This window comes from Pleomorphomonas sp. NRK KF1 (assembly GCF_023721755.1).
Taxonomy (GTDB): domain Bacteria; phylum Pseudomonadota; class Alphaproteobacteria; order Rhizobiales; family Pleomorphomonadaceae; genus Pleomorphomonas.
The window spans coordinates 739384-797054 of the sequence record NZ_JAMDLH010000001.1 but is presented as its reverse complement, the minus strand read 5'-3'; the positions used below and the strand labels follow the sequence as shown (position 1 = coordinate 797054).

Genomic DNA, 57671 nt, shown 5'->3' with positions numbered 1-57671 from the left:
TGACGTGACGCGCGAGAGCCTGGTTGCCGAGATGGTTGGGCGTGAGATCTCCGACATCTGGGGCTGGCGGGGCCGTCCTGCCGGTGAGGTCCGTCTCAAGGTTGAAGTGATGTCCGGGGCCAAGTTGCCGCGTCCCATCGACTTCGAGGCGAGAGCCGGCGAGATCGTCGGCTTTTTCGGGCTGGTCGGTTCCGGTCGTTCCGAGCTGATGCGCCTCGTCTATGGCGCCGATCCCCGCCGTTCCGGCAAGGTGAGCATCGATGGCGTGGAAAGCTCGGGCGCCAATCCGCGCCGGTCCATCCGTGAGGGCCTTGTGCTCTGTTCCGAGGACCGGAAGTTCGACGGCATCGTGCAGGGGCTTTCGGTGGCGGAGAATATCGTCATTTCCGCTCGCCGCCATTTCTCGCCCTTTGGTCTCCTGAGCCTCAGACGGGAGGCGGACACGGCGGCCGACTTCATCAAGCAGCTTCGCATCCGTACGCCGTCGGCCAAACAGGACATCGTCAACCTCTCGGGCGGCAACCAGCAGAAAGTGCTGCTTGCCCGGTGGCTGGCCGAGAGCGGCGTCAAGGTGCTCATCGTCGACGAGCCGACGCGCGGCATCGACGTCGGCGCCAAGGCCGAGATCTACGAGTTGCTCTACCACTTGGCGGAAAAAGGGCTGGCCATCGTCGTCGTCTCCAGCGAGCTGCCGGAGGTGATGGGCATTTCAGATCGCGTCATCGTCATGTGCGAAGGGCGGATCGCCGCCCGCTACGAACGCGCCGAATTCAACGAACACGCCATTCTCGCCTCGGCCCTGCCGGACCGGACGGCTGGCGAGCCGAACAAGAAAGCATCGTGATGGCCTTCCTGAAACGTCTCCTGCTGGGTGAGCAGGGCCTCCTCGTCATCTTCGTTATCGCCTTCGCGGTCGTCTCGGTTTTCGTGCCGAGTTTCCTCACCGAACGCAACATGCTGGGCCTGTTCCAGTCGGTGGTCACGATCGGCATCGTTTCCTGCACGATGATGTTCTGTCTCGCCTCGCGCGATTTCGACCTTTCCGTCGGTTCGATCGTCGCCTTCACAGGCATGGTGGCGGTCATGGCGTCGAACGCCTCCGGCTCGATCGTCATCGGCCTGATCGCGGCGCTTGCCTGCGGCACCTTCGTCGGCTTCGTCAATGGCGCCATCATCGCCAAGCTGAAGATCAACGCGCTGATCACCACGCTGGCCACCATGCAGATCGTGCGCGGCCTCGCGCTGATCTCCTCCGACGGCCGCGCCGTGGGTATCAACGATCCCGGCTTCTATCAGTTGGCCCTGTCGCGCTTTATCGGCATTCCGACGCCGATCTGGATCATGGTCGCCCTGTTCTGCGTGTTCGGTTTCGTCCTGAACCGGTCCGTTTTCGGCCGCAACACGCTGGCCATCGGCGGCAATCCCGAAGCGTCGCGTCTTGCCGGCGTCAACGTCGACGGCATGCGCATCTGGATCTTCACCATCCAGGGACTCGTCTGCGCCGTCGCGGGCATCCTTCTGGCGTCGCGCATCACCTCCGGCCAACCCAACGCGGCGACCGGCCTCGAGCTTTCGGCCATTTCGGCCTGCGTGCTCGGTGGCGTGTCGCTGGCCGGCGGGCGGGCGGCGATGACCGGCGTCATCGTCGGCGTGCTGATCCTCGGCATCGCCGAGAACGCCATGAACCTGCTCAACATCCAGGCCTTCTACCAGTATCTGGTGCGCGGCCTGATCCTGCTCCTCGCCGTGCTGCTCGACAACGTCCGTAGCACCGGCCTCGGCCGGAAGTAAGGCAAGCGGGCCAGACGCCGACACGAGACGACCAGCAGGCGACCGGGCGAGAGATCGTCCGGTCGTTCTGCATTGCCCAGATCGGATCTGCCGAAGGGTCAGCTTGCGGTAGCGCCCTGGCGACGCCCGAAGGCTGCCAGGCAGATGGCGCCGAGCACGCCCGAGACGAGCGAGCCCAGGAGGATGCCGATCTTGACGTGATCCTGGACGGATGGGTCATCGAAGGCCAGCAGCCCGATGAAGAGCGACATCGTGAAGCCGATGCCGCACAGGAAAGACGTTCCTGCCATCTGCCCCCAACTGGCGCTTGCCGGAAGGTAAGCAATACCCAGCTTGACCAGCACGGCCACGGTGCCCATGACGCCGATCAGCTTGCCCAGCATCAACCCGGCGGCGATGCCCATCGTCAGCGGTTCGGCGAACACGCCCATCGACAGGCCGGCAAGCGAGACGCCGGCGTTGGCAAAGCCGAACAAAGGCACGATCAGGAAGGCAACCGGCTTGTGGAGGCCGTTCTCCAGCCGATGAAGCGGCGATTCCGCGTCGTCCGCTTCCGGGGTGCCCGGCGTCGGCTTGAGCGGAATGGTGAGCGCCAGCATCACGCCGGCCAGGGTGGCATGGACGCCGGAGGCAAACACCAGCACCCACAAACCCACGCCGAGAATCAGGTAGGGCCAGAGCGCCATCACCTTCGACCGGTTCAGACCGTAAAGCACGGCGAGGACGACGGCCGTGCCACCGAGAGCCCAAAGGTTGAGGTCGGCGGTGTAGAACAGCGCGATGACGATGACGGCGCCCAGATCGTCGATGATGGCAAGCGCGGCCAGGAAGATCTTGAGGGAGCTCGGGACCCTGGAGCCGAAAAGCGAAATGACGCCGAGCGCAAAGGCGATGTCGGTGGCGGTCGGAATGGCCCAGCCTCTCAAAGCCGACGGGTCGCTCCAGTTGAACGCCACATAGATGAGGGCGGGAAACAGCATGCCGCCTGCGGCGGCCGCTCCGGGCAGGATGCGCCGGCTCCAGCTGGACAGCTGACCGTCCAGCATCTCGCGCTTGATCTCCAGCCCGACCAGCAGGAAGAACACGGCCATCAGCGCGTCATTGATCCAGTGTTGAAGGCTGAGAGGCCCCAGGTAGATGTGCAGCGCATCGAAATAGGTTTCGGCAAAGGAGGAGTTGGCGGTCAGAATGGCCAGTGCGGCAACGGCCATCAGAACCAGGCCGCCCGAGGCCTCTCCCTCCAGGAACCGGCGAAGCGTCGACTGGATGTGCTTCGGTGCAATCGGCAAAGACATAGATTTCCGCTCCAATAGCTGGAAGTTGATCAAGGTCTCCGTCGACTTCGGGTTACCCGTAGCGCACGCAGCACACGCTATTCGTGCCCAACGCTAGCGCAATGTGCACCATATTTCCATGTAGATAGCGGTCGACAATCGCTTCAACAACAGGCAAAGCCAGCCGAAAACGCCGTACCATGAACATTCAGCTGCTGAGGGCGAAGTCCGCCACCTCGAACTCGGCCAAGCCTTCGGCTTGGCCTTCACCGAAGCTGGCGACGGTGACGCCATGACCGACGTCGGGGAAATGGTAGACGGCGTTCGAAGAAAACGGACCGCCGCCGGAGTGTCCAATGGCCCGTCCCGGTCCGCCTATGCGGCCGATCATCAGACCGAGACCATAGCCGCATGCCGTCCATGGACGGCCTTCCAAGGCGCCGCCCAGCGGCAGGGATCGCCGCATCTCGCGCACCATCGGCTCGCTCAGCAAGGCACCGGTAACGAGGCCACGCAGAAGCAGCGCCGCGTCCTCCGCCGTTCCCATCAGGCAGCCGTGATAGACCCAGCCAGGGTGGTAGCCCTCGGCTCCCTGCCAGTGGATGCGCCAAAATTGCTCTCGGCTGGTCGCAAGCTCCACGCTTTTCAGCCCGAGAGGACGGCTGACGATTTCCTCGACAAGGGCGGCGAGAGACAACCCCGAGGCCGCCTCGATCAACTCCCTGGCCAGCATGTAGCCGACGTTGGAGTAGGACCACCCCTGACCGGGTGCGAAGAGGAACCCGTTTGCGAGAGCCGCGTCGAGAAGCCTGTCGCGCGGCCACGGCGTCTCATCGGCGGCGACTGCCCGATGGTAGTCGGCGAGCGACGAATAGTCCGGCAGGCCGGCGGTGTGGCTCAGCAACTGCCGTAGCGTGTACCGCTCGCCGGATATCCTGCCGTCCAGATCGACCTTGCCACTTTCGTAGAGTTTCAGTGCACAGATGGCGATGACGGTCTTCGTGAAGCTCCAATAGGGAAACAGCAAAGAGGCGTTTCCCCGGGAGGCCCGGCTGCCATTGGCGGAGATCCGGAACGAGTGGATGGTCGCTGCCTGCATGGCAACTTCCTACCATTGCGATCGCCCTTCGTCTCGCCGCTCGGTGTCAGCCGGTTCGCCGCATCAGAGCCCTGAGCGCAATCCGGCCTTCGAGCACGGCGTCGGGTTCCAGCATGCGAAGTCCGCCCAGCGCAGGCGATGCGAAGCCGTTGATGGTATGCGTCATTGGCTCGAGACAGAACCAGTCGCCGGCATAGGTGGGGTCGCGGTCGGCATCTGGGCGGTAGACGACATAGCGGGAGAAGATGGGATCGGCATCGATCGTCAGCATCAGTCGACGCTCGGGCCAGTCGATGCGGGCGCAGCCGTTCCAGTCTTCGAAGCCGTTGTTGATCCAGCGCTCGGGCAGTGGCGCCGCCTTTCGAAAGTCGAGGTCGGCGGGAAGAGGGACTTCCTCGGTGGGGAGATGATCGGCGTCTTCGAGCCAGACGGACGAGGCGGGAGCCGTCAGTCGCATGCGCGGGGTCAGCGGAAAATAGGGGTGCCAGCCGAGACCGAAGGGCAGGGTGGTCTCGCCGGTGTTCCGCACCGATAGGGTCAGCGCCAGCTCTGCTCCATCGAGTGCTATCGTTTGACGGGCGAGATAGTCCCAAGGGGCTGCGTTGCCGGAGGTGTGACGAAGGGCGAGCGTAGCGCTGCGCTCCCCCGCTGTCTCGATTTCCCAATCGGACAACCAGCCGTCGCCATGCAGCCGATGGCGGTCGCCGGCGTTGGGAAGCAGCCGATAGTCATGTCCGGCAAAGGAAAAGGCGTTGCCACCGATCCGGTTTCCGTAGGGCACCAACGGGAAGGCGGCGGTTTCGTCGGGGGCGCCGTTGCCGCCGTGTCGCGCCGGGCGAAGGAGGGGCAGACGGCCGGTGCCAGTGTTCAGATTCCAGCCGAGAACGGCTGCGCCTTGCGTCGAGAGCGTCAACTCGGCGACATCGGTTTCAAGGCGCAGCACGTTCATGGGTGCCTCCTCAGCTATTGGGAAGATCGCTGAGGAGGTCGGCCGCGAGCGCGTGGTTGGGGTCCAGCTTCAGGGCAGCCTGAAGGTGCTCGCGACCTTTTTCGTTATCGCCGAGGCCGATGGCCGCTTCGGCGAGCATGACGTGGGCTGAGACGCGCCGACGAAGCTGAAGGTCGTCATCGAACAGCAGCATGGTCGGCAGAGAGGTGGCGAAATAGTCGATCTTCGCCGGGGTCTTCATCGTCTCCTCGGCGTAGGCGCGGAGTTGGCCGAGCAGTTCTTCAGCCTCTGCCTTGCGGCCGAGCGCCAGCAGCGACAGGGCGGAGAAGAAGGTCTTCTCCGAATAGGCGCGCACCTCCATGCCAAGGAAGTCACCCGTGAATTCGGCGGCCAGGGTCAGCCAGCGGCTTGCCTCTTCGCTTCGACCGGCGTCGGCGAGCGCCTTGCCCAGCCAGTAATGAATGTCACTCTGGTTGGCGAGGAGGTGCCGCGCCTCGCCAAGCGAGTGCGGTGGATGGAGTGCCGCCTGGAACTCGGCGACTGCCTTTTCGGCGTCACCGGCCGCAAGTGCCCTGCGACCAAGGCCGAGACGACAGCGCACCCACTGATCGAGGGCGAGGCCCTCGCCACCTTCCCAGGGCTGGAACAGGCGACCGGCAATCAGTGGGGCCGACTTCTCAGGTTGACCTAACTGATTGTAGAGAGAGGAAAGCTCGACGCTGAGATCGTCGCGGCAAGCCACCAGGTCGAGCCGGCTTTCCAGCTCGGCAAGGCGCTCGGCCGGTGAACGGCCGATGCGCTTCCAGAGTTGATCGCGCTCGTAGACGAGGCGGGCGTCGGATGGCGCGGCGGCCAGCGCCTTGTCGTAAGCGGCGACGGCCTTCTCCTCCGAGCCCTCGATGTTGAAGTAGCCGATGCCGAGGTTGCGCCAGGGGATCGACCAGGAGGGGTCGATGGCAACGGCTTTCTCCCACATGGCGATCGCGTCGGCGTGGCGGCGGCGATCGTAGAGGAGGTAGCCGAGATAGCAGGGCGCGCGACCATCGCTGGGGTTCATGGCGATTGCCGTTTCCAGCGCGGCGATGTCTTCGAGCCGGGATGGGAAGCAGTAGTCCGGCGACGCCTTGGCGGCGGCGGCCAGATAGGGCTCCGTCCCCTTTCCAAGCCGGCTGGCGAGAAGGGCGGCATGATAGTGAAGAAGCGGCGATGCGCTGGCGCCGCAGGTATCGATGCGGGCTTCGAGCAGCGACAGCGCATCGGCAACGAAGCCGCCGCGTGCCGCCTCGATGGCGACGTCGAGATGGAGCTGGTCGTCGCCGTCGAACGGCTGGCCCTTCAGTGCGCGGGCGCGGGCGTCGAGCGGGTCGCGGGCCAATGTTTCGGCGACAAGGGTGTCGGCTTCGCCGGCTCGGCCAAGCTTGAAAAGCAACGCCGCGCGAAGGTTGCGAGCAACGGAGTTCTCGACATCATGGCGGAGCGCTTCCTCGACGTGGTTCAGCGCGTCGACAAAGGCGCCACGCGTCCCGTCGATTTCGGCCAGCGCCAGATGCGCCGGGCCGCGCCAGGCGGCGTTCCAAGTCGCCTTGTAGAGAGCATCATAAGCCGCATCGATCTGGCCCAGATGGCGCAGGGCAATGCCGAGATGATAATGGGCTTCGCCGGTCGACGGGTTCGGATTGCGCCGGGTCAGTCGCTCGATCGCCTTGCGGAAGCAAGCCTTAGCGGTTGCGAACTCGCCCCGCCTCAGGTGCCAGATGCCGAGCGCCGTGTTGCATCGGCTGTCCCCCGGGTCGCGACGAAGCGCTTCGCGCCAGTAGATGTCGGCGGGACGTGTAGCGTGGCGGTACTGGTCGAGATGAACGCCGGTCATCCAGAGTTCGTCGGTGCTTTCGATCTCGGCGGGTGGTGGCGGCTCCGTGGCGGGCGGCGGAATGGTTACTTCGCCCCGGTCAACCGGACGGCGTTCGACCAGCGTCATGCCATCCTTTTTTACGGTGATGCGGACGTCGGCGCTGTCGACGCCCTCGGCGAGGTCGACAGGGAGGATGAGCGGCAAGGTCGGATCGAGATCGGCGGTACGGTCGGCAAGCGTCTGGCCGCCGACCGAGACGGTAATGCGCGCGCCGGCTACCGCCTCGGTTGCCTGAACGCCGATCGTCAACTTGGAACCCGCGAGCTTCAGGCCGATGGCGGCCTTGAGAGTGGCTGCTGCCGCGGCCCCTATTTGACGGATCGGATACCAGTACTGCGAGAAGGACTTGGTCTCGCCGGGTGCGAGGAAGGAAAAGTCGGGCTGGTTGTCGGTGTAGACGCCGGCCATGATCTCGATGTAGGGCCAGCAGATGCCGTTCTCGTCGGGCTCTGTCAGGTTCCGGTCCCAGGCGTAGCCGAACTCGTGGTTGCCCCACGTCCACTGCTTCTTGCCGGGGGATATGTGGTGGTTGGCGACATGGACGATTCCCGCATCGGCGGCATGATCGTATCCGCCGAAGAAATCGTCGCGTGAACCGAGGCACATGTAGCTCGTCGGCACGGGAATATTGGAGTACCAGCGGAGGTCATTGGGGGCATAGCCCCGCTTGGGCACGAACTGCCCCGGCGTTTCCTCGGCGGGGACGCCATCCCTGGCGCGGGCAGCATAGTCGACGCCGTAGTAGTGCCCCTCGCAGCCGGGAAAGGCCGATGTCGCGCGCTTGGCATGGTCGGCGATGAAGTGGACGTCTTCCGGGAAGAAGCTCTGATAGTCCTCGTGCACTTCGGTGGCGACATTCGCCCACCACAGGAAGGTCTGGGTCAGCTCGGTGCGATTGTGCAGGCGAACTGCAAGTTCGAGGCTGGCCTTGCCGGGGCTCAGGCGTACGCCGTGCATGCCCTTCATGCGGTTCATCGGCTCGTGCTCGGACAACCAGATGACGCGCGATCCGTCGACTTCCTCGACGATTTCCCAAGCCGTCGGCATGTAGGTGCTGGGGCGGTGATGCTGCGGCCAGTTGAACTCGATGCCGCCGGACAGCCAGGGCCCGGCCAGGCCGACGAGAGCCGGCTTGATGACCCGATTGCGATAGACGAGATCGTAGCCATTCGTCTTGTCGACGACGGCATAGATGCGGCCGCCAAGCTCGGGGAGAACGGTGACGCGGAGATACTCGTTCTCGATATGCAGCGCGGTCCAGCTCTTCTCGCGCAGTTCGGGGGCGATGCGGTCGAAGAAGGGCAGGGGATAGACGCGGCCGCTCGATCCCTGGAACACCCGCTTCTCGAGGAACATCGGGTTGCGGTCGGCGGGGGCGGGCTCGTAGGTGGGGATGACGAGCGGCGCCGACCATGCCCTGACCGGTCCGGCGAGCGCCTCGGGCGCTGCGGGGAGTTCGACTTGTTTCATGGCGCGTTCCTTCCCATCCCGGAGCCGGGGACTTGTCATTGTCGGAACGCTAGGCGTCGCCCCCATCCGCGTGAATAGCGGTAACGATGGACATCATGGAGGATACTCTGATAACGTCACCCCATGTCGGAAGATGGCGAACAGCGGATCAAAGAGGGTTTTCCAGGTCAGCGCTCGATCGTTCTGCCGCGTCCGGTGGTGTCCGGCTGGCTGGACGGTCAACCGCTGATCGAGCTGCTGCCGAGTGACGTCGGCCATTATCCGCGCGCCCAATGGCACTTCGTGGAGCGGCCGGAAGGCATTTCCCAGTCGGTGCTGATCTATTGCACCGACGGTTGCGGGTGGGGGCGCGTCGGCGACGTCAGCCTGCGCATCCGGCCGGGGCAAGCTCTGTTGGCACCGGCCGGAGTGGGGCATGCCTATGGCGCCGACCCGGCCGATCCATGGACGATCTACTGGGTGCATCTCGACGGGGCCAAGGTGGCGCTACTGCCCGACCTGCTGGAACTCGATCCGGAGGAGCCACTTCTGCATCCGGGGCGCGATCCGGCCATTCCGACGCTGTTCGAGAAGATGCTGTCGATCCTCGGGCGAGGCTATACGCCGGACAACCTGCTGTCGGCCTCGATGGCGCTCGGGCAACTCGTCACCCATCTCGTGGTTCTTCGCCACCGATCGCCCAACCGCGACGACAATCTCGACCAGCGCATTCGTCGCGTGATCGATGTGATGCAGGGCAACCTCGGCCGGTCGTTGAAGGTCGACGAACTGGCGCGCGAGGCCAACCTGTCATCGTCGCATCTGGCTGCGGTGTTCAAGAAGCGGACCGGCTTTACCGTGCTCGACTTCTTCATCCGCCTGAAGATCCAGCGCGCCTGTTTCCTGCTCGACACCACCGACCAGTCGGTCAAGGCCATCGCCGCCGATCTCGGCTTCGACGACCCCTTGTATTTCTCCCGCTGCTTCCGGCGCGTGCACGACAGCTCGCCGACGCAGTATCGGGCATTGCGGAAGGGGTGACGGCGTTCGTTTCCGGCCGCCGTGGTCAGGATGCAAAGCGCGGTTTCAGAAAGGCGGCCAGTTCTCCGATGAAAAGAGAGAGCAGTCGGGACTGTGACCGGCTGACCGGATGGATGGCAAAGAACGACGCCGGATCCGGTTCGAAGGCGTCGAGGACGATGACGAGGCGTCCCTCGTCGATGTGCTCCTGAACCTCCCAGAGTGACTTCTGCGTCAGACCCAGGCCGGCCACCGCCCACGTCACCGGCAGCTCGGAACTGCTGGTCGCAAGTCGCGCCGATACTCGCACGATCGTCGACGCCTCGCCGCGCCCGAAGCGCCAGTCGGCGTGGAAATGACCGCCGGCGTTGAAGATGAGGCAGTCGTGTGCTGCGAGGTCGTCGGGTTGTTCGGGAATGCCGCGAACCTTCAGATAGTCGGGGCTGGCGACGGTGACCCTGCGGGTCGAGGCCAGAAAACGGCCGGTGAACTCCGACTCGACGGCGGGGCCGCCGCGAATGGCGACGTCGAAGCCTTCCCCGACGATATCGACATATCGATCCTCCAGCACCAGTTTGAGATGGATATCTGGATAGCGGGTAATGAAGTCTCCGACGAAGGGGGCGATCCAACGGCGGCCGATTGGCATTGGCGCGGTGACCCGCAGCGTTCCCCTGGGAGTGGCCGACAGGTCGCGAACGCGTATTTCGAGATCGTCGATGGCTGCGAGAATGGGCTCCATTTCCGTGAGATAGAGGCGCCCGGCCTCTGTGAGGGACTGGCGTCGCGTCGTCCTGGCGATCAGCCGAACGCCGAGCCGGGTTTCAAGGCTGGTCAGGCGGTCCGATATCACCGAGACCGAGAGGCCCAGATGCCTTGCCGCAGCAGACAGGCTGCCGTGTCGCACGATGGCCGCCAGCGCCGCCATTTCCAGGTCCGTTCGCATATCTATCTTCCGGAATTTCCGAGTGATCCTTCCGATACCACATGTTTATTCGCAGCAAAATCAAACCTAGGTTGGCGCTTCAATGATCGATTCCGGGATGTCCCGCGCGATCGCCAGTCTGATTGGTTCCGATGAACACAGCCGCCAGGACGTCCCTCTTCAGCGCCGCGACGATTGCCGAGTTCGCAATGGCCATCGGCGCCTTTGCCATTGGTACCGGCGAGTTCGCCGCCATGGGTTTTCTGCCTGACGTCGCCGACGGCTGGCAGGTCACCGTACCCGCCGCCGGCCGGATCATCAGCGCCTATGCCCTCGGCGTGGTGGTTGGAGCACCGTTGATCGCCGTCGTTGGCGCGAAACTGTCGCGGCGCGTCCTGCTGCTGATCCTGATGGGCATCTTCGCCCTGGGGAACCTTGCCAGCGCACTGGCGCCGAGTTTTGTCAGCCTGGTGGTTCTGAGGTTCGTAAGCGGCTTGCCGCATGGCGCCTATTTTGGGGTTGCTGCCCTGGTGGCGGCGGGCATGGCAGGTCCCGACGGGCGCGCCCGCGCCGTCGGCCGCGTCATGCTGGGGCTGACGATCGCGACGCTTGTCGGCACGCCGGTGGCGACCTGGGCGGGCCAGGTGCTCGGCTGGCGCGTTGCCTTCGCCATCGTGGGGGCGTTGGGCTTGATGACGGTGGCGCTGGTTTCCGTGTGTGTTCCCCGCGATCGCCCCGAACGCGGCGCGAGCCCGTTGCGGGAGCTGGGCGCCCTGCGCGAGGTGCAGGTCTGGCTGACGCTCGCCATCGGTGCGACGGGCTTTGGCGGCATGTTCGCCGTGTTCAGCTACATCACCCCGACGCTCGTCAACGTGTCGCACATTCCCGAAAGCGCCGTGCCCTTCGTGCTCAGCGTGTTCGGTGCCGGCATGATTGCCGGCAATATCGTGGGGCCGAAACTGGCCGATCGGGCGCTACTGCCGACGATCGGTGGCCTGATGGCCTGGAACGTGCTGGTTCTGGTGTTGTTCACCGTGGCGGTGCGCCAGCCGGTGATGGCGGTCATCGTCGTCTTTCTCATCGGTACCGGGTTTGCGGTGGTCCCGACCCTCCAGACCCGCCTGATGGACGTGGGCAAGGATGCCCAGACGCTGGCCGCCGCGCTCAATCATTCGGCCTTCAATACCGCCAATGCGCTCGGCGCCTGGCTTGGCGGCGTTTCGATCGCCGCCGGTTACGGCTGGGCCTCGACGGGCTGGGTGGGCGCGGCGCTCGGCCTGGTCGGGGCGGCGGTGTTCGTCGTCTCGCTGCTTCTCGAAAGGAAGACGCGAGCCCCCGATACCCAGGCAGAGCGCCCGGTGGTCTGATAGGGAGTTCTCTCTCGATCCGGGGCGACGCCATGCATTTGCGGCGGTTGTTCCGCTCTGCGGAGGGGCGTACGTCCGCCGACTTTTCTGTTCCTCGGATGCACGGCGAGCTTGCGCCTTGCTCGTCGCTGCCGTCCAATCGGCGACGGCGATCGGACCGAGCCTGGAACTGACCGGCTGGCTCCGATGCGACAGCGGGCACGGCAGCGGGGCTCGGGCTCGCGTTGGGAGGAGTTTTGATGACCAACCAGCAAGGGGCGCCCGGCGCTCCCGAAGCGGCTTGTTTCCATCTCGATTGCCTTTGGCAACCGTCGGAAGGGGATCCAGCCGGCCGTTTCGTGTTCGAGCTCCGCAATACCGGCGCCGTGCCGGTCGAGGGCTTCCGCCTCGTCTTCACCACGCTTCGATTTGTCGAACGCGATCCATCCGCCGACAATGTGCACCTTCTCGACCGGCGGGGGTATTACCACGAGGTCGCGCCGCCGGAGGGTTTCCGCCTCGTGCCGGGCAGTGCGTGGCGATTCTCGCTCGGCGGCATCACCGGAGAGCCGCAGCATCGCGGGGAGGGGATCGTTTCGGCCTACCTGACCGAGGCCGACGGCGTGCGCCGGGCGGTGTTCGTCGGGGATCTCCGGCGCGAGACGTCCGGCGAGAGGTCTGTATCCGGTGCCATGGCCGCTCAGCCGTTCGCGCTGATACCTTGGCCGGCCGAAGTGGAAATGGTTCCATCCGACCTCTTGCCGGGCTACCTGGTGCCGGCCGAGGGTGCGACGGCCGACGAACTGTCGGCGGTGTCCGCGGTGACCGCGCTGTTTCGCCGCCTGTTTCCGATCGAGCCTGCACCTTTCTCGCTGACGGCGCTGCCGGATGACCGTCTGCTACGCTTTGCCAGTGATGCATCGCTCGACCGGGAAGGCTATCGACTGGATTTCCGCGCCACCGATATCCTGATCACGGCGGCCGACGCTGCCGGCCGGCAATATGCCCTGACGGCGCTGGGGCAGCTGTTGCGCGCCGCCAGGGCCGGCGGTGGCTTCCGCTTTCCGGCGGATGGTCACATTGCCGATCGGCCACGCTTTGCCTGGCGCGGCTGCCATCTCGATACAGCCCGCCGTTTCTTCCCCGTCGGCGATATCGCCCGCTTCCTCGACTGCCTCGCCTATCTCCGGATCAACGTCTTCCACTGGCATCTCACCGATGACGAGGCTTGGCGGCTTGAGATCCGTGGCTACCCGGAGCTGACCTCAGTCGGGTCTGTGCGCGGGCCGGACGCGGCGTTGCCGCCGCAACTCGGCGACGGTGCGCAGCCAAGTAGCGGCTTCTATAGCCACGCCGACGTGCGAGCGCTGGTTTGCCGTGCCAGCCAGCTCAACATCGAGATCGTGCCGGAGATCGACATTCCCGGCCATAGCACCGCCGCGCTTGCCGCGCTGCCGGCGCTCGCCGACCGGAATGAGCCGGCCGGCGCCTATGCGTCCGTTCAAGGGTTTGCCAACAACGCTCTCAATCCGGCGATCGATCTGACATGGACGATGCTTGAAGCCGTGTTCGACGATCTCGCGGCCCTGTTCCCGTCGCCTTACCTGCATGTGGGCGGTGACGAGGTAGCGCATGGAGCCTGGCAATCCTCGCCTCTGGCAGCCCGCCTGATGGCCGATCTCGGAATCGACAGTGCCGAGGCGCTGCAATCGCACTTCATGCGCCGGGTACAGGCCATGCTTGCCGAGCGGGGTCGGAAGCTCGCGGGCTGGAACGAGGTTGGCAATGGTGAGGGGGTCGAGACAGAGGGCACGCTTCTCACCGTCTGGCAGAAGGCGGCGATCGGCGCCGGTCTCGCCCAGCGCGGCTACGACATCGTCATGGCGCCAGCCGAGGCCTACTATCTCGACATTGCCCATTCCAGTGGTTGGGACGAGATCGGCATGAGCTGGGCGGGCGCCACCTCGCTGGAGTCGACCTATGCCTATGAGGTGGGGAACGATATTCCCGCCGAACTGCTGCCGCGCCTCAAGGGTATCCAGGCCTGCCTCTGGACCGAGCTGGTCGACAGTCGCGTCCACTTCAACCACTTGGTATTCCCGCGTCTTACTGCCGTGGCCGAGGCGGGGTGGACGCCGGCGGCAAACAAGAACTGGGAGCGGTTCAGCGCGCTGACCCGTTTCTGCCCGAGTCTGTGACGGTCTATTCGGTCGGCGCGTGCAGCAGCGGGTTGAGCAGCCCCTTGTAGACGCTGCCGTCCGAGCCGGGGATGGGAGTGGCGCCGACGGTGCGAGCGTAGAAGTCAACGGGGCCGGCCCAGCCGATGGCCGCGTAGCCGTAGCCGCGTTCGCGCATGGCCAGCAGCGTCCTGATGAGCAGGGCCTTGCCGATGCCGAGGCCACGTGCCGCTTCGTCGACGCCGGTCGGCCCGAAGAAGCCGAGGGCGACCCCGTCATAGCAGGCAAATCCCAGCAGCTTGCCGGCCCGCACCGCGATCAGGCAGGCATTGGGATCGCGCGAGAAGGCGATCTGCGTTTCGCTGACCCAGCCGGCGCTGAAGCGGGAAGCGATCCAGGCGCGGATGGTGTCGAGTTCGGGCGCCAGCGCCCGGCGGATGACGATGCCCTTGTCCGCCAGCCGCCTGTCGAGGTCGGCGTCGGCAACGACGTCGTAGAGCTTCACCAGAAGGTCCATGGTTGCAGTCTCGTCTTGAAATCGGGCGGCCGACAGCGACCTTCCGATGGCTGTATCAGCGCGGGGAGCTAGGCGTCCAGAACCATCCGCGTTTGGCCTTGCAGGAAGGTTCGCGGCGGTTCACCGAACTCCTCCCTGAAGCTCGCCGTGAAGGCGCTGGGCGAAGAATAGCCGAGCGTCAACGCAACCTCGGTGACGCTTTCGCCGCGCTCCAGGCGCTCGATGGCGGTGAGAAGGCGAAGCCGAGCCCGCCAGCGGCGATAGGTCAGTCCGGTCTCGGCGGCAAACAGTCGCTCCAGGGTGCGTGTGCTGGCGCCGACGAAGCTCGCCAGTTCGGCGAGAGGGCGGCGGTCTTCAGGATGCTCGCCGAGGTGACGGGTGAGACGTACCAGACGGGAGTCGCGCCCGCCGGGAAGGCTCAGCGGCGCCTCGGCGAGGCGATCCAGCTCGTCGATCATCACATCGCAGAAGCGTAGCCGGCGCGCTTCGTCGGTCTCCTCGACAAGCAAGGTCTCCAGTCGAAGCGTGAGCTCGCGCATCAGCGGCGTCACCGCGAGCACGGCACACCGGTGGGGGCGTTGGGCCCCGGTCCGGACGGAACGGGATGGATCGACGAAGACGTGCCGCACCTCCGCCGGTGTCTCGCTTGCCACCTGATGGCGCGTTCCGCTCGGTATCCAGACCGCGTGTGTGGGAGGAACGATCCAGACGCAGTGATCGCTGATGATTCGCAGCACGCCTTTCTTGGCCCAGGCATACTGGCCACGCGGATGGGCATGCGGCCGCACGATTCGACCGGCGATCAGCGTCTGGCTGCGGATCAGCAGCGGGCGAGCGGGATCGAGGATGTAGGAAATGGGCGACGGTTCGAAGAATGGCGTTTCAGCGACATTTCTTGGCATGATGTTATCTTAACGCCAGCGTTGCCTTTCCGATAGGGTGCCGTTCCATCAGACTCATCGAAGGATATCGTCATGTTCTCGCCCGGCCAGCTGACTCTCAGGCATTTCATTCTTGCCGCCGTGATCCTGGCCGCCGCTACCCTCGTGTTCGTGTCTCCGACCGAGTTGGGGCGGTCGGGCAGCCTTACGCTTGCCATCGTCCTCGTTACGCTCGGGCTTTGGGCGACGGCGTTGGTGCCGAACTACTTTGCCAGTCTTCTGCTCTTTGCTGCCGTTCTGATCGCAGGCCTGCAACCGGCGCCCCTGGTGTTCTCGGGCTTCGCCTCGGCGGCGGTATGGCTGATCATTTCCGGCTTCGTCATCGGCGCGGCCATCAATGCGACCGGGCTCGACAGTCGTCTTGCCGGCATCATCGCCCCGCTTTTGACGAGCAGCTATCCGCGCCTGATCGGCGGGTTGATGCTCGCTTCGATGCTTCTCGGTTTCCTGATGCCGTCGTCGGTAGGGCGTGCCGTGGTGATGATCCCGATCGGCATGGCGTTGGCCGACCGCTGCGGCTTTGCAAAAGGCTCCAACGGGCGCATCGGTATCGCCGCGATCCTGGCCATCGGCTGCAACATGCCGAGTTTCGCGATCCTGCCGTCCAACATTCCGAACATGGTGCTGGCCGGTTCAGCCGAAACCATCCTCGGCATCCGCCTCGGTTATACCGACTATCTGTTTCTGCATTACCCGGTGCTGGGCATCCTCAAAGCGGTGGTCACCGTGGCGTTGGTTCTGGCGCTTTTCCCTGCAAAGGTGGAAACGCCGCTCGGCACGACGGCGGCGACGGCCGCACCGGGCAAGGCTGGACAGGGCAAGGTCATTGCCATCCTGATCCTGACGCTCGTCTTGTGGATGACCGACAGCCTGCATGGCATCAATGCCGCTTGGGTCGGTCTGGGCGCCGCCGTTTTGCTGCTGTCGCCCGGTATCGGCGTGGTCAACCCGCCGGCCTTCAAGCAGTCGATCGACTTCGGCCTGCTCCTGTTCGTGGCCGGTGCTCTGGCGCTCGGAGCTGTCGTAGGGGCTTCCGGCCTCGGTGCCAAGCTGGGCGCCTTCCTGACCTCCGTGTTGCCGCTCGCGCCGGGCAACGATGCCGCCAACTTCTTCTCGCTGACCTTCATGTCCTTCTTCACCGGCATGTTCACGACGGTGCCAAGCGCGCCGGCCGTGCTGACGCCGATGGCGGGAGATCTCGCCACGCTCACAGGTTACGGGGTCATGACCGTGCTGATGACGCAGGTGGTCGGGTTTTCGACCGTGATGTTTCCCTACCAGGTTGGGCCTCTCGTGGTGGCGATGCAGCTTTCCGGGGAGAGGCTCGACCATCTCGTGAAGGTCACGGTGCCCCTGGCGCTGATCACCCTTGTCGTTCTGGTGCCGATCGACTTCCTGTGGTGGAAGTTGCTGGGCTGGCTATAGCCCCCATCTCTTGCGAATGGCTCGCGACTTCCCAAATCTCCTTGATGGTGCCGGGGTGGCCGCCATTTTTCAGGGAGACGCCGACATGCACTCCACTCTCGCAAAGGCGCTGATCGCCGCAGCGACGACCGCCATCGTGGCGACAGGGACGGCCAAGGCAGCGCCGGAGAACGCCGGTCCGAACAAGGCGACGACGCAACTGCCATTCCAGTCGCAGACCGTGGCTCGCTTCGATCTGCCATGGGCCATTGCCGTCATCGACGCCGATCGGTTGATCGTCACCACCAAGCCGGGCAGGATGTACCTGGTCGATCACAAGGGTGGGGAGCCCGTTGAGGTGTCGGGTCTGCCGAAGGTGGCGCATTCCGGACAGAACGGCTTGCTCGACGTGGCGCTGGCGCCCGACTTCGCCGAAAGCCGGCGCATCTACTTCACCTATGTCGAACCCGGCTATGGCGGCAGTTCGCTGGTGCTTGCGCGTGCGACGCTGGCCGAGCCGCAAGGCGAGGCGCGGCTCGATGGCCTCGAGGTGATCTGGCGGCAGATGCCGAAGGGCAAGGGCGGCCAACCCGGTGGCATCATCGCCTTTGCTCCGGATGGCAAGTCGCTGTTCCTGACCTCCGGCGACCGAATGCGCCCCCAGACGGCGCAAGACCCCGACCTGGCTCTCGGCAAGGTGCTGCACCTGACGCTCGACGGCAAGCCGGCGCCGGGCAACCCGATGTCAGATGCGGGCGGCGTCCGTGCCGAGACCTGGACGACCGGGCATCGCAACCCTTATGGTCTGGCGTTCGCCTCCGACGGGCGCCTGTGGCTACACGAGATGGGGCCGAAGGGCGGCGACGAGTTGAACCTCATCGAGCCGGGCGTCAATTACGGTTGGCCTGAAGTTTCCTATGGCGACAACTACAACGGCACGCCCATTCCCAAGCCACCGACGCGGCCGGAGTTCCAGGAGCCGGCTCTCTACTGGACGCCGGTAATCGCGCCCGCCGGGCTGGCATTCTACGAGGGCGACCTGTTCCCGGCCTGGAAGGGCGCTGCCCTGATCGGCGGACTGAAGACCCAGACGCTGTCGCGGGTGACCATCAAGGGCGACGCCGCCCATGAAGACGAGCGATTTGCCATGGAGGGTCGAATCCGTGACGTCGCTGTGGCCCCGGATGGCGCGGTGTGGGTGATCGAAGACGCGAGCCCGGGACGGCTATTGCGTCTCAGTCCACGCTGAGACGCTGGCCGCTTTCGGCATCGAAGAGGTGCAGCGCCTCGGTATCCAGCAGGAGCGTGACGTCAGTACCCGAAATCGCCCGGGTACGCGGCGGTAGGGTCGCGACCAGGCGCTGGGTGCCGATGCTGCCCGAAAGGATCAGCTCCGGGCCGGTGAGCTCCACCACTTCGCAGCGAAGCGTCAGCGGCAAGCCCCCCTCGGCTTCGGCGCGGAAGCACTCGGGCCGGATGCCCAGCTTGATGTTACGCTCCTGCGGAATCTTGGCGAGCAGCGCGGGCGGCAGCGGAATGACCGTGTCGCTGCCGGCAACCAGAAGGCCATGGTCGGTGGCGAGAACGTCGAGCAGGTTCATCGGCGGCGCGCCGACGAAGGTGGCGACGTAGAGTGTGGCCGGCCGGTTGTAGATCTCTTCGGGCGTTCCGAGCTGTTCGATCTGGCCGTTGCGCATCACGGCAATGCGGGTGGCGAGCGTCATCGCCTCGATCTGGTCATGGGTGACGTAGACCACCGTGGTCTTCATCATCTGATGCAGGCGCTTCAGCTCGGTGCGCATTTCCATGCGCAGCTTGGCGTCGAGGTTCGATAGCGGCTCGTCGAACAGGAACAGTTTGGGGTTGCGTACCAGCGCCCGCCCGATGGCGACGCGCTGACGCTGGCCGCCGGAGAGCTGGCTTGGCCGGCGGTCGAGGAGAGGCTCGATCTGCAGGAGGCGCGCCGCCTCCAGCACGGCCTTCTCGCGCTCGGCGGCCGGCACCTTGCGCATCTCGAGGCCGAAGCCGATGTTCCGGCGCACCGACAGGTTCGGGTAGAGCGCGTAGGACTGGAACACCATGGCGATGTCGCGGTCCTTGGGATGGACGCCGATCAGCGAACGGTCATTGAGGCGAATGTCGCCGCCGGTCGGTTCGGCAAGGCCGGCGATGATGTTGAGCAGCGTAGACTTGCCGCAGCCGGAGGCGCCGAGCAGCACCAGGAACTCGCCGCTCTCGAGCGCAATGTCGATGCCTTTCAGCGTCTCGACATCGCCGAAGGACTTGCGAATATGGTCGACGACGAGGGCGCTCATTGGCGGGTCTCCGGCGGGGCATAGCGGCGGGGGTAGGTGGAAACGGCGAGCGAGGCGGTGGCCGTCCCCGCCGACAGGCTTTCTTCGAGCGATTTGCCGGCGGCCAGCGCCGCCAGGAAGCCGGCGTTGAACACGTCACCGGCGCCGATGGTGTCGATCACAGTGACCTTGGGCGCCGTGACGTCGACGAGGCCGGCATTGGACGCAGCGAGAGCGCCATGCGGGCCGCGCTTGACCACTGCGACCGCGCCGTCCGGCATCAGGTCGAGCATGGCGCGCGCAGCGTCACGCACGTCGTTTCGTCCGGTGATCGATGTGGTCTCCACCTCGTTGAAGAGGGCGATCGACGAGCGGGCCAGCCATCCCTTGGCCGAAGCGACAACTCCGGGGGTCCAGCCGGCGGGCGGCCAGCCGGTGTCGAGGGCGACGCGGATGCCGAAACGATCGGCCCAGTCATAAAGCTGGTCGTACTCTCCGGCCAGCCGCGGCATCAGGAACGGCCCGGCGAACAGCGCATAACCGGCGCGATGGGCCTCGCCGTCGAGGGCGGCCAGAACGTCGGCGGCACCGTAGTGCGGCAGGTGGCCGAGCGTCGTGAAGAATGTGCGCTCGCCGTCGGGGTGGGTGATGCCGACGGAGATGGTGGTGTTTTCCGCATGCACACGCCAGCGCTCGGACTGATCGCCAAACTCTTCAGCCAGCCATGCGCCGAAGCGGTCGCTTCCAATGCTGGCCGCCAGCGCGAAGGGCACACCGAGCGCCTTGAGCGCTAGGGCCGAGTTGCCGGCGCAGCCGCCGACGCGCAACTCGTCGTGGTCGACGATGATCTCGGTGCCCGGTTGCGGCCAGGGCGTCGCCGGGCCGAGGATCAGGTCGACGTTGACGTTTCCGATGACGGCGATCGGCTTCACTTATTCGCTCCGGGTGATCTTGTTTGAGCGCACGGGGGTGCCGGCATTCTCGACGCGCTCGGCGGCGAAGGCGACTATCAGCGTCTGGGCGGCCGGCAAAAGTGCGAAAACGGCTGCCATGCCGACGGCCGGCTTGACGGCGACGGTGACCGCGCCGGACACCGGCGCTTCGCCGGACGCGTCGAAGATCACCACAGGCGCTCCGGCGGCGAGGATTTCACCGGCCATGCCGGCAATGAGTGGCGAGGTCGGATCCTTGGCTCGGAACAGCACGGCGCCGATCTCCGGCGACAGCATCTCCATCGGTCCGTGACGAAGTTGGCCGCCCTCATGCGAGAAGCAGGGGCGGCGGGACAGCTCCGTGAAACCCAAGGCGATCGCTTCGGCGACGCCCTGCAGGCTTCGGCCGGAGGTGACCACGTTGCGGACGTTCTTGAGGGCGGCAAGCGCGGCGGATACGTCGGGTGTCTCCGGCGCCTTCAGCACGGCGAGTGCCGGCGTCGCATCGGCGCCCAGCGCGGCCAGAATGGCGAGATGCAGCGCGAAGGACAGCGTCAGGCTGCGCGTGGCGGCGAAAGCCAGTTCCGAGCCACCAGCGGCAACGAGCGCCGGAGCGGCCTTGCCGAGGAAGGAACCACCTTCGAGCGTCAGGGCGAATGTGTCGGCCGTACCGCCGGTTTCCTTGAACCAGCGCACGACCTCCACACTCTCGCCGGACTGCGAGGTGACGAAGATGGTGCGGTCTTTGATCGGTAGAGGCGCAGCGAGCTGTTCGGAAACGGGAAGCGAAACGGCGTCGATGCCGAGGGCGCGGTAGTAGGGTTCCACCGCTCGGGCGACCGCGTGCGAACCGCCCATGCCGAGCATCAACAGGCGTCCCGTCTTCTTGAGCGACGCGGCGGCGCGAGCGGCAACCTCGCGGTTCTGTTCGAAGGAGGCGAGGGCATCGGCGTGCTGGCGTGCCATTTCGCGATCGATGGCAACAAGGCTCTCGGGGCGGGTAGTGGTCATTTTCGTAGTCCTTTGGGTTCAGCCCTTGACGCCGCCGGAGGTCAGTCCGGAGATCAGCGCCCGCTGCATGACGATACCGACCAGCATCGGCGGCAGTGCAGCGAGCACGCCGGCCGTGGCGATCAGGCCGTAATCGGAGACGCGGCCACCGGCCAAGTCGGCGATGGCGACGGTGAGAGTCTTGGCCCGCTGGTCGGAGGTGAACAGCAGGGCATAGAAGAACTCGTCCCAGCCGAGCAGGAAGGCGAAGAGAGCGGAGGTCGCCACCACCGGCAGGGCCAGCGGCAGGGTGATGATCCTGAGCGTCTGCCAGAGGCTGGCGCCATCGATCACCGCCGCCTGTTCGATCTCGCGCGGGATGCCGTCGAACCCGGACTTCATCAGCCAGGTGGTAAAGGGGGCGAGAATGGTGAGGTAGACGAGGGCCAAGCCGAACACGCTGTTGAGCAGGCCGAAGTTGGCAAGCGCCATGTAGAGCGGCACGGCAAGCGCCACCGGCGGCAACATGTAGGTCGCGATGACCAGCGACAGCGACCAGCCAACGGACGGCGTGCGCGACACCGCCCAGCCGGCGGGCACGGCGAGCGATACTGCCGCCACGGTGGCCATGCTGGCCACCATCAACGAGTTGCGGAGGCTGGCCATGAAAGCGGCGCCGGCACTGTTCTCGACGGTGGAGAGGAGGGTGGCGTAGCGCGAGAAGTCCATGGTCTCCGGCCACCACCTGAGTGGCTTGGCGGCCAGGTCGGCGGCCGGCGAAATGCTCATCACGAACAGCCAGACGAGCGGCGCCAGGATGATCGCCGCGAGCAGCAGCGCCGCGATGTGCAGGAAGAAGCGAAAGAGTGGGCTCTGGCGTTCCATCAGGCGGCGCTCCCTGCGAGCTTCTTCACGATGGTGCCGTAGGCGACGGCGAGCACCGTGATGATCAGCGTGACGATCAGGGCGAGCGAGGCGCCCGAGCCCGCTCGCTGGAAGGAAAAGGCCTCCTGGTAGACGAGGATCGACATGGTTCGCGTCGAGTTGGCGGGGCCGCCGCGCGTCATGACCCAGATGATGTCGAACACCTTGAAGGCCTCGATGGTGCGCAGCACCAGCGCCACCAACAGCGGTCCGGCGAGATAGGGCAGCGTGACGAAGCGAAATCGTGAGAAGGCGTTGGCGCCATCGACATATGAGGCGGCCACGACATCGCGCGGAACGGCCTGCAAGGCGGCAAGTGCGATCAGCGCGACAAGCGGAAAATTCTTCCAGCAGTCGGCGACGATGAGTGCCGTCAGGGCGGTGCCGGGCTCGCCGAGCCAGGAGCGATAGTCCGAGAGAATGCCGAGCTGGGTGAGCGCCGCGTTGAGGGCGCCGTATTCGGGATTGTAGATCAGCCGCCAAAGGGTGGCGTTGACGACGGTGGGAAGCGCCCAGGGAAGGATCAGCAAGGCCCGCAGCAACGTGCGGCCATGGAACTGCTGATTGAGCAGGAGCGCTGCGAGCACGCCGAGCAGCATCTCCGTCGTCACGACAACCACCGCGAAGAAGGTGGTCGTGAAGAGGGTGCGGCCGAAGGCGTTGCCGGACAGGAGCCGGACGTAATTGTCGAAGCCGACATAGCTGCCGGACGTCCCCACCAGCTTGGCGTCGGTGAAGGACAGATGCACGGTGTCGGCCAGGGGCCAGCCGATGACGGCCACCATGACGATGAGGAGCGGCAGCATGAGTAGCCACGCCCGGGTTGTGATCCAGGTGCCAGACATGCGGTGTCCTCGTCGGATAACTGAAAGGCGGAGAGACCGGGCGCCCTGGGCGCCCGGTGCGATTATTCGCTCAGAGGCCGCTGTTCTCGGCGGCGGTCTTCAGCGCGTCCTCGGGGCTCGACTGGCCGAGCAGGGCCTCCTGGATCGCCTGCTGAAGGGCGACGGAGATTTCCTGATACTTCGGCGTGGTCGGGCGCGGGTACATGACGGCGAGGCCAGTCTTGGCGGCGGCGATCAGCTCTTCCTGGCCCTCCGTGACGGCCGGATCCTCGTAGGAAGAGGCCCAGATCGGCAGGCTGAGCTTGGCGTAAGCGTTCTGCGTCGCCTGCGAGGTCATGAAGACGATGTACTTCCAGGCCTCGTCCTGATGCTTGCTGGCGGTAGTGATTCCTAGGCCCATCGAACCGTTGACAGCCGATGCCTCGCTCTTGCCGGCAACGCCCGGCGCCGGCACGACACCGATCTTGCCGGCGACCTTCGAGTCCTTCGGATCGTTGGCCATGTTGTACATGTAGGTCCAGTTGAGGGCGAACGCGGCGTCGCCATTCTCGAACACCTTGCGGACGTCTTCCTCCAGGAACTCCTTGGAGTTCGGGTTGGTGATGCCGGAGGTGTAGCTGTCGACCATGTACTTCAGGGCGTCGAGGCCGCCGCCCGACTGGAAGGCGGGCTTGCCATCCTTCAGGAAGTCGCCGCCGAAGGCGCTGACCAGCGTGGTGTAGTCGCAGATGGCGGCTTCCGCCTGCGCCCAGCTCCAGGCGATCGGCGAGGCGAGGATGCCCTTGTCCTTGATGATCTTGGCGTCGGCGGCCAGTTCCTCCCAGGTCTTGGGCGGGTTGGCAATGCCGGCCTTCTCGAGGATTTCCTTGTTGTAGAACAGGTACTTGGTGTCGAGAATCCAGGGCATGCCATAGAACTTCTCGTCATACTTGACGGTGGTCCAGGCGCCGGGCAGAACGCCGGCCTTCATCTCGTCGGTGATCTTGGAGCTGACGTCGACGAGCACGTTGTTGGCGGCGAACTCGGCCGGCCAGATCACGTCGAACAGCACGACGTCATAGGCGTTGCCGGCGCCCTGGGCGAGCACGGTCTTGTCGTGCAGGCCTTCGTAGGGCACGAACTCCAGATTGACCTTGATATCGGGATTGGCCTTGGTGAAGGCCTCTGTCATGGCGCGAACGTCGGCCTCGCTATAGGCGGCCTGGGCCATGAACAGCGCGTTGATCTGGGTCTCGGCGAAAGCCGGAAGGGAAAGCGGCGCCGTCAGAAGCGTCGCGGAGAGGAGTGTCCTGCCGAAAAACCTGTTCATTGTGGGCTCCCTTTGGTCGGTGACTACGCGGAAGGGATCGCGGCGGCACAGTGCCGCCACGACCGGTCGTCTGGTGGTCCCGAAGGACCTCTGGCATGGAGCGTCGTCACGCTTCTCGAGCGGACTAGCGTTCCCCGGAACTCTGCGGTTCCTTATTAAGTCAAATTGCTTGACTTATTCGTGGGCGAAATATCAACTGCTGTCAAGACGGAAATGGGCATGAACGAACAGCGGCCGATCCGCGCCAAGAGCGGCGCCAATATCGAGGGGACAAGCGCTCATAACCGGCGCGTCATCATCGACGCGCTCCGGGTGAATGGTGCGCTGTCGCGCGCCGACCTTGCCCGAGCCACGGGACTGACCAAGCAGGCGGTGTCCAATCTCGTCGAGACGCTGGAGAACGAAGGCCTCGTCGCCTCCGAGGAACTGGTCCGCAAGGGGCGAGGGCAACCGTCAACGCCCTATCGACTGGTTGCCGATGGCGCCTATTCCATCGGCCTGCAGATCGATCGCCACGTCAGCCGAGCCATCGTCGTGGATCTCGTCGGCAACATTCTGGCCCGCGCCACCGCCAAGGTGCCGCCGCGCGCACCGGAGGAGGGCGTTGAGGTCCTGCTTGATCTGCTGGCCGAGGTGAGGGGCAAGTTTGCGGCTGGACGGCCGGAGGCCGAGGCGCGCATCGCCGGCATCGGCGTGGCCATGCCCGGCCCGTTTGGCGTCGAGATCGCCGACGACAGCTTGTGGCTGATGCAGGCCTGGCAGAGCTTCCCATTGGTGGAGCGGCTGGCGGCCGGCACCGGCCTTGCGGTCAGCCTGCAGAACGACGCGGCGGCCTGCGCCACGGCCGAGCGCATGGTCGGAGCCGCGCACGGCCTGGACCACGTCGTCTGCATCTACGTCGGCTACGGTATCGGCGCCGGACTGATCCTCGGCGGCGGTCTCTACAGTGGCGCCAACGGCAACGCCGGCGAGATCGGCATGGTGCTGTTCGGCAAGCCGGACAACCTCGTGCCGCTGGAACATCGCGCGTCCATCGCTTCGCTCTATGCGCTGGTCGATATCGATCCGGCCGATCCGCAGCAGTTCGACAAGCTGGAAAGGCTCGTCCTTGCGGGGGACCAGCGCGTCGTCGACTGGATCGAACGGGCGGGACACGACCTGAGGCTGGCCGTCCACACCGCCGAGACGTTGTTCGACCCGCAGACGGTGATCCTGTCGAGCGGCGTTCCCGGCTCGCTGATGCATCGGCTGATTGCCGCGATCGAACCGCTGCGTCCGTCCCTGGTGGCGGTGACCGGTCGCTCCGTCCCCCGATTGCGTCTGGGCATGACCGACCCCTGGGCAGTGGCGATCGGCGCCGCCGCCGATCCCATCCGCCGTGCCTTCGATCCCAGTTTTTCGGCGATCCTGAAGCGGCAGGGAGAATGATGGCGCGAAAGGCCAACAAATTTCCTGACAGAGAATTGTCATCCCGTGCGGTTTGCAGCTAATCTTTCAGCGCCATGGGCAAAGAGAAAAACCGGCCCAAGCCGTACCAGGGGAACGACAAAATGACCAAACGCACCATTCGCGGGCTCGCTGCCGCCGCGCTGCTCGCTGTCTCGGCCGTCACCGTCCATGCCGAAGAGACGCTGAAGATCGGCACCGAGGGCGCCTATCCGCCCTTCAACTATGTGGACACCGACGGCTCCATCAAGGGCTTCGACGTCGAGATCGGTCTCGCCCTCTGCGAGAAGATGAAGGTCAAGTGCGAGGTGGTGGCGCAGGATTGGGATGGAATCATTCCGGCGCTGCTTGCCAAGAAATACGACATGATCATCGCCTCGATGTTCATCACCGAGGAGCGCAAGAAGGTCGTCGACTTCACCAAGCCCTACTACAAGGCGGCGATGACCCACGTCGTGCCCAAGGACAGCGACATCACCGAGTTCTCCGACGCGGCGCTGTCGGGCAAGATCATCGGTGCTCAGGCTGGCACCACGCAGGCCGAGTACATCGAGAAGACCTATCCGAGCGCCACGCTGAAGACCTATCCCACGCAGGACGAAGCCAATCTCGACCTCGCGGCCGGCCGACTCGACCTGCAGGTCGGCGACTTCCTGCCGATGTTCGACTGGGTGGGCAAGGAGGCAGGCGTCTGCTGCAAGCTCAGCGGCGAGCCGATCACCGATCCCACCTTCGTCGGCGAGGGCGTCGGCATTGCCGTCCGCAAGGAGGATGGGGCGCTCAAGGAAGCCATCAACAAGGCCATCGACGAAGTGGTCGCCGACGGTACCTACAAGACGATCAACGACAAGTATTTCAAGATCAACCTCTACTCGCTGAAGTGAGACATCGGGGACGGCTTATCTGCCGTCTCCGCCAGTTCCGTGGCCGGCCGGACTTCCATCCGGCCGGTATCCGTCTTCTCACGAAGGACAATGCCCCTTACGGTTGTTGCACCTTGACGGACGGTTCGTCTATGACAGCGCTTTCCATCAAGGTGTCCGAATGGCCAGCACTCTTCCCGTCTATCGTTTCGATTCCTTCATCGTCCGCACGCCGTCGCCGTCGGTGGTGAACGGCCTCCGCGCCGATGATCGCGGCAACCCCACCCATGCGGGCGTTCTCGCCGAGCATGCCGCCTATATCCATGCGGTGAGCCAAGCCGGCGTCGAGGTGACGGTTTTGCCACCGCTCGAAGCCTTCCCCGATTCCATTTTCGTCGAGGATCCGGCTCTGGTGTTCCCGGAAGGCGCCATCCTGCTCCGACCCGGCGCCCCGACGCGCGCTGGCGAAACGGCCGAGATCGCGCCGGTACTGAAGCGGATGTTTTCGACCGTGCTCGATCTGCCGCGCGGCTTTGCCGATGGTGGCGACGTGCTGACGACGCAGAAAAGCGTCATGATCGGCCTGTCCGCCCGCACAAACCGCGAAGGCGCCGAAGCGCTGATCGAGTGCCTCGTCAAGCTCGGCCGCAAGGGCGAGATCGTCGAGACGCCCAAGGACGTGCTGCATTTCAAGACCGACTGTTCGCTTCTCGACGAGGAGACGGTGCTGACCACCGCGCGTCTCGAACGCTCGGGTGTGTTCAAGGGGTTCAAGACGCTTCTGGTCCCCGAAGGCGAGGAGGCGGCCGCCAACGCGCTGCGCGTCAATGACGTGGTGTTCGTCGGCTCCGACTACCCGCGTACTGCCGAGCTTCTGGCCGCCAGCGGCTACAAGGTGGTGCCGCTCAAGACCACGGAAATCGGCAAGATCGACGCCGGCCTCTCGTGCATGTCGCTGCGCTGGCGGCGCGGTTGAGGCGGGGCAGTCAAAACATTTGATGTCGAAGAAAAGGGGAACGTCCCAAATGTCCAATATCGTTGTGAAAACGGCGCTGGCGCTTGCCGTCGCCTCGTCGGTGGCCCTCCCGGCTTTCGCCGAGGACGTGATCAGGATCGGCATGACGCCGGAGCCCTATCTGCCGTTCGGCCAGGTCAACGCCGCCGGCGAGTGGGAAGGCATCGAGGCCGATATCACCAATGCCCTCTGCGAGCGCATGCAGGTGAAGTGCGAGATCTCCGCCATGGCCTTCGACGGCCTGCTGCCGGCGCTCAAGGAGAACAAGCTCGACGTGGCCGTCGGCGCCTTCTCGATCACCGACGAACGTCGCGAGACGGTTGACTTCAGCGCCTCCTACTACACCGAGGGCACCTCGCTGGTCGGCCCGAAGTCGGAAGAGGTCACGATCGGGACGGTCGATGCCCCCGATGGCAGCAAGATCCTCGATCCCAAGGCCTTCGAGGGCAAGATCCTGGGCGTGCAGGCGTCGACCGTGCAGCACCAGTATGTGCTCAAGTACTATCCTGAAGTCGAGGTGAAGGCCTACGACACCGCTGACAACTCGATGGCCGATCTTGCCGCCGGCCGCATCGACTTCGTGCTGTCGCCCGATCTCTACCTTCACACCTTCCTGGCGACGCCGCAGGGCGCCGACTTCGACATCAAGGCCGCCGCGCCGGAGAACAAGGTGCTCGGCGAAGGTGTCGGCTACGTCGTCAAGAAGGGCGACGCGGCCACTCTGAAGAAGGTCGACGACGCGCTCGCCTCGATCAAGGCCGACGGCACGCTCGACAAGAGCATTGCCCACTGGGTCGACGGGGCGAAGTAAGCCCCAGGTTCCGCCGCCGCCGGTTCCCCTAGAGGTCCGGCGGTGGTTTTTCTTTCGGATGACGCGATGGACGGAACTCTTTCACTGCTCAGCTGGGGTGACACTGGCTGGAGCGACGATCTCTTCTGGGGCATCGTCACCACGCTCAAGGTGTCGATATCGGCCTACCTGATCGCCCTGGTGTTCGGCGCCGTCTGCGCCATTGGCAAGCAGTCGTCCTGGCGCGCCGTTCGCTTCATTGCCGGCGTCTACACCACCGTGGTGCGGGCCCTGCCGGAACTCCTCGTCATCCTGCTTCTCTACTTCTCCATCGCGTCGGGCATCGAGCGGCTGGTGAAGGGGTTTGGCCTTGCCGACGACTCCTTCCAGGTCAGTCCGTTCTGGGCGGCCGTGGTGGCGCTGGCCTTCGTGTCCGGTGCCTTCATGGCCGAAGTGCTGCGCGCCGCCTATCTTGCGGTTCCCTTGGGGCAGATCGAGGCGGGGCTGGCGCTCGGCATGCATCGGGGGCTCATCCTCGTCCGCATCGTCGCGCCGCAGATGATCCGCCACGCCATTCCCGGCATGGGCAATCTCTGGCTGGAGATGACCAAGGAAAGCGCCATCATCTCGGTTCTCGGCGCCTTCAACGATCTTCTCTACGTCGGTTATCGGGCGGCGGCCGGCACGCGCCAGTACATCTTCTTCTACGGCATCACCGCCGTGCTGTTCCTGATGATCACGGCGGTGTCCGTCTGGGCGATTTCCCGCATCGAGCGGCGTTTCTCGCGGGGCTACCGCTGATGGAATCGATCGCTCACGTCGTCTCGTTCTTGCCGCCGCTCATTGCGGCCATGCCTCTGACGCTGTTCCTGACGGTGACCGGCGTCGTCTTCGGCCTGCTGATGGGCACTCTCGTCGCGGTGGCCATGGTCTACGGCCGACGGACGTCGGCCTGGCCGGCCAAGGCATTTACCTTCGCCTTTCGCGGCACGCCGCTTCTGGTTCAGCTCTATCTGATCTATTACGGGCTGGGGCAGGTGCTGCCGGGTACCTTCATCCGCCATTCCTTCCTGTGGCCCTATCTGCGCGACGGCCTGTGGTACGCGGTGTTCGCATTGTCGCTCAACCAGGCCGCCTACAATGCCGAGGTGATCCGCGGCGCCATCCTCGCCGTGCCCAAGGGGCAGACGGAGGCCGCAGTGGCGGTGGGCATGCGCCCCTTCACGATCCTCAGGCGCGTCACGCTGCCCCAGGCGCTGCGGCTCTGCCTGCCGGTGCTGACCTCCGACGTCATCATTCTCCTGAAGTCGACGTCGCTCGCTTCGACCATCACCATCATGGAAATGATGGGCACGGCGCGCATGTTGCAGCGCCAGTCGCTGCTGATCTTCGAGCCGTTGATCGCCGCCGGACTTCTTTATTTCGCCGTGGTCGTCGTGTTGACGCGTGTCATGGCCGAGGTCGAGCGTCGCATGACGCTCTATCGCCAGCCGGCGCGACCGCAACAGGGCTGATACCATGGACGAATCCGTCTTCCAGGCTTTTTTGCCGGAGCTTGTCGACATTCGCCGCCGCCTGCACCAGATGCCGGAGACCGGTTACGAGGAGAGGCAAACCTCCGCCCTCGTCGCCGACCTCATGGAAGGCTGGGGGCTGACCGTGACGCGCGGTCTTGCCGCCACTGGGTTCGTGGCGACGCTCGACCGGGGCGGCGATAGGGCGATAGGCCTCAGAGCCGACATGGACGGTCTGCCGATCGTCGAGGAGACGGGTGCAGTCTATGCGAGCCGGATACCGGGCATGATGCATGCCTGTGGTCACGACGGCCACACGACGATGCTGATCGGCGCCGCCTTCCGCCTTCTGCACGACGACGACTTTCGGGGCAAGGTGCATTTCATCTTCCAACCGGCCGAGGAAACGGCCGGTGGCGCCGCGCGCATGATCGAAGAGGGGCTGTTCGAGCGCTTCCCGTGCGAGGCGGTCTTCGCGCTTCACAACTACCCCGGCCTTGCAACCGGTCGCTTCTCCGCTCGTCCTGGCGCCATGATGGCGGCGATCGACGCGGCGACGCTGACGGTGCGGGGAACCGGCGGTCATGGCGCTCGCCCTGAGGATACGGTCGATCCGATCGTGGCTGCGTCCAGCATCGTCATGGCGCTGCAGACGGCGGTATCGCGCAACGTGCCGCCGCAGGAGGCCGGCGTCATCACCGTCGGCGCCTTCCATGCCGGTTCGGCCTGCAATGTCATTCCCGACGAGGCGGTGCTGGAGATCAGCCTGCGCGCCACCGATCCCGATGTGCGATCCAAGCTTTGCCGGCGGTTCGAGGACATCGCCCGTCTCCAGGCGGAGAGCTTCGGCGCCGAGGTGCGCATCGACTGGCAGGTCGGATACCCGGTCACCATGAATGACGCCGCCGCGGTCGGTCTGGCGGCTGGGGTGATCCGCGATACCTTCGGCGATGACGCCTTCGAGCCGCTCGACCGACCGATGATGGGCAGCGAGGATTTCGCCTTTATGCTGGAGAAGGTGAAGGGCGCCTATCTGTTCCTCGGCAACGGCGACAGCGCGGGGCTGCACAACAGCCGCTACGACTTCAACGATGCACTGCTCGAACGCGGCCCCGTCTTCCTGCATGCGCTGGCGCGGCGTTTCTTCGCCTGATTTTACTTCAGCAAGGCGATCAGTTCGTCGGTGGTGCCGGTTTCGGCAATCCACGGGAACGTCAGTTCGACGCTGCGCTTGTGCGCCTCCGGATTGGCGTCGGCCATGGCGTCGACGGGCAGGGCAACGTTGTACCCAAGCTCGTGGGCAAAGCGGGCCGTCGATTCCACGCCACGGCTGGTGGCGATTCCGCAAACGACGACACCGGTGACGCCGAGATCACGCAGGCGCTCATCGAGGTCGGTGCCGGTGAAAGCGCCCCAGGTCTTCTTGCTGACGCGAATATCATCGGGCGCTTGGCCGAGTTCGGGAAGCAGTTCCGCCCAGTCGTCCGGTCGGTCGCCGCTCGGCTTCCTGTCGGTTCGACCCGGCGCACCGCCGAGAACGTTGACCAGAACAACTGGTTGTCCAAGCGCACGAAATGCTTCGATCAGCCTGACGGCGTTGCCGATTGCCGGCACCGCCAGATCTTGCGGCGGCAGTTTGGCAATACCTTTCTGTAGATCAATGACGATAAGAGCGGTGAGCGCGTCGATAGATGTAAATGACATGGTCGGAGTTTCCCTCCGCAACTGAGATTGACGAAAAGGACAGTGTACGGGCAATTGCGGCGTGTCGATGACCGGCATTGAAATGACCAATGTGCCTCACACCAGACGAAATGCGTAGGAGCGGTCTTGCTCGTGGTCTCGTTTCTCTACGGACTGGAAACTTTCTGACGATAATCTAGTTGACTAAGAATGAGTCGGTGACGGCTCGTGCGCATTCGTCATTGGGAAATCATGGGCAAGGCAATCGCCAAGGAGAAAGTTCAGCATCAGGTCGCAGCCCTGCCGTTCCGGCGGACGGCGGATGGCGACGTGTCGGTGCTGCTCGTCTCCTCGCGCGAAACGCATCGTCCACTGATCCCCAAGGGATGGCGCATGAAGGGCAAGAGCGACCGCAAGGCGGCGGCGATCGAAGCGATGGAAGAGGCCGGCGTGATCGGGACGCCGTCCAAGGCACCCATCGGCAGCTATCGGTACTGGAAGCGCCTCGAGGACTGTTTCACGCTGGTCGACGTGGACGTCTACAGCCTTGAGGTTACGGAGAACCTTGCCGACTGGCCCGAGCGTCAGGAGCGGCAGCGGAAATGGATGAGCCGCGAGGATGCCGCCATCGTCGTCGACGAGCCGGGGCTTGCCTTCATTCTCCAGTCATTCAGAGCCTAACTCTGCCGGTCAGATTATCTCACAACCTGGCCCGCGAGCGCTCCAGGCGCGTTCTTGCCGGCTGACCCGGCGAGAAGTTCCCAGTTCGTTTTGCGGGCATCCGTCTCGCATGGTTGCGCCGTCATCCTTTCCAGGATGGCGCCTGCGGCCTCGTCATGGGCAAGATCTGCCTGTGTTCGTTGCCGACTGCAACGGTATGTAACTTATTGTAAAAACTGATAAAAATCAGAAAAATAGCATGGGGCTTGCAGCGTCTGTCTCCGAAGACGGCGTTGATGCTGGCCTCAATTGCATTTTGAAAGCGATCTTGTGGGGAAAGGACGGAAAACCGGGTTTCTGTGGTGTTGGTAGTAGGCAATAGCTACCCGGCAGTTTTTTCCTTGCGGAATAACTTGCCGTAATCGATAGGAAGCATTTGCCTATACTTATAATTCTCCACGAATTCTCGTTTTTTGTGCGCCTGAATTTCTCTGTTGCTTCGTACAAAGTTCAAGAGGGGCGTTTCAACCGGGTGATGTGTAGGGGTAGGGGTGTGCGATGATGGCTGCAGCAAGTTCGTTTGGCGCTACGGCTCCGTTACCGTTCGTGGCTCGGGCCTTGGCGAAGGGCGATCCGGCGACATCGGCTCGCAGTGAGGATGATCTTCTTCTCGAGCGCATCGCGGCCGATGACCGCGAAGCGTTCGCTCTCCTGGTGGAGCGCCATGCCGATCGCGGTTTCGCGCTGGCGCTGCGTATTCTCAAGAACTCCGACGATGCCGAGGACGTGGTCCAGGACAGCTTCCTCAAGCTCTGGACGCATCGGAAGCGGATGGAGATCGGGCGAGCCAAGTTCTCCACCTGGCTCTATCGGGTGATCACCAACCGGTGCATCGATCTCAGGCGCAAGCCGGCCATGGATGACATCGAAACAGCCCCGGAGGTGGCCGACGACAGCGAGGACGCGCTGACGCGGCTCCATCGCGCGTCCATGACCAGTCTCCTGGAAGCGGCACTGTCCCGCCTGCCGGACCAGCAGCGCGTCGCCGTCATTCTCAGCTATCACGAGGCCATGTCGAACGCCGAGATCGCAGAGGTGATGGAAACGACGGTGATGGCCGTCGAGTCCCTTCTCAAGCGCGGACGGCAGCAGCTTCGCAAGCATCTCGCGCGGGCAGAAGATGATATTCGTCAGTCGTTTACCCAAAATTAACCATAAAATCACGGCCCGAGGAACAAAAAGCGCCGGGTTGGCTCCCGCTCATCCGTTGAAGACACGAAGCGAGGGGCGATGACGCCTCGCGCCGACGTCCTCCCCAGCGGGACGGGACGTCATCCACCGATGAGGAACAGAGCGCCATGCCCGTCATTTCCACGAACACCGCCGCCAACTCCGCCGTCCGTTACCTCAACATCAACGCCGCCGATCAGTCCGCATCGCTGTCCAAGCTCGCGTCCGGTTCGCGCATAACCCAGGCCGCCGACGATGCCGCCGGTCTCGCCATTTCGACGCGCATTTCGTCCGACATCGCCACGCTGAACCAGGCGGCGACCAATGCCACGCAGGCCGTCTCGGTGCTGCAGACCGCCGACGGTGGCGCCTCCAACATTTCCGACATTCTCGAGCGCATGAAGACGCTGGCCACCCAGTCGGCTTCGGGTACCGTCACCGACAGCGAGCGGACCTACATCGACGCCGAGTTCCAGGAACTGATCGAGCAGATCGACACCATCGCCACCGGCACCCGGTTCAACGGCGAGAGCCTGCTCGACGGCACCTCCGATTTCGACACCACGGCGGGCGGCACCGAGATTGTCGTCGGTTCGTCGGCCGATGACACCATCAAGGTGTCCATCGACGAGCTGACGTCCTCCGCTCTCGATCTCTCCACCTCGGCGGCGAACGACATCACGGCCGACCTCTCCAGTGTCTCCATCGGTATCGGCCAGGGCACAAGCGCGACCCAGATCGTGCTGACCATCGGTTCGACCGACGATTCCGGTACCGCAACGTCGGTCGATGTCACGCTCGGTGCCTCGGCGGATACCGACGGCGATGGCGTGCTGACTGGCGAAGAGATCGGCGATTTCCTGACCACCGATACGACGACGACGGCGGCGCTGACGGCAGCCAATGTGTCGATGTCCTACAGCAACGGCACGCTCACCGTCTCCAACTCGTCCGAGGCGACCGGCTCTTCCAGCGCCCTGTCCATCGGAGTCAACACGACCGCCACCACCGGCACGACCTTCGATGCTGATGCCGACGGAACGGTTGCCGCCGACGCGGACGGTGTGCTGAAGGCGCTCGGCTTCACCTCCGACTCGTCGCAGTCGACGATCTCGACGGTGGGGTCCGGTACGTCCAACATCGACGTCACCACGCAGGACAATGCCACCACCGCCCTGGAAGCCATCGACGCCGCCATCGACAAGGTGTCGGCTGCCCGGGCCAGCATCGGCGCCCAGGAAAGCCGCTTCGAGTTCTCTTCGGAGTCGATCGCGACCTCCATCGAAAACCTGTCGGCCGCCAACTCCGCGATCACCGACGTCGATGTCGCCTCCGAGGAAGCCAAGCTCGCGTCGGCGGAGGTGAAGGTGCAGGCGGCCGTTGCCGCCGCCTCCTCGGCCAACGACATGACGCAGAATCTCCTGAAGCTGCTTCAGTAAGCTTCGGCGGCATGAAAGGCGGGCGGCGCGGATGATGCGCCGCCCGCATCAACAGCGTCGCTTCCGTGCGAAGCGGCGAAGGAGAGATCATGTCCTCGGTCACCAGCGCCACGACCAGCTCGACTAGTTCGACGACTGCGACCAGCACGACCACGTCGAGCGATGGCACGACCTCGACCGATTATGCTTCCACCGACACCTCTTCGATCGATTGGGACGGTCTCATCGAGGAGCTCTACCAAGCCAAGCTGGCGACGGCCGATACCTACGAAACGAAAATCACCAACAACGAGACCAAGATCGCCGCTTACGAAGACGCGGCCGATCTTCTTGCGACCTTGCAGGACGCGTCTTCGGCGCTGCGCGCGGCTACCGATTCATCAGGCAGCGACGATGACGTTTTTCAGGAGCGAACCGCTTATTTGACCGCTGTCGGAGGCGTCGATACCGACTCCACCTTGTCGGTCTCTGCCGAGGCGGGCGCCGAGACGGGCAGTTACTCGATCACCGTTCAGCAATTGGCGACGTCTCACAAGGTCGCCACCAGCAGCTACGCTTCCTCGAGCGACGATCTGTCGCTTTCGGGCAGTTTCACGCTTGGCGTCGAGGGAGGAACCTCCGTTAGCGTGGAGGTTACGGAAGACATGTCGCTGTCCGATATCGCGGCAGCCATCAACGACGAAAGCAGCACCAGCGGCGTCAAGGCGACCGTGCTCAAGGTTTCCGACTCGTCCTATCAGCTCATTCTCACGAGTTCCGAGACCGGTGAGACGATCACGGTCGGAGATGCCGATGGCGTTCTGCAGAGCCTCGGGCTCATCGACGGGGAGGGCGCATTCACCGACGAACTGCAAGTGGCACAAGACGCCATTTTCACCGTCGACGGCGTGTCGATCACCCGCTCGACCAACGACATCGACGATGTCATCGATGGCGTGACGTTCTATCTCTATTCCACCACCGGCGAGGGAGAGTCGATCACCGTCGAAATCGGGCAGAACCTCTCCGACATCAAGACGGCCGTCACCACCTTCGTCGATGCCTACAATGCCTATCGCGAATGGGCGATCTCGCAGCAGCAGGTGTCGTCGAGTGGCGGCGCGTCATCCGACTCCGTGCTGTTCGGCGATGCGACCATCCGCAGCATCAACCAGCAGATCGGCTCGGCCCTGACCTTCTCGCTCGATGAGGCATCGCTGTCGGCCATCGGGCTGAGCTTCGACGAGAACAACTATCTCGAATACGACGAAGATACGCTCGACGACGTATTGCTCGAAGATCCGGACCTTATCCAGCAGTTGTTCGCCTATACCTTTGAGAGTTCATCGACCGATGTCGGCGTTCTCTACCGGGGATCCAGCGCTCCCTCGACCTTCGAGCTTGAAATCACCGTCGATGACAGTGGCGCCCTGTCGTCGGTAACCGTCGACGGCGTGGAAGGGCTTTTCACCGTTTCCGGAACCCGCATCAAGGGCGTGGAGGGTACTGCCTACGAGGGCTATACGCTGGTGTTCACAGGCGACACCTCACAGACCGTGACCATCACGCAAGCCTCGGGCATCGCGGAACAAATCTACAGCCTGGTGGAAAATGCCATCAACTCCGATGATGGCACGCTGACCACGATCGTCACCAACCTTACCGAGAAGAACGACGAGTATCAGGACCAGATCGACGACATCACGTCCCGGGCCGAGACCTACAGGGACAATCTGACGGTTCGCTATGCCCGTCTGCAGGCCTCGATCAGCACCGCGCAGTCCGTACTCGACTATCTCGAGGCCTTGCTGGCCGCCAAGAGCAGCAATTGATATTGCAACGAGGAGCTTCAGGACATGAATTCCCGCATGGGCCAAGCGGCCGCCGCCTACCGCCAGGCAGCGGCCTCCGTTCATCCGACCGTCGCTGTCGTCAAGCTCTACGACGCAACGCTGCTGGCCATTTCGCAGGCCATTCGGGCGCGGGAAGCGTCGCAGTTCGAGGAATGCTTCGTCAAGGTGATGCGAGCCGCGACCATCCTGCGAGGGTTGGATCACGCGCTTGACTTCGCAAAGGGTGGGGCGGTGGCAGAGCGGCTGCACCGCGTCTACAAGGGGTATATTCTGGCGTTGCACCTTTCCTACGGCAAACCGGACGTGGTGCGCCGCTATCGAAAGCTTCATGACAGCCTGGTCGAACTGCGCGACGCCTGGGCCGGCATTGCCGGAATGGATGCGTTCGTTCGCCAGGAAGGATCCGACGCGCCGACGCCCCAGACCGGCGCGCTGGCGCGGCCGCGCCCCGTGCGGGAGTCGGACATGGATCCATCGATGTTCTTCGGCTTGACGGGCAGCGGGCCTTAGCGATAGCGCGCAGCTGAACTCTTCCATGCAAGCCGAGCGCGCGCTCGGGACGTAACGGTGTGTGTCGACTGTTTCTCTATTGATCGCGGTTGGACGCCAGTAGATACTCCGAGGCAATCTGTTACGAATGAACGGGTTGCACTGATGGACGAAGCGCAGTTTCAGGACCTCGTCGATCGTCATGGCGAGGACTTGGCGCTTTGGCCGGCGGCTCTTCGCGCTGACGCGGAAGCCCTGTTGGAGCATTCCGACCGCGCGCGTTCCATTCTCGATGCCGCCGCCAGGCTCCGCCAGACGTTGACGTCCGGGCCGAAGGTTCGTGCGCCTGCGGGGCTGGCGGCCCGTATCGCGGCTCTCGCCGATGATGACGAGACCGACAAGCCCAAATCGTCGGACAAGGCCTCGCCGCGCTTGCGCGCCGGCTCCTGAACGTCTTGCAAATCGCATCGGTCTTGAACGCGAGGGACGGCGACGGTTTCGTCGTCCCTGGTTGCATCTGTCCATGCGGCTTGGAATTCCGCGACGCGGCCTGAATTTTCAGCGGAACTAGATTTGAAGTATTAATGCGCATTAACGAATTTCATTGCTAACTCACATTAAGTTTTCGCGCCTGGTTTCTCGACCTGGCCCGTTTAAAGACTGAAGCCAATCAACAACGGCACCGATCAGTCTCTTGGTCCAGTCTTCATCAGTGAAGACTGGGGACGGGCGAGGTTTATCATGTCCTCTATTTCTTCGGCGACCACCGCAACGACATCTACGACGTCGACGACAACTTCGTCCTCGTCTTCCTCGACCATCGATACCTCGCAGTTTCTGCAGCTTCTGGTCGATGAAATCCAGAATCAGAACCCGCTGGATCCGACCGATACCTCCGAGTTTCTCAATCAGATGATGTCCTACGCGAGCTACTCGCAACTCAGCGAGATGAACGCGACGCTCCTGTCCCTGCAGGAGTCGATGGACACCATCACCTCCAGTCTCACCACGTCGGCCTGAGGAGAAACGCCATGTCTCTCACGGGCGCCATGAACTCGGCCGTTTCGGCGATGCAGGCTCAATCGTCGGCATTGTCGATCATCTCCAACAATCTCGCCAACGTCTCGACCACCGGATACAAGGCAAGCTCGGCGAGCTTCTCCTCGATGCTGACTTCGGGAGATGCCAACAGTTCCAGCGGCGGCGTCACGGTGGCGAAGTCGCAGAACATCCTGGCGAGCGGAACCCTCGTCTCGTCGTCGATCAGCACCAATATCGCCATCGACGGCGATGGCTTCTTCGCCGTCACGACCGGCGACGGCAGCGACATCTATTATACTCGCAACGGCAGCTTCACCGTCGACGACGATACGGGCTACCTCACGAGCAACGGCTATACGCTGCTTGGCTGGCCGACCGACGCCGACGGCAATGTGGTCGGCGGTACGACGGAAACCAACCTCGAACAGATCGACACGGATGTTCTGACCGGCTACGCGGCGGCGACGACCAGCATGTCGATGACGGGCAGCCTGCCCGCGGACGCTGCGGTTGGGGACACCTACACCAGCCAGATCGAGCTGTTCGACAGCCTGGGCACTGCCTACACCATGGACGTGACCTGGGAGAAGACGGCCGAGAATACCTGGGAAATGTCCTTCGCCGACCCGACGTCGACGGGCGGAGCGACGGGTACCGCGCAGACCACGACCATCGAGATCACGTTCAACGAGGACGGCACGCTGAAGTCGCCTGACACCGCGACCCTCTCGATCACCGGCCTCAGCGATGGCGCCTCCGACATGTCGGTTACCCTCGATTTCGGCACCGTCAACGGTTCGGACGGTTTGTCGCAATACACGCCCGACGACAGCAGCGACGTGACCGTCGACATCGCGGGCACCGGAAACGGTTGCGCCTACGGCACGCTTTCCGGCGTCACCATCGACGAGGACGGCACCGTCTTCGCCAACTACAGCAACGGCGAGTCGATCTCGATCTACAAGATCCCGCTTGCCACCTTCTCCAATGCCAACGGCCTTATTGAAATGAGTAACTCGGTCTACTCGGCCTCGACGACGTCGTCCGGAGCCACCTATCACTTCGCCGACTCCGACGGCGTCGGCTCGATCCAGGATTACGAGCTCGAGGAGTCCACCACCGACACCAACACCGAGTTCTCGGCAATGATCGCGGCGCAGCAAGCCTATTCGGCGGCCTCGCAGGTGATCTCGACGGCCAAGGACATGTTCGACTCCCTTCTGTCGGCGGTGCGTTGAGATGACGGCGCAAACGGAACGGGACGAGACGCAGGCAGCCATCGACCTCCTGGTCGGGCGGCTAGAGAGAATCCGGCGAGACATCCGGCGCGAAGGCGAAGGCGCGGATGCCCGCACCATCGGTCTCTTCAAAGGCGAAGTCGGCGAAGTGCTCGTCGAGCTGGAACGTCATCTCGACGAGACGGCCGCCGCACTCGCCAATGCCAATACCGGCTATGCGGTCAGCCGCGCCTACCTCGCGGTGGGCAAGCTGAAGTCCGCACAAACAGGGGAACCGGGGGTTGTCGTTCCTCTCGACCAGTTCAGGAGAGCAAATCATGCCGGACGCCAAGGCACCCGTTGAAGCGAGGCCGCTCGATGCAGGGCGCTTTGCCGAGCTGGATCAGCTGATCGATCAGCTGATCTCCGTCATTGATGATGAGAATGCCCTGTTGGCCACTGGCATGCCGGCCTCGCTGGCCGTGACCACCGGCACCAAGAGCAATCTTGCCGGCATCATCGAGGAGCGACTGAGAGCTCTTGGTGCCGCCGGTCCGATCTCGCCTGACGAGCGTGCCTATCTCGACGAGCGGGTGGGGCTCGTCCAGAGCAAGGCAAGGGACAACCTGTCTCGCCTGGCCGGCGCGATAGGCGCCTCGCGTCGGCGAATTGCCGCCGTGGTTGCGGCCGTTCGGGAAACGGGAACGGCAGCGGCGCCCGCTTACGGACGTACGGGCAACCGCATTGCCGACATGCCATCCGGCCGATCGTCGCTGCTGCCCGATCGATTGGCCTGAGAGGCGCAACACTGGGGGCACCATGTCGATTTCCGTCGCCAGCACGATTGCTCTGTCTGCATTGCGGGCATCACAGGTCGGCATCAGCGTCACCTCATCCAACATCGCCAACGCCGATGTTGACGGCTACACCGTCAAGACCGCAAACCAGGTGTCGACGGTGTCCGCTTCGACGGGGTCCGGAACGTCGGTCGTCTCCATTACCGGCGGTGTCGACAAGTACGTCTTCGCGTCCCTCATCTCCGCCAACGCCGATGTTGGGGCGGCCTCGGTCACGGCGAGCTACACCGATCGTCTGCAGGCCCTGATGGGGTCCACGACGGGTAGCGAAGATGGCGGCACTTCCCTCGCGACGCAGGTGACGGACCTTCAGACGGCGGTCAGCTCTCTTGCGTCGTCTCCCGAGGATGACACGGTCCAGAGCGAAGTCATAGCCGCCGCCGACAGTCTGGCGAGTTCGTTGCGCGAGACTTCGTCTTCGATCCAGGAACTCAGGGCTGATGCCGACCAGCAGATCGCCGACAATATCGACACCATCAACGATGCGCTTCAGACCATCGACGATCTCAACGAGGCGATCCTGGCGGCGGAAGCGAAGGGGGCTTCGACCGCCGACCTCGAGGACCAGCGAAATACCGCCATAGAAACCATTTCAAGCCTGATCGACATCAAGACGACGACGGCATCCAACGGATCGATCTACATTTCCACCACCGGCGGCACGGCTCTGCTCACGAGTACGGTGCACGAGCTGAGTTTCAGCGCATCGGCGACCGTGAACGCCAGCACGGTCCTGAGCGGCGTAACCGTGGACGGCGAAGACATTACCGATGAGCTCACGAGTGGCGAGGTCGGCGGTCTTCTGACGTTGCGCGACACCACATTGGTCGAAGCGCAGGACGAGCTCGATGCCCTTGCTACCGCGCTGATCGATACCATGAACGCCGTGACAGCCGACGGTTCGGCAGTGCCGGCGCCGGAAAGTCTTACCGGCGTTACCGAGGTGTCGTCGGCCGACACGCTGTCGGCCTCCGGCAGCGTTCGAATCGCCCAGGTCGACGAGGATGGAGCCTTGGTCGCCTACACCGACCTCGATCTGTCGAGCTACGCCACGGTCGGAGATCTGGTCTCGGCGCTTGAAGCCATCGACGGCATCGACGCGTCGCTCGACAGCGACGGCAAGCTGACCATCACGTCGACGACGGATACCGGCATCGCCATTGGCGCACTCGACGGCGACATGAGCGGCGACGGCACCAGCTTTTCGAGCTACTTCGGCCTCAACGCGCTGTTCACCGGCAGCAGCGCCTCCAGCATCTCGTTATCCTCGACCATTGTCGAGGATGCCGGTGCGCTCGCCATCGGCACGCTCTCGACCTCGACGACGGTCGGGGCGACGGTGCTGACCTCCGGCTCGACAACAGTGGCCGACGGGTTGCTCGCGGCGATGACAGAGACGCAATCTTTCGAGGCCGTGGGGGGAATAGGCTCCACCACGGTCACGCTCGGCGACTACGCGGCGCGCATCGTCTCCGATTTCGCCAGCCGTGCTTCGAGTGCCGAGGCGGCGGAAACCAGCGCTGAAACGCTGGCCAGTTCGCTCTCGGACACCATCGCCTCTCGATCGGGCGTGAACATCGACGAGGAGACCGCCAAGCTGTCCGATTACCAGGCGCTGTACTCGGCGGCCGCTCAAGTCATTCAGGCGGCCAACGAAATGTTCGAGGCGCTGCTGTCGGCTGCCAAGTCGGCCTGATCAACCGGGAGAAATGCCGATGAGCATGCGTGTCGCCACCTTCGCCTCATCCGACCGTCTGTTGCAGGCAGCGCTGAAGGTGCAAGCCAGGCAGGCCGAAGCGACGCTGCAGCAGGCGTCCGGACAGATTTCCGAGGATTATGGCGGTCTCGGCAGCACGGCCGGATCGGTGGTTTCGCTGCAATCGTCCATCTCCATGTCCAAGGCCTACGCCGAGGCTGCGAGTACCGCAGGCGATCGCGTCGAGGCGATGTATGACGCCGTCGACAGCATCATCGATCAGATCACCAGCATGAAGGCGACGCTGTCGTCCTTTGCGGCGACGACCAGCGATACCGACGAGTTGCAGGTGACGGCCGAGGAAATGCTGGAGAGCCTGGCCTCTCTAATGAACACGCAGCTCGGCGGTCGGTATCTTTTCTCGGGCAGCGCCGTAGACACCGCTCCGGTCGATCTGGACAGCCTCGCGTCGGCGAGCGCGCCGTCTACCTCCGACACCGGCTATTACAAGGGCGACGACACCGTTACATCGGTGAAAGTCTCCTCCGAACAGACCGTGACCTATGGCGTCACCGCCGATGACGAGAACTTCGAGAAGGCGCTCAGGGCCTTGTCGCTGGTCGCCTCCGGCGCCACCGATGACGATACGCTGTCGGAAGCGAGCGATCTCCTCGACGAGGCGATCAGCGGACTCGCCACCGTGCAAACCCGCCTGTCGCTCAACGCCTCGACGTTGGAAACGGCGATCAGCGACCAGGAGAACTATCAGGACTTCGCCAGCGACCTGGCAACCAGTCTCAGCGGTGTGGACGTTGCCGTTGTGGCAGCGGAAATGGCGGCCTACGAGACTCAATTGCAAGCGGCATATGCTGCGATCGGCAACATCGCCAACCTGACGCTGTCGAGCTATCTATCGTAGCGGGGTGGGGCATCAGCTCTCGGACGACGGCTCCGGGGACTGACCGGCACGTTTCGGCGGATCTCATTTACTCATCGTTCATGCCGTTTCGCCACAGCCGGAGTTTTTTTGTCGTACTTTTGGGGACTGCCTTGTCTTTGCCTCAAAATCGTTTCATCCAGATGGTGGCGACTGAGCCAACCTGAGCCGACTTCGCCTATACGCGGCTCTCTTTTCGGGCAAATCAAGGTGACCTCCCAGACCATGTCTCCGACGGTCGACGTCGGGCTGTCGCGCGTCAATGAGCAGGTGTTGCTCGCCATCTCCCTGATCGTCGCGTCGACGCTGCTGTTTGCAGCCTGCGACGTTGGCGCCAAGTTCATTCAGCATGAAGCTAGCGCCGAGAAGATCGCCTGGTGGCGAAATCTCACCTATGTGATCGTCGCGGTACCCTTTGCGTTGCGTCGCGAGGGGACGGCGGTGTTTCGCCCAACGCATCCGTGGCTCAACATCCTGCGCGGATTGGCGGCGATCTGCGGCACAATCCTGTTCCTGATCGGCCTGCAGCATCAGAACATACCCGATGCGACGGCGATCGCCTTCGTCTCGCCGGTGTTCGTGATGGCGCTGTCGATCGTCTTTCTCGGCGAGATCGTCGGGGTACGGCGCTGGCTCGCGGCGCTGGTCGGCTTTACCGGTGTGCTGGTCATCGTTCAGCCGGGAACCTCAAGCTTTCACTATGCGTCGGTTTTCACGTTGGTTGCAGCGTTCGTCGGCGCCTTCTCGACCATTCTGACGCGCAAGGCGGTGCGCGACAGCGCCGAAACGATGATGGTTTGGACGTCGATCATCGGCCTTGCGGTGACGACGGCGCTCGTCTGGCGCGAGATCGGGCAGACGTCCTGGCATGAGTTGATCTTCGGCTTGGCCGGCGGGCTGTTCTTTGCGCTGGGGCAGATTTGTTGCGTGTTCGCCTACCGGATGGCGCCCGCTTCCCTGCTGGCGCCCTTCAGCTACGTGCAGATGATTTCCGCCACGGCCGTCTCTTACCTGGTCTGGAGCATCGTGCCGGGGGTGACGACGACCATCGGCGCTTCGCTGATCGTCGCCAGCGGGCTCTATTCACTGCATCGCGAGCGCCTGCGCGCACGTCAGCGGCTGGAGGCGCTGAAGTTGTAGTCTGCCGGAGCTGACCGGTTGCTTGCACGCAGCACGACGGCCACAATGGCCTCTGCCGATCGGTCGCATGGCGACCGCCAACGGGAGACGCCGGGATGGATATGTCAACGCCGGCCGTGCCGACGACAACCCTGACGGAGCGCCCGCCCGTGGCGTTCGGCCCTATTCGATGCGACGGGCTCGTCACCTTCAGGCTTTGGGCGCCGGAGCAGGCAGCCGTTTCGCTGGCAATCGAAGGGCGCGAACCCATGCCCATGGAAGGTGGGGCCGACGGCTGTTTCGCCGTGACCACGGCCGCCCCCGATGGCTGTCGCTATCGCTTTCTTCTTGCCGATGGCGCGCTCGTTCCCGATCCGGCCAGCCGGTTCCAGCCGGAGGACGTGCATGGGCCGAGCGAGATCATCGCCGAGGACGCCTTTGTCTGGTCGGACCATGGCTGGCGTGGTCTCTCGTGGCATGAGGCGGTGATCTACGAGCTGCACGTCGGCACGTTTACGCCGGAGGGCACTTTTCGCGCCGCAGCTGCGAAGCTTCCCTACCTGAAATCGCTTGGTATTTCGGTTATCGAAATGATGCCGATCGGCGATTTCCCCGGTCGCTGGAGCTGGGGTTATGACGGGGTGCTGCTGTTCGCCCCCGATAGTCGCTACGGCCGTCCTGATGATCTGAAGTTCTTCGTCGACCGGGCCCATGCGCTCGGCCTCGCCGTGCTGCTCGACGTCGTCTACAACCATTTCGGCCCGGATGGAAACTACCTGCCGCTACTGGCTCCTGTTCATACCGATCGGTATGCGACGCCTTGGGGGGAAGCCGTCGATTTCGGTTCGCGCGGGACGACGTCGATGCGAGATCTCGTGCTCGCCAATGTTCGCATGTGGATCGGCGAGTTTCACCTGGATGGACTGCGTATCGACGCCGCTCACGAGATTCGCGATGTGGCTCCGGATCACATTCTCACGGCCATCGCCGAGACGGCCCGGGCTGCCGGAGGTGATCGGAAAATCCATCTCGTTCTGGAAAGCGCCCGACTGGAGGCCGATCGGATGCCGCCGGACGGTGGCTTCGACAGCCAGTGGAACGACGATCTTCATCACGCGCTGCATGCGGCCATCACCGGCGAGACCGCCAAGGACTATGCCGATTATGTAGCAAGGCCGGACATTCTGGCTCGTGCTCTGGCCGAGGGTGTCCTGTCCTGCGGTGAGGAGGAGCCTGATATCTCTTTGCCGCCATCGGCCTCCGTCTCGTTCCTGCAGAATCACGATCAGGTGGGTAATCGGCCGCATGGCGAGCGGATCGGCATGCTGGCACCGCCAGCCGCCGTTCGAGCTGCGGCAGCGGCTGTTCTCTTGGCTCCGCAGATTCCCATGTTGTTTCAGGGCGAGGAGTGGGCCGCATCCGCCCCATTCCCTTTCTTTGCCGATCTCGCACCGGCCTTCGCCTCGGCTGTAAGGGAGGGGAGGATCGCCACATTCGCGGCCGACCCGGACAACCTGCTCGACCCTTTTGATTCAGCGACCTTCGCTTCCGCCCGGCTCGACTGGAGCGAGCAACGCCGTCGGCGTCATGCCAGGGTGCTCGATTGGTATCGCGCCATTCTGCGTATTCGTCGTCGGGAGATCGTTCCACTCGTCGCCGGGATCCGAGGCGCGGGGCAATGGCAGGTCGACCATGGCGTCATCCGCGTTACATGGCAGGGAGAGGCGAGGGATCTCATGCTGACCCTGAACCTCAATTCACGACACGTGCCGCTGCCGGCTCCCCTCAGGGGAAAGCCGATCTGGCAGGAGGGAAGAGTTTCCAGCGGTCTCTGCCCGCCCTGGTTCGTTGCCTGGTCGGTACGACGGCGGGAAGGGTAGCTCCTCCCCGCCGCCGGAAGCTCATCGGGCGAGGCGCAGAATGTCCGCGACGGCGCGGCTATCGAGCTTGACGAAGTTGCCGAGCGTGCGGCTGTCGTCGTTGGTGCCCTTCCGTGCCATCTCATCGATCCGGTCGTCGTGGATGCCGAGCGAGGCAAGCGTCGTGCCGAGACCGATCTTGTGGAAGAATGCCTCGAGACGGGCGATGCCTTCACGCGCGGTCGCTTCCTTGTCGAACACGTCGAGTTCGACATTCCAGACGCGCACCGCCCACTGAACGAAGCGGTCGATGTCGTGATGGAGCACGTATTTCATCCAGGCCGGGAAGACGACGGCAAGGCCGGCGCCGTGGGCGACGTCGTAGATGCCGGAGACCTCGTGCTCGATGTCGTGTGAGGCCCAGTCGCCGATACGGCCGGTGTTGAGCAGGTTGTTGTGGGCGATGGTGCCGGCCCACATCAGTTCCGACCAGGCGTCATAGTCGTCCGGGTTGGACAGAACCTTGGACGCTTGGGCGATCACCGTCTTCATGGTCGCTTCGATCAGTCGGTCGGTGAAGGCGACATGAGTCACGTTGGTGAAATAGCGCTCCATCAAGTGCGACATGATGTCGGCGGCGCCGCAGGCCACCTGGAACGGTGGCAGGGTGGCGCACAAGGACGGATTGAGGATCGAGAAGCGCGGATAGAGGAACGGACCGCCGACGGCGCGTTTCAGCCAGCCTTCCTCGTTGGTAATGACCGTGCCGTCGCTTGATTCCGAACCGGCGGCCGGAATGGTCAACACCGTGCCGATGGGGAGCGCGTCGGTGGGCGTGCCTTTACCGATATAGAAGTCCCAGACGTCGCCGTCGATGACAGCGCCCATGGCGATCGCCTTGGCCGAGTCGATGGCGCTGCCGCCGCCAACCGCCAGGATGAAGCCCAGCCCTTGTTGCTTGCAGAGGCGTACGCCCTCGTGCACCAGGGAAAGGCGCGGGTTGGGCTTGACCCCGCCGAGTTCGACCCACTCGACGCCGGCCGCCTTCAGCGATGCACAGACGCGGTCGTAGAGACCGGACGCCTTGATGGAGCCGCCGCCGTAGTGGAGCAGAACCTTGCGGCTGTAGCGGGCGGTTTCGATGCCGACCGACGTTTCGCTGTCCCGACCGAAGACGATCTTGGTCGGATTGAGGAAGGTGAAGTTCTCCATTGCGTTTCTCCCGGTTCCGGCGGTCCTTGTTGGCGAACGGCGCGGTCTTGAGCGCAACCTATGCGCCCGGGACCACCGACACAACGGGGAAGAAAGCTGCTCGATCCGGCTCGCTGGCGATGGAGCCGATGTCTCGAATGCTCAGAGCGTGCGAACCGGTGCCAGGCTGTCGACCACCTTGTTGTAGACCTGGATCGGTGCCGGCCGGCCGATGATGTAACCCTGGATTTCGGGACAGTGTTCCTGGGCAAGGAAGCTGCGCTGTTCCTCGGTCTCGACGCCTTCGGCGATGACGGGAATGCCTAGGCCCCGGCAGAGGCCGATGACGGCGCGGATGATGGTCGTCGCCTGTTCGGTGCGGCCGATTGCCTGGATGAAGCTCTTGTCGATCTTGATCTTGTCGAAGGGGAAGGCTTGCAGGTAGGACAGCGACGAGTAGCCCGTGCCGAAGTCGTCCATGGCGATGCGCACGCCCATCGCCTTGATCCGTCTCAGCATCCCCACGATGTGGGCGAAATCGCCGAGCAGGATGCCTTCCGTGATCTCCAGCTCGAGCCGGGACGGTGGAAGGCCCGTGTCGATCAGGGTCTGCTGGATGAGGCGCGGCAGTTCGCCGTGCTGAAACTGGATCGGCGACAGGTTGACGGCGACGGTGAGCGGATGCGTCCAACTGGCGGCCGTGCGGCAGGCCTCTTCGAGCACCCACTCGGACATGTCGAGGATCAGATTGGATTCCTCGGCCAGGGGGATGAACTCGTCGGGCGAAATGGCGCCGCGCGTGGGGTGCGTCCAGCGCATCAGGGCCTCGAAGCCGAAGATGCGGCCGTTGATTTCCGCCTGTGGCTGGAAGTGCAGGGACAACTCGCCATTGCGAAGGGCATGCCCCAGATCGGCCTGAAGTACCCAGCGATCGCGAATGACCTGGTCGGCCTTGGACTCGTAGACGCGGACCTGTCCGCGCGCTTCCGACTTGACATGATAAAGCGCCGCTCCGGCATTGGCGAGCAGCAGGGAGCCGTTGTCGCCGTCGTGAGGATAGGTGGCGACGCCTATGCTGATGCCGATGCGGATGGCCTTGTCGTCAACCATGATGTCGTTCGAGAAGACGCTCTGGGCCAGCGCCGCCAGCCGGCGGGACGCGTTCGGCTGGTCCGGATCGTTGGAAATCATCACGAACTCGTCGCCGCCGGGGCGGAAGACGAGCCCCTCGCCGGCGATGTCGACGAGGCGCCGCGCCGTCTCCTTCAGGACCTGGTCGGCCACCGCGTGGCCGTAGAGGTCGTTGAGTGTCTTGAAGCGGTCGATGTCGACGCTGAGGAGGCCGAAGCGCGCCTGAGTTGCGGTCGCGGCAAAAATGCCGTCGGCCAGGCGCACCATCATGGCCTCCCTGTTGGGCAGGCCGGTCAAGGCGTCGTGATGAGAGAGGAAGGCGATCTGTTCCTCGGCGCGGCGTTTCTCGGTGACATCCATCGTCACGCCGACGATGAAGCGCGGCGAGCCGTCCGGGTTGCGAACCACCATGCGGGTGATCGTCAGGAGCCGGGTACCGTTGGGTGTCGAGATGGTCTCCGAGGCGGTCAGTTGCTTGACGCTGCCCGACAGGAGCTCATCCTCTTCCGCCTCGGCTGCGATAGCCACCCTCTCGCCGAAAATCTGCCGGACGTTCTTGCCGATGAAGGCTTCGCGCGGGCAGCCGAAAAGAAGTTCGCCCGCCCGGTTGAGCAGGATGTATTTCCGGCTGATCGGATCCTTGGCGAAAAGAGCGGCCGGCACGTTCTCGATGATCGTGTCGAGAAACTCCCGTGTCGCTTCCAGTTCGTCGGAGGCACGCTTGCGCTCGGTGACGTCGATCGCCGTCACCAGAACGGCCTGGCGACCGTTGTGGAGCTGTTGTCTGGTAAAGACTTCGACATCGATTTCGGTCCCGTCGGCCTTGAGATGCCGGAACAGGCGATCGCCGCTTTGCGTGTCGATCCAGTTGCGAATGGAAACCAGCGCTTCGGCCCTGAGTCTCTCCGGCCGTATGTCCAGAACGCTCATGTTCATGAATTGGTGGACGGTGTAGCCGTATCGGGCGACGGCGGCGCGATTGACCGCGAGGAACCGCAGCGTCTCGAAGTCGAATAAGTACATAGGAACGGGGCTGTCTTCGAACAGAAGTCGGGACGCAGCCTCCCGGCGCTTGAACTCGCTTATGTCGACGCGAATTCCAACACCCCCGCCGTCCGGCGTCCTGTGTTCCTCCACGCGAATCCACCGTCCATCCGCGCGGTGCTGTTCTTCGACGCTACTGGGAAGTGCGTGCCGTTCGAGCCGAGCCTTGAGCCATTCTTCCTCGCGGCCGCGCGCATCGACATAGGCGCCGCGCTCGAGACCGAGACGCAGCATCATCTCGAACGAACGTCCTTCGACCAGGAACCCCTCAAGTTCCGGATAGAACTCGACATAACGGCGATTCCAGAGAACGATCCGGTCCTCGGGATCGAAGACGGCAATTCCCTCCGACACTGTGTCGAGCGCGGCGGTCACGAGGGCGCTCTTGTCGGTCTGTTCGACGTCCAACGCACCGGTTGGGTCGGTGCCCTTCCCAAGCTCCGTCACCAAGCTCTCGTAGGTCGATCCGATGGCCTTCAAAAGTGCAGGCAGGTCGACGTCTCCGTTGGGGCGCGTCGCATCTGCGAGCTGGCGTGCCAACAGCCGGCTTGCTTTCTGGCTGCCGCCCCGTACGTCGGGGGCGGTACCAGGGTCTTGGCGCGTGTCGCTCTCCCGGTCGGACATCAAGTCGAACGCTCCCTCGGGAACAACAAGTTAACTAGTGGATTCATCGACCTTGCCGTTCACCGACAAGAACAGTCTTTGCGGTGACAAGCGTCTGAATCGAACCATCATAATCTTTCCCATATCCCGACCGTTTGTATCAATGTCCGGGGCGCGCAGCCTTTCGTCGAGTTGAACGTCGCCGATCGAGACGATTAGCTGTGTTGCGCAACTCTATTGTGAAAACAGGCTTCAACCGATTCGATCGCAACCTGTCAGCGTGCCAAAGCATTTCAGGCTTTCGTTTTGTAATCAATCTATCAATTTTAACGGTTTTTCAAGGTCACGGCGCCGAAATGGGACGCTTTGAATGTGGTATTTATTCTTCAGATAGAATATATTAACATCGTAAATACGTTTGATCGGCAAGAAGTGCTGTATAGTTCATTCTCGATGTCAATAAAATAGTTCCTGAAGAGGATTTGTTCGGTCGGTGACGATACAACGGTCCGGGGCACTTCGCGTATGCCGAAACCTCCAGGGCAGTTGCGGTGTCTTCTTCTCCCGAACTGTGTTCCGCGATTGCTCGGGGAAAGACGCTCCGGAAACGAGCTCTTTCGAGGATGGATATTGCCGTTTCTGGCCCCGCAAAGAAATTCCAGAACTGTCGTCATTCGCTACGACGTGATGGAATGAATTTCGTCGGCGGGGCAGGGGGAGAGAATTCCATCTCAAGCCGCCCGAGGCGCCAAGACGAGCGCCGGATGATCGAGCTGGGAGAGAATTTCATGAGCAAGTCGCTACATCCCGAGACCCTTGCGCTTCACGGCGGCAGTTTTCGTGCCGACCCCTCTACCGGCTCCGTAGCGGTACCCATCCATCAGACGACGTCCTACCAGTTCCAGGACGCTGGCCATGCAGCCCGTTTGTTCGGTCTCGAGGAGCTCGGCTTCATCTACACCCGCCTGGGCAACCCGACGCAGGACGCGCTCGAAACCCGCGTCGCCGAGATTGAAGGCGGTGCGGCAGCCGTTGCCGTGTCCTCCGGACAGGCTGCCACCACCTTCGCCATCCTCAATCTGGCATCGGCAGGCGACAACATCGTCTCCTCGACCGATCTCTACGGGGGAACGTGGGCGCTTCTTGCCGATACGCTCAGTCAGTTCGGCATCGAGGTCCGCTTCGTCGACCCAACCGAACCCGAGAACTTCCGCAAGGCCACCGACGAGCGCACCAGGGCCTACTATGCCGAGCTTCTGCCCAACCCCAAACTTAACGTTTTCCCGGTAAAGGAGGTCGCCGACATCGGTCGCCCCCTCGGCATCCCGCTCATTATCGACAACACGGCCGCGCCGCTCCTGTCCAGGCCGTTCAAGCACGGGGCTGCGGTGGTGGTCTATTCGGCCACCAAGTATATCGGTGGCCATGGCACGTCGATCGGCGGTCTGATCGTCGACGGCGGCAACTTCGAATGGGACAAGTTCCCGGAGCGCCAACCGCTGCTCAACACGCCCGATCCGGCCTATCATGGCGCCGTCTGGGCCGAGGCAGCCAAGCCGCTCGGACCGATCGCCTTCGCCCTGCGCATCCGCGTCAAGCTGCTGCGCGATGTCGGTGCGGCGCTGTCGCCGTTCAATGCGTTCCAGCTCATTCAGGGTCTTGAGACGCTGCCGCTCCGGATCCGCCAGCACGTGGCGAATGCCGAGAAGGTGGCGGATCATCTGGCGAGCCACCCCAGCGTGACGCGCGTGATCTATCCGAAGCTGCAGGACGGCGAGTTCCGTCGTCGGGCAGACACCTACCTCGAGGGCGGTTACGGTGCGCTGGTCGGTTTCGAGCTGAAGGGCGGTGTCGAGGCGGGCCGCAAGTTCATCGATGCGTTGAAGCTGCTCTACCATGTCGCCAACATCGGCGATGCGCGATCCCTGGCCATTCACCCGGCTTCGACCACGCATTCGCAGCTGACCGCCGAGGAGCAACTGAAGACCGGCGTCACGCCAGGTTACGTGCGTCTGTCGATCGGCATTGAGCATCCGGACGACATCATCGCCGATCTCGATCAGGCGCTGGCCGCGGCGTCGGAAACGGTTGCCGCAGCCGCCGAGTGATCGTTTTCTCGAGAAGAGCGGGCCGGCGCCGGGGTTCCTGGCGCCGGCCTTTTGCTGCACTACACGAAATAGTGGCTTTTCATTCTGTGCGGCTCATTCGAGAATGCCTCCAAAGTGCAGCTTCAGCGAAGCGTTTGGAGGAATGCCATGCCGACCTATCGTCCGCCCGCCATTCCGGCATCCGAAATCACACCGCGTTCGGTCTATCTTCGCCGTCGCGAGTTCATGGGGTTCATGGCCGGGGCAGGGGTGATGCTCGGCGTCGGTGGCGCTCGCGCCGAGGCTCCGGCGACTGTGCCTCTCAAGACCGTGCCGAGCCCTTTCAAGGTGGATGAGCCGCTCACGCCGCGCGAGGATGTCACCACCTACAACAACTTCTATGAGTTCGGCACCGACAAGGCCGATCCGTCGCGCCACTCCGGCGATTTCAAGCCACGACCGTGGACCATCACCGTGGATGGACTGGTCGGCAAGCCGCAGACCTTCGATGTCGACAAGCTGATGGCCGAATTGCCCATCGAGGAGCGGATCTATCGCATGCGCTGCGTCGAGGCGTGGTCGATGGTGATCCCCTGGAACGGCTTCCCCTTGAAGGCGCTGCTCGACAAGGTGGAGCCGCTGGGCTCGGCCAAGTACGTGGCCTTCGAGACGGTGGTTCGGCCCGAGGAGATGCCGGGGCAGTCGGGCTACTTCCAGCCCATGCCATGGCCCTATGTCGAGGGGCTGCGTCTCGACGAGGCGCTGCATCCGCTCACCATTCTCGCGGTCGGCCTCTATGGCGAAACGCTCCCCAACCAGAACGGAGCGCCCATTCGCCTCGTGGTACCCTGGAAGTACGGCTTCAAGGGCATCAAGTCGATTGTCCGCATCTCGCTCGTGGAGACGCAGCCGCCAAACTCCTGGAACTCGCTTCAAGGGAGCGAGTACGGCTTCTACGCCAACGTCAATCCAGAGGTGGACCACCCGCGCTGGAGCCAGGCGACCGAGCGACGCATCGGCGAAAGTGGCTTCTTCGGCTCTGGCCGGCGCCCAACGTTGATGTTCAACGGCTATGCCGACGAGGTGGCGAGCCTCTACGCCGGCATGGACCTCAGGGCCAACTACTGATGGCGGGGGAACGATCGGCCGTTGTCGACAATATCGCCGGCTGGGGCATCTACGTCGTCGGATTCATTCCGGCGGTCTCAAGCTTCTGGCTCGGGGCGACGGGCGGTCTGGGCGCCGATCCGGTTCGTACCTTCGAACAGACGCTCGGCCTGTGGGCGCTGCGCTTTCTCATCCTGACGCTCGCCATCACGCCGCTCCGACAGCTGGCGGGTATCAACCTCCTGCGCTTTCGGCGTGCTCTCGGTCTCCTCGCCTTCTGGTACGTGGCGATGCACTTCAGCGTCTACCTGACGCTCGATCGCGGTCTCATCTGGAGCACGATCGTTCCCGATATCGTGCGGCGGCCGTTCATCACTTTGGGCTTCGCCTCGTTGGTGCTGTTGGTACCGCTGGCAGTCACCTCGAACCGGCTTTCGATCCGCCGCCTTGGAAAGAACTGGCGACGGCTGCACCGCCTCGTCTACGTCGCCGTTTCGCTCGCCGCCATTCACTACTTCCTGGCGACCAAGGTGCTCGATCCAACCCAGGCCATTCACATCGGGTTGGTGGTCCTGCTGCTCGGCTATCGCCTGGTTCGAGCGCTGCTGGTTCGGCGGCCCGAGCGAAGGGCAGCGTGAACGGGCCCCGATACAAGAAGGGCGTCCGGACACGAGGTCCGAACGCCCTTATCTCCTCCCGGCCGGCCGCCAATCGGGAGAACGGCGGCCACGCCCTATCAGCAGACCGAATGGCCCGCTTCAAGCTCGGAAATCATGCCGACGCGGCGCGCGTGGCGCCCGCCTTCGAACTCGGCATTGAGGAACTCGTCGACGATCATCAGCGCGAGATCCTGGCCGACGACGCGAGCACCGAAGGCCAGCATGTTGGCGTTGTTGTGCTGGCGCGACAGCTTGGCGGTATAAGGCTCGGAGCAGACGACGCAGCGAATGCCCTTCAGCTTGTTGGCGGCAAGCGAGATGCCGAAGCCGGTGCCGCAGATGGCGATGCCGAGCTGCGCCCCGCCGGCGAGCACCACCCGCGCCGCCTTCTCGCCCCACTTGGGGTAGTCGGTGCTCTCGGTCGAGGTCGGGCCGACGTCCTCGACCGCGTAGCCGCGCGCCTCCAGATGGGCGGCGACGGCCCGCCTGAGATCGATACCGGTGTGGTCGGAGGTGATGACGATCTTGATCTTGTCGCTCATGGCTTGGCGCCCGTGCTGTTGTCCAACTGTCCGGTGCCGTAACACCGCGGAAGTCAGCTTCCCCTAACACTCATGTATGACAATTTCCAGCATCCATGCCGCGAGTAACGTCTTCGTGCCAATACGCATGGCGCCGGTCATTTGCCTGGCATCGGTGCCCCGTCGACGCGGCAAAGACGAACCGCCAGGACGGTTGCCGGTTCGTCGGCTTCCACCCGTATCGGCTCGCTTCCCCGGCACTCGATCAGTTCGCCCGCTTCGGCCCGCACTGTCCTGTCGCCAGCGGTGACCGTGACCCCGCCACGGGCAGCGTAGACGTAGGCAAGCTCGGCAGGGGGAAGCTCGGTGCCGGCGACCTCGACCTCGGCGGAGAGCTTTCCGCGCGCCGTCATCACGTTGAAATCGCGCGAAGGGCCGTGAACGGCGGTCGCGGTCGTCCGCCAGTCGCCGGAGAAGGCCAGCGGCTCGAATGGCCGCAGCGCCAAGCCCGGTTGCGCGCCGCCGAAGTCGAGATCGAAGCCGTCGCCATCGATCAAGGTGATCACCCTATCTATGCCGGGAAGTGGCGAGAAGGGGCCGGGCTCGACGACGTCGGCGATCGACAGGCGCCAGAGCAGGGCGTCTGTCGCATCGTCATGGCGGACAAGCTCCAGCGTCGTGCCTCGACCGTTCTGCCAGGGCAGGCGGCGAAAGTCGGCCGCCGTCAGGAGCCGGAGGCTCATTTGCCGAGCATCGGCAGGTCGAGTTCCTTCTCGCGAGCGCATTCGACGGCGATGTCGTAGCCGGCGTCGGCGTGGCGCATGACGCCGGTTGCCGGGTCGTTGTGGAGAACGCGCGCGATACGTCTGTCGGCATCCTCGCTACCGTCGCAGACGATCACCATGCCGGCATGCTGCGAGAAGCCCATGCCGACGCCGCCGCCGTGGTGCAGAGACACCCAGGTGGCGCCCGAGGCGGTGTTGAGCAAGGCATTGAGGAGCGGCCAGTCGGAGACGGCGTCGGATCCGTCGCGCATTGCCTCCGTTTCGCGGTTGGGAGAGGCAACCGAGCCGCTGTCGAGGTGGTCGCGGCCGATGACGATCGGCGCCTTGACGATGCCTTGCCGGACCATCTCGTTGAAGGCGAGGCCGAGGCGGGCGCGGGCGCCAAGGCCGACCCAGCAGATGCGAGCGGGCAGGCCCTGGAAGGCGATGCGTTCGGCGGCCATGTCGAGCCAGTTGTGGAGATGCGGATTGTCGGGCAGCAGCTCCTTCACCTTGGCGTCGGTGGCCGCGATATCCGCCGGATCCCCGGACAGCGCCGCCCAGCGGAACGGGCCGATGCCCCGGCAGAACAGCGGCCGGATATAGGCCGGCACGAAACCTGGGAAGGCGAAGGCGTTCTTTTCGCCTGCGTCGAAGGCGCGCTGACGGATGTTGTTGCCATAGTCGAAGACGGGCACGCCGAGCGTCTGGAAGTCCAGCATGGCCCGGACGTGTTCTCGCATCGACGCCGTCGCGGCGGCGATCACCGCGTCGGGTTCGACCTTGGCGCGCTCGCGATACTCCTCCCACGTCCAGCCGGAGGGAAGGTAGCCGTTGAGCGGATCGTGGGCCGAGGTCTGATCGGTGACGAGATCGGGCCGCACGCCGCGCCGAACGAGCTCCGGCAGCACGTCGGCGGCATTGCCTAGCAGGGCGATGGAGACGGCCTCTCCCTTCGCCGTGTGTTCGGCAATCAGCCGCAGCGCATCGTCGAGGTCCCTGGCCTGCTTGTCGACGTAGCGGGTCCGCAGGCGGAAATCGATGCGCGACTGCTGGCATTCGACCACCAGCGCACAGGCGCCGGCCATGACAGCGGCGAGCGGCTGGGCGCCGCCCATGCCGCCGAGGCCTGCTGTCAGCACCCAGCGCCCCTTGAGATCGCCGTCATAGTGCTGGTGCCCAGCCTCCACGAAGGTTTCGTAGGTGCCCTGCACGATGCCCTGCGCGCCGATGTAGATCCACGAGCCGGCCGTCATCTGGCCGTACATCATCAAGCCCTCGGCATCGAGCTTGTTGAAGTGCTGCCAGTTCGCCCAGTTGGGGACGAGATTCGAGTTGGCGATCAGGACGCGCGGCGCATCCTTGTGCGTCCGGAACACGCCGACCGGCTTTCCAGACTGGACAAGCAGCGTCTCGTCCTCCTCAAGGCGTTCGAGCGTGCGAACGATGGTGTCGAAGCAGTCCCAGTCGCGCGCGGCGCGACCGATGCCACCATAGACAACCAGTTCCTTGGGATTCTCGGCGACGTCGGGATCGAGGTTGTTCATCAGCATGCGGAGCGGCGCCTCTGTCAGCCAGCTCTTGGCTCGAAGCGTTGTGCCCCTGGGCGCGCGGATTTCCACGTCACGATATCGCGTGTTGCTCGGCATGATGGTCCCCTGTCTTGTCTATACAAGATACAAGCACCGCGGCGGGCGGGTGTCAATGCTGAGAGGTCATCGTGGATTTGTTGCGCGCGCCATGCCGCTGCCAAGCCGCGAGAATGGCCTCCTTGCCGGGGCGTTCGACGCGATAGTAGCTGAAGGCGGCGATAGCAAGAGACAACAGGACGGCGACGGAGCGCGGGAGACTCCCCTCATAGGCGTACTTGAACAGTTGCTGCCAGATATAGAGCGAGTAGGAAATGGTCCCTAGAAAGACCATCGGGCGGGTTTCCAGGATACGACAGGCAGCCGTTGCGGAACGTTCGGCCGTTGCGCCGACGAATGCCAGCAGCAGGCCGTTAGCCGTCAAAGTGATCCAGGGTTGCCTTGAGGCGAGCAAGAGGCTCAGGGCAACGATAAACACAGCTGGCGGCGCCCAGGACGGCAGTCGGACATCTTTCAGAATGAGGCGCAGAAAAGCTGCGGCGAAGACAGAGGCCGCGGCGACGTCCGGTCGCCAATACACAAGAAATCCACCCTGATGCAGCAAGTAGGTCCGCGCCAATCCGTTGCCGAAGCAGAAAAGGGCGCCGGCGAGTAGTGCCATGGGGCGCTTACGATCGGGAACGCTCACGGCGATCAGCGCCAGTACGACGTAGGTTTGGACTTCAACGCTGACGGACCAGAGATGATCGAAGGGAGGGAATCTGTTTGCCGCCACAACCATCAAGTTCACGGTAAAGGTCGGATAGGTCCACCAGTCGGAAAGAAGGTCGGAGCGGCCGAGAAGCGGGAGAACAAGAAACATGCAGCCGAGAAAGAACAGCATGGCGGGGTAAAGTCTCGCCAGGCGCCGGATCGCGAACTCGCGCCAGTTCAGGCCACCGATGAACAGGACATCCGCCATCAGCCGGCCGGAAAGCGCAAAGAACAGCAGGACGCCGAAGGCGCCCGCCCCCTTAAGGCTCTCCGGGCCGAAATGGCCCAGCATCACGCAAGCAATCGCCACGCCCCTGAGGCCGTCGAGTGCGATAATTCGTTGATCTGCCACGATTCAGCCGATTCCCGCTGCACACTTTCCCATCTAGGGGCGGGGGCGACTGTATCCTCTGGGTTGTTAATTTATGTTTCCTGCA

At 63.9% G+C, this 57671-nt stretch carries 51 protein-coding genes and 1 pseudogene (1 of these 52 running past the window's edge); 32 read left to right on the top strand and 20 right to left on the bottom strand.

The genetic code is table 11. From position 1 onward, the window contains the following. Positions 1-844 carry the 3' portion of an L-arabinose ABC transporter ATP-binding protein AraG gene (araG, locus tag M4J39_RS03695; RefSeq protein WP_251726440.1) on the top strand. Its footprint begins 677 nt before the window's first position, so only the last 844 of its 1521 coding nucleotides appear in the window; its start codon lies beyond the left edge, outside the window; it ends in the stop codon at positions 842-844. Beyond that, positions 844-1791 (top strand): L-arabinose ABC transporter permease AraH, encoded by a 948-nt coding sequence (gene araH, locus M4J39_RS03690; RefSeq protein ID WP_251726439.1) that lies wholly within the window; start codon positions 844-846, stop codon positions 1789-1791. Before araG ends, araH begins: the two co-directional genes overlap by 1 nt. Before the next feature lie 98 nt (positions 1792-1889). Here araH and nhaA read toward each other — a convergent pair whose 3' ends face one another. The 4 genes from nhaA to M4J39_RS03670 form a co-directional block, all read right to left on the bottom strand. Continuing rightward, entirely contained in the window at positions 1890-3086 is a 1197-nt protein-coding gene (gene nhaA, locus M4J39_RS03685; protein WP_251726438.1) for a Na+/H+ antiporter NhaA, read from the bottom strand. 187 nt (positions 3087-3273) lie between these two features. Beyond that, positions 3274-4164, bottom strand: a complete 891-nt coding sequence (locus tag M4J39_RS03680) for a serine hydrolase (protein ID WP_251726437.1) — start codon at positions 4162-4164, stop codon at positions 3274-3276. Positions 4165-4210: 46 nt separating this feature from the next. Next, entirely contained in the window at positions 4211-5113 is a 903-nt protein-coding gene (locus M4J39_RS03675) for an aldose 1-epimerase (protein ID WP_251726436.1), read from the bottom strand. A 10-nt stretch (positions 5114-5123) separates the two neighbouring features. Further along, complete coding sequence (locus tag M4J39_RS03670; protein ID WP_251726435.1) at positions 5124-8495, bottom strand: DUF5107 domain-containing protein; 3372 nt, start codon at positions 8493-8495, stop codon at positions 5124-5126. Between the two features lie 123 nt (positions 8496-8618). On the opposite strand from M4J39_RS03670, the gene M4J39_RS03665 reads away from it, so the two are divergent. After that, complete coding sequence (locus tag M4J39_RS03665) at positions 8619-9515, top strand: helix-turn-helix domain-containing protein (protein WP_251726434.1); 897 nt, start codon at positions 8619-8621, stop codon at positions 9513-9515. Between the two features lie 25 nt (positions 9516-9540). On the opposite strand, the gene M4J39_RS03660 is transcribed toward M4J39_RS03665, so the two are convergent. After that, positions 9541-10440: a LysR family transcriptional regulator gene (locus M4J39_RS03660; RefSeq protein WP_251726433.1), complete on the bottom strand. Its 900-nt coding sequence runs from the start codon at positions 10438-10440 to the stop codon at positions 9541-9543. 131 nt (positions 10441-10571) lie between these two features. Here M4J39_RS03660 and M4J39_RS03655 point away from each other — a divergent pair, with 131 nt between their 5' ends. Then, positions 10572-11786, top strand: coding sequence for an MFS transporter (locus M4J39_RS03655; protein ID WP_251726432.1), 1215 nt, complete (start codon positions 10572-10574; stop codon positions 11784-11786). 239 nt (positions 11787-12025) lie between these two features. Further along, positions 12026-13963 carry a beta-N-acetylhexosaminidase gene (locus M4J39_RS03650; protein ID WP_251726431.1) on the top strand — a complete coding sequence of 646 codons (1938 nt, stop codon included), beginning with the start codon at positions 12026-12028 and terminating at the stop codon, positions 13961-13963. A gap of 4 nt (positions 13964-13967) precedes the next feature. On the opposite strand, the gene M4J39_RS03645 is transcribed toward M4J39_RS03650, so the two are convergent. After that, a complete protein-coding gene (locus M4J39_RS03645; RefSeq protein ID WP_251726430.1) occupies positions 13968-14459 on the bottom strand; it encodes a GNAT family N-acetyltransferase in 492 nt (163 codons plus the stop codon). Positions 14460-14527: 68 nt separating this feature from the next. Then, positions 14528-15361, bottom strand: a complete 834-nt coding sequence (locus tag M4J39_RS03640) for a helix-turn-helix transcriptional regulator (RefSeq protein WP_251726429.1) — start codon at positions 15359-15361, stop codon at positions 14528-14530. A gap of 72 nt (positions 15362-15433) precedes the next feature. Here M4J39_RS03640 and M4J39_RS03635 point away from each other — a divergent pair, with 72 nt between their 5' ends. Further along, positions 15434-16825: an SLC13 family permease gene (locus M4J39_RS03635; RefSeq protein ID WP_251726428.1), complete on the top strand. Its 1392-nt coding sequence runs from the start codon at positions 15434-15436 to the stop codon at positions 16823-16825. Positions 16826-16910: 85 nt separating this feature from the next. After that, positions 16911-18053 (top strand): PQQ-dependent sugar dehydrogenase, encoded by a 1143-nt coding sequence (locus M4J39_RS03630; RefSeq protein ID WP_251726427.1) that lies wholly within the window; start codon positions 16911-16913, stop codon positions 18051-18053. On the opposite strand, the gene M4J39_RS03625 is transcribed toward M4J39_RS03630, so the two are convergent. From M4J39_RS03625 to M4J39_RS03600, 6 genes are all read right to left on the bottom strand, one after another. Further along, complete coding sequence (locus M4J39_RS03625; protein WP_251726426.1) at positions 18040-19119, bottom strand: ABC transporter ATP-binding protein; 1080 nt, start codon at positions 19117-19119, stop codon at positions 18040-18042. The two genes, M4J39_RS03630 and M4J39_RS03625, sit on opposite strands and share 14 nt — an antisense overlap. Further along, positions 19116-20030 (bottom strand): PfkB family carbohydrate kinase, encoded by a 915-nt coding sequence (locus tag M4J39_RS03620; protein ID WP_251726425.1) that lies wholly within the window; start codon positions 20028-20030, stop codon positions 19116-19118. The genes M4J39_RS03625 and M4J39_RS03620 overlap by 4 nt, the downstream gene beginning before the upstream one ends. After that, on the bottom strand, positions 20031-21041 hold the full coding sequence (locus tag M4J39_RS03615; protein WP_251726424.1) for an SIS domain-containing protein: 1011 nt from the start codon (positions 21039-21041) through the stop codon (positions 20031-20033). 18 nt (positions 21042-21059) lie between these two features. After that, complete coding sequence (locus tag M4J39_RS03610; RefSeq protein ID WP_251726423.1) at positions 21060-21905, bottom strand: carbohydrate ABC transporter permease; 846 nt, start codon at positions 21903-21905, stop codon at positions 21060-21062. Beyond that, a complete protein-coding gene (locus M4J39_RS03605) occupies positions 21905-22789 on the bottom strand; it encodes a carbohydrate ABC transporter permease (protein WP_251726422.1) in 885 nt (294 codons plus the stop codon). Before M4J39_RS03605 ends, M4J39_RS03610 begins: the two co-directional genes overlap by 1 nt. A 70-nt stretch (positions 22790-22859) precedes the next feature. Next, the gene (locus tag M4J39_RS03600; RefSeq protein ID WP_251726421.1) at positions 22860-24098 is read right to left on the bottom strand and encodes an extracellular solute-binding protein; all 1239 of its coding nucleotides are present in this window, start codon (positions 24096-24098) and stop codon (positions 22860-22862) included. Between the two features lie 219 nt (positions 24099-24317). Between M4J39_RS03600 and M4J39_RS03595 the strand changes: the two genes are divergently transcribed. The 7 genes from M4J39_RS03595 (at position 24318) to M4J39_RS03565 (ending at position 30879) form a co-directional block, all read left to right on the top strand. Continuing rightward, a complete protein-coding gene (locus M4J39_RS03595; RefSeq protein ID WP_251726420.1) occupies positions 24318-25526 on the top strand; it encodes an ROK family transcriptional regulator in 1209 nt (402 codons plus the stop codon). Positions 25527-25648: 122 nt separating this feature from the next. Continuing rightward, positions 25649-26428, top strand: a complete 780-nt coding sequence (locus M4J39_RS03590; RefSeq protein ID WP_251726419.1) for an ABC transporter substrate-binding protein — start codon at positions 25649-25651, stop codon at positions 26426-26428. A 160-nt stretch (positions 26429-26588) separates the two neighbouring features. After that, complete coding sequence (locus tag M4J39_RS03585; RefSeq protein ID WP_251726418.1) at positions 26589-27383, top strand: dimethylarginine dimethylaminohydrolase family protein; 795 nt, start codon at positions 26589-26591, stop codon at positions 27381-27383. Between the two features lie 49 nt (positions 27384-27432). After that, positions 27433-28233: a transporter substrate-binding domain-containing protein gene (locus M4J39_RS03580; protein WP_251726417.1), complete on the top strand. Its 801-nt coding sequence runs from the start codon at positions 27433-27435 to the stop codon at positions 28231-28233. 66 nt (positions 28234-28299) lie between these two features. Beyond that, a complete protein-coding gene (locus M4J39_RS03575; protein WP_251726416.1) occupies positions 28300-29013 on the top strand; it encodes an ABC transporter permease in 714 nt (237 codons plus the stop codon). After that, on the top strand, positions 29013-29726 hold the full coding sequence (locus M4J39_RS03570; protein ID WP_251726415.1) for an ABC transporter permease: 714 nt from the start codon (positions 29013-29015) through the stop codon (positions 29724-29726). The genes M4J39_RS03575 and M4J39_RS03570 overlap by 1 nt, the downstream gene beginning before the upstream one ends. A 4-nt stretch (positions 29727-29730) precedes the next feature. After that, positions 29731-30879: a M20 aminoacylase family protein gene (locus M4J39_RS03565; RefSeq protein WP_251726414.1), complete on the top strand. Its 1149-nt coding sequence runs from the start codon at positions 29731-29733 to the stop codon at positions 30877-30879. A 2-nt stretch (positions 30880-30881) separates the two neighbouring features. On the opposite strand, the gene M4J39_RS03560 is transcribed toward M4J39_RS03565, so the two are convergent. After that, the gene (locus M4J39_RS03560; protein WP_371875377.1) at positions 30882-31508 is read right to left on the bottom strand and encodes an isochorismatase family protein; all 627 of its coding nucleotides are present in this window, start codon (positions 31506-31508) and stop codon (positions 30882-30884) included. A 129-nt stretch (positions 31509-31637) separates the two neighbouring features. Between M4J39_RS03560 and M4J39_RS03555 the strand changes: the two genes are divergently transcribed. The 15 genes and pseudogenes from M4J39_RS03555 (at position 31638) to treZ (ending at position 45806) form a co-directional block, all read left to right on the top strand. Further along, complete coding sequence (locus M4J39_RS03555; protein ID WP_251726413.1) at positions 31638-32090, top strand: NUDIX domain-containing protein; 453 nt, start codon at positions 31638-31640, stop codon at positions 32088-32090. A gap of 537 nt (positions 32091-32627) precedes the next feature. Further along, complete coding sequence (locus tag M4J39_RS03550) at positions 32628-33281, top strand: sigma-70 family RNA polymerase sigma factor (protein WP_251726412.1); 654 nt, start codon at positions 32628-32630, stop codon at positions 33279-33281. A gap of 146 nt (positions 33282-33427) precedes the next feature. Then, positions 33428-34219: pseudogene (locus tag M4J39_RS23020) on the top strand (flagellin); the annotation flags it as partial. Next, positions 34211-34738, top strand: coding sequence for a flagellin (locus tag M4J39_RS23015; protein ID WP_371875392.1), 528 nt, complete (start codon positions 34211-34213; stop codon positions 34736-34738). The pseudogene M4J39_RS23020 and the gene M4J39_RS23015, both read left to right, overlap by 9 nt. Positions 34739-34827: 89 nt before the next feature. Further along, positions 34828-36549 carry a flagellar filament capping protein FliD gene (gene fliD, locus M4J39_RS03530; RefSeq protein ID WP_251726411.1) on the top strand — a complete coding sequence of 574 codons (1722 nt, stop codon included), beginning with the start codon at positions 34828-34830 and terminating at the stop codon, positions 36547-36549. 24 nt (positions 36550-36573) lie between these two features. Then, complete coding sequence (gene fliS, locus M4J39_RS03525; protein ID WP_251726410.1) at positions 36574-37080, top strand: flagellar export chaperone FliS; 507 nt, start codon at positions 36574-36576, stop codon at positions 37078-37080. 144 nt (positions 37081-37224) lie between these two features. Beyond that, complete coding sequence (locus tag M4J39_RS03520) at positions 37225-37509, top strand: hypothetical protein (protein ID WP_251726409.1); 285 nt, start codon at positions 37225-37227, stop codon at positions 37507-37509. A 291-nt stretch (positions 37510-37800) separates the two neighbouring features. After that, complete coding sequence (locus tag M4J39_RS03515; protein ID WP_251726408.1) at positions 37801-38079, top strand: flagellar hook capping FlgD N-terminal domain-containing protein; 279 nt, start codon at positions 37801-37803, stop codon at positions 38077-38079. 11 nt (positions 38080-38090) lie between these two features. Further along, positions 38091-39338, top strand: a complete 1248-nt coding sequence (gene flgE / locus M4J39_RS03510; RefSeq protein WP_251726407.1) for a flagellar hook protein FlgE — start codon at positions 38091-38093, stop codon at positions 39336-39338. A gap of 1 nt (position 39339) precedes the next feature. Further along, entirely contained in the window at positions 39340-39681 is a 342-nt protein-coding gene (locus tag M4J39_RS03505; protein ID WP_251726406.1) for a hypothetical protein, read from the top strand. Beyond that, the gene (locus M4J39_RS03500; RefSeq protein WP_251726405.1) at positions 39656-40114 is read left to right on the top strand and encodes a flagellar protein FlgN; all 459 of its coding nucleotides are present in this window, start codon (positions 39656-39658) and stop codon (positions 40112-40114) included. The genes M4J39_RS03505 and M4J39_RS03500 overlap by 26 nt, the downstream gene beginning before the upstream one ends. Positions 40115-40136: 22 nt before the next feature. After that, the gene (gene flgK, locus M4J39_RS03495) at positions 40137-41870 is read left to right on the top strand and encodes a flagellar hook-associated protein FlgK (RefSeq protein ID WP_251726404.1); all 1734 of its coding nucleotides are present in this window, start codon (positions 40137-40139) and stop codon (positions 41868-41870) included. Positions 41871-41889: 19 nt separating this feature from the next. Next, positions 41890-42789, top strand: coding sequence for a flagellin (locus tag M4J39_RS03490; protein WP_251726403.1), 900 nt, complete (start codon positions 41890-41892; stop codon positions 42787-42789). A 228-nt stretch (positions 42790-43017) separates the two neighbouring features. Next, positions 43018-43947: an EamA family transporter gene (locus M4J39_RS03485; RefSeq protein WP_251726402.1), complete on the top strand. Its 930-nt coding sequence runs from the start codon at positions 43018-43020 to the stop codon at positions 43945-43947. A 95-nt stretch (positions 43948-44042) separates the two neighbouring features. Beyond that, a complete protein-coding gene (treZ, locus tag M4J39_RS03480) occupies positions 44043-45806 on the top strand; it encodes a malto-oligosyltrehalose trehalohydrolase (RefSeq protein ID WP_251726401.1) in 1764 nt (587 codons plus the stop codon). A 21-nt stretch (positions 45807-45827) separates the two neighbouring features. On the opposite strand, the gene M4J39_RS03475 is transcribed toward treZ, so the two are convergent. Both M4J39_RS03475 and M4J39_RS03470 read right to left on the bottom strand, forming a co-directional pair. Beyond that, positions 45828-46997 carry an iron-containing alcohol dehydrogenase gene (locus M4J39_RS03475; protein WP_251726400.1) on the bottom strand — a complete coding sequence of 390 codons (1170 nt, stop codon included), beginning with the start codon at positions 46995-46997 and terminating at the stop codon, positions 45828-45830. Between the two features lie 141 nt (positions 46998-47138). Then, on the bottom strand, positions 47139-49775 hold the full coding sequence (locus tag M4J39_RS03470) for an EAL domain-containing protein (RefSeq protein ID WP_251726399.1): 2637 nt from the start codon (positions 49773-49775) through the stop codon (positions 47139-47141). Positions 49776-50542: 767 nt separating this feature from the next. Here M4J39_RS03470 and M4J39_RS03465 point away from each other — a divergent pair. The 3 genes from M4J39_RS03465 (at position 50543) to msrQ (ending at position 53586) form a co-directional block, all read left to right on the top strand. Next, positions 50543-51862: an O-acetylhomoserine aminocarboxypropyltransferase/cysteine synthase family protein gene (locus tag M4J39_RS03465; RefSeq protein ID WP_251726398.1), complete on the top strand. Its 1320-nt coding sequence runs from the start codon at positions 50543-50545 to the stop codon at positions 51860-51862. A gap of 147 nt (positions 51863-52009) precedes the next feature. Continuing rightward, complete coding sequence (gene msrP / locus M4J39_RS03460; RefSeq protein ID WP_251726397.1) at positions 52010-52969, top strand: protein-methionine-sulfoxide reductase catalytic subunit MsrP; 960 nt, start codon at positions 52010-52012, stop codon at positions 52967-52969. Then, the gene (gene msrQ / locus M4J39_RS03455) at positions 52969-53586 is read left to right on the top strand and encodes a protein-methionine-sulfoxide reductase heme-binding subunit MsrQ (RefSeq protein WP_251726396.1); all 618 of its coding nucleotides are present in this window, start codon (positions 52969-52971) and stop codon (positions 53584-53586) included. The genes msrP and msrQ overlap by 1 nt, the downstream gene beginning before the upstream one ends. A 98-nt stretch (positions 53587-53684) precedes the next feature. On the opposite strand, the gene rpiB is transcribed toward msrQ, so the two are convergent. The 4 genes from rpiB to M4J39_RS03435 all read right to left on the bottom strand — a co-directional run bounded on the left by rpiB (position 53685) and on the right by M4J39_RS03435 (position 57586). Beyond that, the gene (gene rpiB, locus M4J39_RS03450; RefSeq protein ID WP_251726395.1) at positions 53685-54149 is read right to left on the bottom strand and encodes a ribose 5-phosphate isomerase B; all 465 of its coding nucleotides are present in this window, start codon (positions 54147-54149) and stop codon (positions 53685-53687) included. Positions 54150-54286: 137 nt separating this feature from the next. After that, on the bottom strand, positions 54287-54871 hold the full coding sequence (locus M4J39_RS03445) for a HutD family protein (protein WP_251726394.1): 585 nt from the start codon (positions 54869-54871) through the stop codon (positions 54287-54289). Further along, on the bottom strand, positions 54868-56541 hold the full coding sequence (hutU, locus tag M4J39_RS03440; protein WP_251726393.1) for a urocanate hydratase: 1674 nt from the start codon (positions 56539-56541) through the stop codon (positions 54868-54870). The genes M4J39_RS03445 and hutU overlap by 4 nt, the downstream gene beginning before the upstream one ends. A 52-nt stretch (positions 56542-56593) precedes the next feature. Next, positions 56594-57586 (bottom strand): acyltransferase family protein, encoded by a 993-nt coding sequence (locus M4J39_RS03435; RefSeq protein ID WP_251726392.1) that lies wholly within the window; start codon positions 57584-57586, stop codon positions 56594-56596. Between the last annotated feature and the right edge of the window lie 85 nt (positions 57587-57671).

Bases quoted from the DNA above. Each gene is read 5' to 3' on its own strand.
- araH (WP_251726439.1), top strand. From the start codon at position 844: ATGGCCTTCCTGAAACGTCTCCTGCTGGGTGAGCAGGGCCTCCTCGTC.
- nhaA (WP_251726438.1), bottom strand. From the start codon at position 3,086: ATGTCTTTGCCGATTGCACCGAAGCACATCCAGTCGACGCTTCGCCGG.
- M4J39_RS03680 (WP_251726437.1), bottom strand. From the start codon at position 4,164: ATGCAGGCAGCGACCATCCACTCGTTCCGGATCTCCGCCAATGGCAGC.
- M4J39_RS03675 (WP_251726436.1), bottom strand. From the start codon at position 5,113: ATGAACGTGCTGCGCCTTGAAACCGATGTCGCCGAGTTGACGCTCTCG.
- M4J39_RS03670 (WP_251726435.1), bottom strand. From the start codon at position 8,495: ATGAAACAAGTCGAACTCCCCGCAGCGCCCGAGGCGCTCGCCGGACCG.
- M4J39_RS03665 (WP_251726434.1), top strand. From the start codon at position 8,619: ATGTCGGAAGATGGCGAACAGCGGATCAAAGAGGGTTTTCCAGGTCAG.
- M4J39_RS03660 (WP_251726433.1), bottom strand. From the start codon at position 10,440: ATGCGAACGGACCTGGAAATGGCGGCGCTGGCGGCCATCGTGCGACAC.
- M4J39_RS03655 (WP_251726432.1), top strand. From the start codon at position 10,572: ATGAACACAGCCGCCAGGACGTCCCTCTTCAGCGCCGCGACGATTGCC.
- M4J39_RS03650 (WP_251726431.1), top strand. From the start codon at position 12,026: ATGACCAACCAGCAAGGGGCGCCCGGCGCTCCCGAAGCGGCTTGTTTC.
- M4J39_RS03645 (WP_251726430.1), bottom strand. From the start codon at position 14,459: ATGGACCTTCTGGTGAAGCTCTACGACGTCGTTGCCGACGCCGACCTC.
- M4J39_RS03640 (WP_251726429.1), bottom strand. From the start codon at position 15,361: ATGCCAAGAAATGTCGCTGAAACGCCATTCTTCGAACCGTCGCCCATT.
- M4J39_RS03635 (WP_251726428.1), top strand. From the start codon at position 15,434: ATGTTCTCGCCCGGCCAGCTGACTCTCAGGCATTTCATTCTTGCCGCC.
- M4J39_RS03630 (WP_251726427.1), top strand. From the start codon at position 16,911: ATGCACTCCACTCTCGCAAAGGCGCTGATCGCCGCAGCGACGACCGCC.
- M4J39_RS03625 (WP_251726426.1), bottom strand. From the start codon at position 19,119: ATGAGCGCCCTCGTCGTCGACCATATTCGCAAGTCCTTCGGCGATGTC.
- M4J39_RS03615 (WP_251726424.1), bottom strand. From the start codon at position 21,041: ATGACCACTACCCGCCCCGAGAGCCTTGTTGCCATCGATCGCGAAATG.
- M4J39_RS03610 (WP_251726423.1), bottom strand. From the start codon at position 21,905: ATGGAACGCCAGAGCCCACTCTTTCGCTTCTTCCTGCACATCGCGGCG.
- M4J39_RS03605 (WP_251726422.1), bottom strand. From the start codon at position 22,789: ATGTCTGGCACCTGGATCACAACCCGGGCGTGGCTACTCATGCTGCCG.
- M4J39_RS03600 (WP_251726421.1), bottom strand. From the start codon at position 24,098: ATGAACAGGTTTTTCGGCAGGACACTCCTCTCCGCGACGCTTCTGACG.
- M4J39_RS03595 (WP_251726420.1), top strand. From the start codon at position 24,318: ATGAACGAACAGCGGCCGATCCGCGCCAAGAGCGGCGCCAATATCGAG.
- M4J39_RS03590 (WP_251726419.1), top strand. From the start codon at position 25,649: ATGACCAAACGCACCATTCGCGGGCTCGCTGCCGCCGCGCTGCTCGCT.
- M4J39_RS03585 (WP_251726418.1), top strand. From the start codon at position 26,589: ATGGCCAGCACTCTTCCCGTCTATCGTTTCGATTCCTTCATCGTCCGC.
- M4J39_RS03580 (WP_251726417.1), top strand. From the start codon at position 27,433: ATGTCCAATATCGTTGTGAAAACGGCGCTGGCGCTTGCCGTCGCCTCG.
- M4J39_RS03575 (WP_251726416.1), top strand. From the start codon at position 28,300: ATGGACGGAACTCTTTCACTGCTCAGCTGGGGTGACACTGGCTGGAGC.
- M4J39_RS03570 (WP_251726415.1), top strand. From the start codon at position 29,013: ATGGAATCGATCGCTCACGTCGTCTCGTTCTTGCCGCCGCTCATTGCG.
- M4J39_RS03565 (WP_251726414.1), top strand. From the start codon at position 29,731: ATGGACGAATCCGTCTTCCAGGCTTTTTTGCCGGAGCTTGTCGACATT.
- M4J39_RS03560 (WP_371875377.1), bottom strand. From the start codon at position 31,508: ATGCCGGTCATCGACACGCCGCAATTGCCCGTACACTGTCCTTTTCGT.
- M4J39_RS03550 (WP_251726412.1), top strand. From the start codon at position 32,628: ATGATGGCTGCAGCAAGTTCGTTTGGCGCTACGGCTCCGTTACCGTTC.
- M4J39_RS23015 (WP_371875392.1), top strand. From the start codon at position 34,211: ATGTCCTACAGCAACGGCACGCTCACCGTCTCCAACTCGTCCGAGGCG.
- fliD (WP_251726411.1), top strand. From the start codon at position 34,828: ATGTCCTCGGTCACCAGCGCCACGACCAGCTCGACTAGTTCGACGACT.
- fliS (WP_251726410.1), top strand. From the start codon at position 36,574: ATGAATTCCCGCATGGGCCAAGCGGCCGCCGCCTACCGCCAGGCAGCG.
- M4J39_RS03520 (WP_251726409.1), top strand. From the start codon at position 37,225: ATGGACGAAGCGCAGTTTCAGGACCTCGTCGATCGTCATGGCGAGGAC.
- M4J39_RS03515 (WP_251726408.1), top strand. From the start codon at position 37,801: ATGTCCTCTATTTCTTCGGCGACCACCGCAACGACATCTACGACGTCG.
- flgE (WP_251726407.1), top strand. From the start codon at position 38,091: ATGTCTCTCACGGGCGCCATGAACTCGGCCGTTTCGGCGATGCAGGCT.
- M4J39_RS03505 (WP_251726406.1), top strand. From the start codon at position 39,340: ATGACGGCGCAAACGGAACGGGACGAGACGCAGGCAGCCATCGACCTC.
- M4J39_RS03500 (WP_251726405.1), top strand. From the start codon at position 39,656: ATGCCGGACGCCAAGGCACCCGTTGAAGCGAGGCCGCTCGATGCAGGG.
- flgK (WP_251726404.1), top strand. From the start codon at position 40,137: ATGTCGATTTCCGTCGCCAGCACGATTGCTCTGTCTGCATTGCGGGCA.
- M4J39_RS03490 (WP_251726403.1), top strand. From the start codon at position 41,890: ATGAGCATGCGTGTCGCCACCTTCGCCTCATCCGACCGTCTGTTGCAG.
- treZ (WP_251726401.1), top strand. From the start codon at position 44,043: ATGGATATGTCAACGCCGGCCGTGCCGACGACAACCCTGACGGAGCGC.
- M4J39_RS03475 (WP_251726400.1), bottom strand. From the start codon at position 46,997: ATGGAGAACTTCACCTTCCTCAATCCGACCAAGATCGTCTTCGGTCGG.
- M4J39_RS03470 (WP_251726399.1), bottom strand. From the start codon at position 49,775: ATGTCCGACCGGGAGAGCGACACGCGCCAAGACCCTGGTACCGCCCCC.
- M4J39_RS03465 (WP_251726398.1), top strand. From the start codon at position 50,543: ATGAGCAAGTCGCTACATCCCGAGACCCTTGCGCTTCACGGCGGCAGT.
- msrP (WP_251726397.1), top strand. From the start codon at position 52,010: ATGCCGACCTATCGTCCGCCCGCCATTCCGGCATCCGAAATCACACCG.
- msrQ (WP_251726396.1), top strand. From the start codon at position 52,969: ATGGCGGGGGAACGATCGGCCGTTGTCGACAATATCGCCGGCTGGGGC.
- rpiB (WP_251726395.1), bottom strand. From the start codon at position 54,149: ATGAGCGACAAGATCAAGATCGTCATCACCTCCGACCACACCGGTATC.
- M4J39_RS03445 (WP_251726394.1), bottom strand. From the start codon at position 54,871: ATGAGCCTCCGGCTCCTGACGGCGGCCGACTTTCGCCGCCTGCCCTGG.
- hutU (WP_251726393.1), bottom strand. From the start codon at position 56,541: ATGCCGAGCAACACGCGATATCGTGACGTGGAAATCCGCGCGCCCAGG.